Below are 55088 nucleotides of genomic sequence, written 5' to 3'. Positions count from 1 at the left end.
GGTGTATTCCAGGCGCACGCCATCGATGCCGACATCGCTCTGGGTGCAGTCGCCGGAGTGGCGGCTGCAGGTGACCCGGCCCTTGGCGTCATAGCCGAACCAGCTGTAGCGACGCGCGTCTTCAGCGGTGACACCGGTCAGGTAGTTCGGGAACCGGCTGTCTTCGTAGTGGTAGCTGCGAGTACCGCCGCCGGCATAGGTCACCGACGCGACCTGGCCGTTGGCGGTGTAGCTGTAGCTGGCGAGGAGCTGGCCGGCCACGGACAGTCCGCTGATGAGGTCATCGCCGGCCGCGGACTCGTAGTGGAACAGCAGGCTGCGGCCACTGGAGTGTGTGATCGAGAGCAACCTTCCACGGCCGCCATACACGTAGCTCAACGTGGTTCCGTCTTCAAGGGTGCGCGCGTGCAGCAGACCATTGGTCCCGAAGTCGAGTGCCTCGGTCGCGCGGAACAAGCGCCATGCCTGACCCTGCTTCGCCAAACGGTCGCCGCTACCGTCATCGGCCTCGTAGTCTGTCCCGACCTTCTGGAACGCTATCTGCCCGCCGTCCGCGCCGATCAGACCAACAAACGGTTCGGCGGGTGGCGGGTAAACGGTCGGATCGGTACCGATTGCCAACCGCAGGTTGTGCGAGTGCGTCCAGCCATGCCCGAACGCACCGCCTGCAGTGGTGGTCATGGAATGGTAGTGGCGCGCGAAGCGAATCCAGCCCAGATCGAGATCCGGCTCGGGCTGCGATTTGTCGCCGGTGGTCGGCTCACAAGGGTTGCCGACAGGGCATTGCTGAGTGACCCGGCCTGATGAGTAGCTCATCAACTGCGCGCCGGACTGCTCCATTGCCGGGGCCATCGTGCAGGCGTTTTCCGCCGCGCTCCATTTCATGACGGTCGTGTTTGGGCACTTGACCGTCCTGGTTCTCTGCACGTACTGATTGGACTCGAGCGGGGTGCAGGTTGCGGCTGCACTGTCATAGAGGTTGAACGCGACCCGATAATTCGCGTCCTCACCGGTATTGCTGCCGTCGGCACCCGCGCCCGCCCCACCGCCCGGCATGCCAGTCCAAGGACCGGGCGTGACCTTCGCCGCAGGACATTGAGGGGCGTTGGAGACCGACGATTTGATTGCATTGATCATCGCCTCTTCAGTCAGGTATTCCTGCTGACTGAACTTGTACTTCCACTCCGTGCGGATCAACGGAGCAGGCTTCACGCGATAGGCATAGATCGCCTTGTTCTTCGCGAATGCCTGGCTCTTGACGTACCAGCTGAACGGCCCCGCAGCCTGGTAGGATTCAAACGCTTTCTCAATATCGGCCTGGACCGCCTTCTCCGTGCTGCGCGTCTGACCGAATGACGCCATGCTGGTCCACTTCTTCTCGACCTCTTGCGCGTGCGCGACAAGCGGGAGCGCGGCGCAGACGATCAGCAGCCACGACACGTGGCGGCCACCAGCCATGATCAAACTCAACATCCCTGTACTCCTTCCTTCCTGGATGGAAACCTGAGCGGTGCGTTGGGCATCTTGGGACTTCGCTGATGCGGATACATTTCTGTATTCGACAGCGCAGATACCGGCGACCCGATGTTGCGCAGTTATGAATGACGCTACGCAATGGGTCAAGCGCTTAATCAAAATGTCGGGCGTATTTCAATGATTATTACAAGCGGCGCTGTGAATTTCGATAACTGCGTCTCAGAATGTAGGCATTCTCTGACGTTTCTTTTTTATCGTTCGGTTAGTGGTGCGTGGTGATTGGATACGGGGGGTTGAAATGTCGGAGGCTACCGAGCATGGCTCGGCACTACCGTCATCCATGAGCGGTCGCTGTCGCGGCACACCGCCCCCTCCCCGTGCCCGCCTGCCGCGCCTAGAATGTCGGCATGACCACCCTGACCTACCGCGCCGCCACGCCGGCCGACATCCCCGCCCTGATCACCCTTGTCACCTCCGCCTACCGGGGTGATGCCAGCCGCGCCGGCTGGACCACCGAGGCCGACATCCTCGATGGCGCCCGCATCGACGCGCAGGGCCTGCAGGCCGACCTCGAGCGCCCCCGCAGCACCATCCTGCTCGCCGAGCGCGACGGCCAGCTGCTGGCGTGCGCGCACGTGGCCGATGACCAGGGCAAGGGGTACTTCGGGATGTTCTCGGTGGATCCGGCCCAGCAGGGCGGCGGCATCGGCAAGCAGGTGATGCTGGCGGCCGAGGCCCACGCCGCACGCGAGTGGGGCGTATCGGTCATGCAGATGACGGTGATCGACATCCGCGACGAGCTGATCGCCTTCTATGAGCGCCGGGGCTACCAGCGCACGGGGATCAAGAAGCCCTTCCCCTACGGCGACGAGCGCTTCGGCATTCCCAAGCGCGACGATCTGCGCTTCGAGATCCTGGAAAAGCCGCTGGTGGTGCCCGCGTGAGCGAAACCTGGACCTTCGTCTGCGCCAGCGCCGAGCTGCTGCCCGGCGAAATGAAGAGCACCTTCGATGAAGTGACCGGCACGCCGATCGTGGTGTTCAACCTGGACGGCGAGCTGTACGCGCTGGAAGACCAGTGCACCCACGACGAGTTCGAGCTGTCCTCGGGCACCTTCGATACCGGCGAGGCCAGCATCGAGTGCGTCCTGCACGGGGCCCGCTTCGACATCCGCGACGGCGCCGCGCTGTGCGCCCCGGCCTACTCACCGGTGGCGAAGTTCCCGGTCAAGCGGGAACACGACGCCGTCTGGGCCCGCGACGACCGGGACTGACCCGGGCTGAACGCCGGCCTTTTGAAAACGCGAATTATTCCTATTACGATAGGCATTGCGGCCAGCCGGTCGCGCCTGTCCGGTAACCCGTGTCCGCCCACCGCTCTTTTCTTGGTGCTCTCGCCCTGTGGGCCACGCTCTGCGTGGTGCTGCTGGCGTGCCGCGGGCTGAGCGGAACGCAGGTCGGCGCTGAGCCAGGCAACGCGCCGGCACGGACCTCGCTGGCCTGGGAGCTCTCGCCGACGGCGACCGCCCCGGATACGCCGCTGCCCGAACTCCCGGCGGCAGAGCCCTTGTCGGCCACCGAGTCCGGCCCCGATCCCGAACTCGGCCATGTCGGCCTGCCTCTGCGTCAGCGGCGTACCGCCTGGACGGCACTGGTCCCGTTGTGGCCGTCCGATGCGCTGCGGCGGCAGCGGCTGGAACCTTCGCTGCGGCTCAACCCCGGCCACGCGCCTCCCTACGCCTGATTCCGGCCCCGCGCACCGCGTGGGGCGTGCCGTGCCTGCGCCTGTGCGCAGTGCGAACGGCTTCGCGTGCCCGCTTCTCCATTGCCTGTCGCTGTGCCCCGCGCACACCGCTCCGCCTGTCTTTCCCTTCCCGGATCGTCCACACCATGATCAAGAGCCGCAAGCATTCTTCCTTTCCGCGCACCGTTGCCGGCCGCGCCACTGCCGGCCTGGTCACCGGGCTGAGCCTGGCTGTCCTGCCAGTCATCGCGCACGCACAGTCCAGCGGCAACACGCCGCAGACCCTGGATCAGATCGATGTGCGCGGCGTGCGCGGCTTCAAGGCCGACAAGGTCGCTTCCCCAAAGTTCACCCAGTCGCTGCAGGACACCCCGCAGACGATCCAGGTGATCACCAGCGACCTGTTCAACCAGCAGGGTGCGACCACGCTGACCGATGCGCTGCGCAACAGCCCGGGGGTGGGTACGTTCTACGTGGGTGAGAACGGCAACACCAACACCGGCGACAGCATCTTCATGCGCGGCTTCGACACCTCCAGCAGCATCTTCGTCGATGGCGTGCGCGACCTCGGCTCGATCTCGCGGGATGTGTTCAATACCGAGCAGGTGGAGGTGGCCAAGGGCCCGGCCGGCACCGACAACGGCCGCTCGGCACCCACGGGTGCGATCAACATGGTCAGCAAACAGGCCAACCTGCACAACGCCGTGTCGGGCACGGTCTCGGCCGGTACAGACAGCCAGCAGCGCGGCACCGCCGATTGGAACCAGGCGCTCGGCGCGACCAGTGCGCTGCGCGTGAATGCGATGTGGCAGGACAGCGACCAGCCCGGCCGCGACCACGTCAACAACCGCCGCTGGGGCATCGCACCGTCGTTGGCGTTCGGCCTCGGCACCAGCACCCGTTATTTCCTCAACCTGCTCTACGTGGACCAGGACAACGTGCCCGACGGCGGCGTGCCGACCCTGGGCCTACCGGGCTGGACGCCGCAGCCCAGCCTGGAGCGGCTGGCCGGCCAGCCGGTCGATCCGGAGAATTTCTACGGCACCCGCGCCGACCACGACGATGTCACTGCGAAGATGGCGACGTTCCGCATCGAGCACGACGTCAACGACGCCGTGCGCGTGACCAACACCGCCCGCTGGGGCCGCACCGACCAGGATTACCTGCTGACCGCGTTCATGGGTACCGGCACGCGCGGTGCCAATGGCGCACCGACCGGCAACATCCGCTTCACCAACCCGGCCGATCCAGCCACCTACACCATCGCGCGCAGCCTGCCGACCTTCAAGGACCAGCAGAACACGATCCTGACCGACCAGCTCAACCTGCGCGCGGACATCACCACCGGGGCGATCGTGCACAACCTGAGCGCCGGCCTGGAATTCACCCGCGAGGAGCTCAGGAGCTTCGGCCAGGCCGCCACCGGTGGCACCACCTGGTCGCCGGCCAACCTGTATGCCCCGGACTGGAACGCGACCGGACTGACCTGGGCACACAACGGCGCCGACAGCCACGGCAAGACCACCACCTCCTCGGTCTATCTGTTCGACACTCTCAACTTCGGCGACAGCCTGCTGGTCACCGCGGGCCTGCGCGCCGACCACTACACGACCGAGTACCAGAGTGCGTCGGTGTGCGGCGGCCGTGGTCCGGCCTGCGGCGCCAACCCGGTCGGCACGGTGATCGCCAATCCCTCGCTGGAACATTCGGACACCCTGCTCAACTGGAAGCTCGGCGCGGTCTACAAGGTCGATGACATCGTCAGCCTGTACGCCAACTACGCCCTCTCCCAGCAGCCGCCGGGCGGCAGCAACTTCCAGCTGAGCACCTCCGCCAGCAGCGCCGACAACCCGAGCCTGGATCCGCAGAAGGCCAGGACCATCGAAGTGGGGACCAAGTGGGCCTTCCTCGATGACGCACTCGCCTTCAACGTGGCGCTGTTCAAGACCGAGGTCAGCAACGAGATCAACACGCAGGTCCTGGATGATGCGGGCAACCCGACCCAGACCGGCAAGAAGTCGGTGCAGGGCATCGAGGTCTCCACCGTGGGCCGCATCACCGACAACTGGTCGGTTTCGGCGGGCTACAGCCATCTGGATACCGAGGTGGACGAAGGCGCCAACGTCGCCGCCGACGGCACCCGCAACCTGACCTACACCCCGGGCGACACCTTCACCAGCTGGACCAGCTATGCCTTCCCGTCCGGCCTGACGATCGGCGGCGGCGTGCGCTACGCCGGTCAGATGCATCGCGGCACGGACGGTGCGGTCGGTACCCCGGCCTTCACCAAGTCCTACACGGTCTACGATGCGGTGGCTTCGTATGCGATCAACGAGCATCTGGTGCTGCGCTTGAATGCATACAACCTGTTCGACAAGCAGTACGTGGCTGCGATCAACAAGAGCGGCTACCGTTACACCCCGGGTGCCCCGCGCACCGTCCTGTTCAGTGCGGACTTCCGCTTCTGACCACCGGCCGGCGCAGGGGAGCCCTCCCCTGCGTCGCACAAGGACCCTGTCATGTTGCTGCATGTTCCCGACGTACTGAGCGCCGATGAACTGGCCCACCTCCAGCGCGCGCTGGCCGAGGCGGCATGGGCCGATGGGCGCGAGACCGTCGGCGCGCAGGGCGCGCAGGTCAAGCGCAATGAACAACTGCCCGACGCCTCGCCGCTGAAGGCCGAGCTGGGCCGGATCGTGCTGGGCGCCCTGGACCGGCATCCGCTGTTCTTCGCGGCGGCATTGCCGCTGCGGATTCTGCCGCCCCGCTTCAACCGCTACCAGGGCGGCGGCGAGTACGGCTTCCACGTGGATGGGGCGGTGATGATCACCCCGCTGGACGGACAGCGCAGCCATCTGCGTTCGGACGTATCGTGCACGCTGTTCCTCACCGCGCCGGACGACTATGACGGCGGCGAGCTGGTGATCAGCGATACCTACGGCGAGCACGAGGTGAAGCTCCCCGCCGGCGATCTGGTGCTGTATCCCTCGAGCAGCCTGCATCGCGTCAATCCGGTCACCCGTGGGTCGCGGCTGGCCTCATTCTTCTGGGTGCAGAGCATGGTGCGCGATGACAGCGCGCGGCGCACGCTGCTGGAGATGGACAGTGCGATCGAAACGCTGCGCTCCACCGGTGCCGACAGCGCGGCCGTACTGCAGCTGACCGGCGTGTATCACAATCTCCTGCGACGCTGGAGCGAGATCTGAGCCCGGCTGCCTAGGTTGCCGCAATCGCAAATCATTCCCATTTGCGCTTGGGAACATATCTCACTACAATCTCGGCGCGTTGCGCACCGGACATCCGGTCCGCCGCTACCGGGCCTTCTTTTGCGCCACCCTCACCGCCATCGCAGCTTCGCCACCGCCATGCGCGGGCAACGCCCTGCGCTGCCCGTGGTGCTGGCGTGGCTGGCAGTGCTGGCGATGCTCTTTACCGGCCTGCCGGTGCTGGAACGGGCAGCCCCCGGCAGCACCATCATGGTCCTGCAGATGCCGATGGACGAGCGCCCGGCCGGCGGTGGGGAAACTACCCCGCAGGAAGAAGCCCCGGCCAAGCCGCGCCGGGTCGCCAGCGCGCGCCCTGCCGCGACGCCGCCGCAGCCGCCTTCACTGCCGCCGGTGGTGGAATCCCTGGATTCGCTGATGGCTACCCTGGTGGCACAGCCGCCACGGATCGTCCCCGCCATCGATTCGGCCCCGGCCACGCCGCTGCCTGCCGCACCCGGCCTGCGCGTCCAGCGCGGCCAAGCCCCACCGCAGGGCTGATTCCGACCCCCGGCGGCGCCATCGCGCCCGCCTCCGGTCCTGCGTGTTCCGCCCGCCCCGGGCATCCCTGATACCTGCGCGTGCTGCCGCCCCGCGGCCTGCCACGTCGCGTTCGTTTTCTCCTTTCCGAGGTTGCCCCCATGGCCCAGCGCCATCGTCGTCGCACGTCCCTGTCCCGCTGCACCCTGTCCCTCGCCCTGCTCGGTGCGCTGAGCGCCCCGGCCTTCGCCAACGGCGACGCCGCCGGTCCGACCACGCTGGACAAGGTGGTGGTCACCGCCGCCGGCTTCGAGCAGAAGATCGTCGATGCCCCGGCCAGCATCAGCGTGATCAGCCGCGAAGAACTGAGCAAGCGCCCGTACACCAGCCTGGTGGATGCGCTGCGCGACGTGGAAGGCATCGACGTGGGCATGGAGCCGACCGACAAGAACGGCCGCGCCACCATCTCCATGCGGGGCATGCCGTCGGACTACACCCTGGTGCTGATCGACGGTCGCCGCCAGAGCAACGCCGGCAACCTGTATCCGAACAACTTCGGCGGCGGCCAGTTCTCGTACATGCCGCCGCTGGATGCGATCGAACGCATCGAAGTGGTGCGCGGCCCGATGTCGACCCTGTACGGATCGGATGCGATGGGCGGGGTGATCAACATCATCACCCGTCGCAACCAGACCGAGTGGCATGGCGCGGTCACCCAGGGCTTCACCCTGCAGCAGGACGACCAGTTCGGTGACGCACGCAGCACCGATGTCTACCTGAGCGGCCCGCTGATCAAGGACCGACTGGGCCTGTCGGTGCGCGGCAGCTACTACGACGCCAAAGCCTCCAACCCGGAGTGGGACGACCTCCAGCTGCCCGACGGCACGATGTGGTCGCGCAGCATCGGCTTCGGTGGCGGCGGCAAGGCGGTGGCCAACACCAACTGGAACACCGGCCTGCGCCTGAACTTCATCGTCAACGACGACCACGAGCTGTGGCTGGACTACGACGTGTCGCGCCAGAAGTACGATAACAGCGAAGGCCAGACCGGCACCCTGGACAGCCTCGCCAGCCTGTGGCGCGTCGGCAACGCGACGATCCCCAACCCGAACGGCAGCGGCACCGTCAGCCGCCGCGTGGTGCAGCCGCGCGTGGGCTACACCGCCTACCAGCGCTACGAGCGCGACCAGTTGGCGCTGACCCACCAGGGCCGCTATGAATTCGGCACCTGGCAGACCACGCTGACCCACATCACCAGCAACAACCTCGGCCGCTCGCTGCCGCTGACGCTGGACGAGCGCGCGGATCTGCAGGTCCTGTGGAACGACGTGTGCCGCCGCACCGGCGCCGCCGCCAACTGCGCGGCCGGCGCGCGCAACGGGCTGGGCGCGCTCAACGCCGCCGAGCTGGCGCGCCTGCAGGCCTTCCTGCCGCGCCCGCTGCGCACCATGGAACTGAAGGGCAACGTGCTGGACACGATGCTTGATCTCACATTCGGCGCGCACAAGCTGACCGTCGGCGGCCAGTACAACGACACCGACATGGTCGATGGCGTGTTCGGCATGGACGGCAACGGCTACAAGACCAACGTCAAGCAGCAGCACCGCATGTGGGCGCTGTTCGCCGAGGACAACTGGTCGCTGACCGACACCCTGACCGCCACCGTCGGCGTGCGCTATGACGACCACAACATCTTCGGCAGCCACGTCAGCCCGCGTGCCTACCTGGTATGGAACGCCAACGATGCCTGGACCCTCAAGGGCGGCGTGAGCACCGGCTACAAGACCCCGCGTCCGGACCAGCTGTTCCCGGGCATCGTCGGCTTCGGTGGCCAGGGCGTGACCCCGCTGGTCGGCTCGCCCAACCTGAAGCCGGAAACCAGCACCAACTACGAAATCGCCGCGTACTACGAGGGCGATCGCTGGGGTTTCAACGTCACCGGCTTCCTCAACAAGTTCGATGACAAGATCGCCAGCGGCGGCACCTTCGCCAACTGCGAAGTCGCCCCGGACGATGGCAGCTACTGCGTGGACATCGGCCCGGGCTGGGCCGAGCTGGGCTACAGCACCTTCGGCCAGAGCGTGAACATCGACAAGGCCGAAACCCGCGGCGTGGAAGCGGCTGCCCAGGTCGATCTGCTCGACACCCTCCAGCTGCGCGGCAACTACACCTGGACCAGGAGCGAGCAGACCAGCGGCACCGGCAAGGGCCTGCCCATCACCGGGAACCCGGCCAGGCACATGGCCAATGCCAGCCTGAACTGGCAGATCAGCGAGGCTGTCAGCCTGTCGCTGATCGGCGAAGGCCGCTACGACCGTTACCGCGACACGCTGGTCAGCAACGTCGGCGGCGTGAGCAGCTCGCAGACCCGCTACTACGAGGACTACACGATCTTCCACCTGGGCGGCAGCTGGGACATCAACACCTGGCTGACGGTCAACGCGCGGGTCAACAACCTGTTCGACAAGGACTTCGTCTCGCAGTCCTGCGTGCTGATCAGCGACAGCGAATTCAACTGCGTGGACGACTACGCCACCAAGGACCAGCGTCGCAGCTACTGGATTTCAGTGAACGCCAAGTTCTGAGGCACCCCGTGGTGGCGTCCCGAGTGACGCCGCCGCGGGCCTTGACCTCGGGCAGCGCGCCGGCAACGGTCCGCTGCCTTTTTTTTGCCCAGAAATTGCGAATCATTCTCATCAATGGTGTAATTCGCCCCTCAGCACTTCCTCCTGCGACCGTGGCCACCAGCGCTCCCTCTTCCAGCGTGCAACAACAACGCCGCGGCTTCTGGCTGCGCACGCTGCACCAGTGGCACTGGATCAGCTCCGCGGTGTGCCTGATCGGCATGCTGCTGTTCGCCGCGACCGGCATCACCTTGAACCACGCGTCCAGGATCGAAGCCAAGCCGGAGGTGGTCAGCCGCCAGCTGGCGCTGCCTGCCGACCTGCTCGGCAAGCTCGGCGACCGCGCCGATGGCAACGCACCGATTCCCCGCGTGGCCACCCGCTGGCTGGATGCGCAGCTCGGCATTTCGATCGGGCGGCGCCCGGCCGAGTGGTCCGATGGCGAAATCTACCTGTCCCTGCCCAGCCCGGGAGCCGATGCCTGGTTGAGCATCGACCGCGAATCGGGCGCCGTGGAGTACGAATCCACCGCGCGCGGCTGGGTGTCCTATTTCAACGATCTGCACAAAGGGCGTAACGCCGGGCCAGCCTGGGGCTGGTTCCTGGATATCTTCGCCGTGGCCTGCCTGGTGTTCTGCATCACCGGCCTGTTCCTGCTGCACCTGCATGCCCGCCAGCGCCGCATGACCTGGCCGCTGGTCGGCCTGGGCCTGCTGATCCCGCTGCTGATCGCCCTGATCCTCATCCACTGACCTTCCCTTCCCGGAGCCGCACCATGCGCGTCACCCTGACCATCGCCCTGAGCGGCCTGCTGGCCACCTCGCCGGCCTATGCCACCACCCTGGACATCAATGTCGAGGTGCCCAAGCTCAACGTGGCCGAGTACCACCGCCCGTATGTGGCCGTGTGGCTGGAAGGTGCCGACCAGAAGGTCGCCGCCAACCTGTCGGTCTGGTACCAGCAGACCGGCAACAGCGAAGGCCATGGCACCAAGTGGCTGCCTGACCTGCGCCAGTGGTGGCGCAAGAGCGGCCGCACCCTGGAGGTGCCGGTGGACGGCGTGACCGGTCCGACCCGCCCGGTCGGCAAGCATGCGCTGTCGTTCAACGACAAGCAGCCGGCGCTCAAGGCACTCGCGCCTGGCAACTACACCCTCGTGGTGGAAGCGGTGCGCGAAGTCGGCGGCCGCGAACTGCTCAAGATCCCCTTCACCTGGCCGGTCACGGCCGCGCAGACGGGCAAGGCCCAGGGCGCGACCGAACTCGGTCTGGTCACCCTGTCCGCCAAGCCCTGATACCCCATCCACCTGGAGTTTTTCGATGAAGCGCACGCTCGTCCTCGCCGCCGCCATGGCCGCCGCACTTCCGTTCTCCGCCCTGGCCCACAAGGCCTGGCTGCAGCCCTCGCAGACCGTGATCGCGGGCACCAACCCGTGGATCACCGTCGATGCGGCGGTCTCCAACGACCTGTTCTACTTCAACCACGTGCCGCTGCGCCTGGACAACCTGGTCATCACCGCGCCCGATGGCAGCACCGTGCAGCCGCAGAACGCGGCGACCGGCAAGTTCCGCAGCGTGTTCGATGTCGAGCTGACCCAGCAGGGCACCTACCGCCTGGCCACGATCAACAACGGCCTGTCGGCCAGCTGGGAAGAAGACGGCAAGCCCAAGCGCTGGCGTGGTACCCCGGCCACCTTCGCCACCGAGGTGCCGAAGAACGCGAAGAACCTGCAGGTCTCGCAGTCGGTCGGCCGCGTGGAGACCTTCGTCACCAACGGCACCCCGAACGACACCGCGCTCAAGCCGACCAACCAGGGCATCGAGATGATCGCGCTGGCCCACCCGAACGATCTGGTCGCCGGTGAAGCCGCGCGCTTCCGCGTGCTGGTCGACGGCAAGCCGACCGCCGGCCTGGCGTTCGAGATCACCCGCGGCGGCACCCGGTACCGCAACGCGCAGGACGAGATCAAGGTCAGCACCGATGCCAAGGGCGAGTTCGCCGTCACCTGGCCGGAAGCGGGCATGTACTGGCTGGAAACCGGCACCGAGGACAGCAAGACCTCGATCAAGGAAGCCAAGAAGCGTCGCCTGAGCTACGTGGCCACGCTGGAAGTGCTGCCGGAGTAACCGCCTGCGGCGCGGGCGCTGCACGCGCCCTCCACCTCACCCGCCCCTGTCGACACGACGGGGGCTTTTCACCCGACGCAGTCCGGCCATCGGGCTTACTAGGCCCCGACGTGCCCACCTCCATGAACAACCCGGATCTCGACATCGCCAGCCTCGGCGGCCACACCATGGGCACCACGTGGCAGGTAAAGCTGGCCGTGGCACGCAGCCGCGACCTGCATCCGCTGCACGCCGGCATCCAGGCGCAGCTGGACGCCATCGTGGCGCAGATGAGCACGTGGGAAGCCGACAGCGATATCGCGCGTTTCAACCGGGCGCCCGCCGGTGAATGGCAGGCGTTGCCGCCGTTGTTCGACACGGTGATGCAGTGCGCGCTGGAGATCGCACAACGCAGTGGCGGCGCCTTTGATCCGACCGTCGGCCCGTTGGTGGCGCTGTGGGGATTCGGCGCGCAGGCCCAGGCCCGGCAGATTCCCGATGCGGCCGCCCTCGCCGCGACCCGTGCGCAGTGTGGCTGGCAACGCCTGCAGTGGCAGCCCGGTCGCCTGCGGCAACCCGGTGGGCTGGCGCTGGATCTCTCGGCGATCGCCAAGGGCTTTGGCGTCGACCAGGTCAGCGCGTGGCTGCGCCAGAACGGCGTGCACGCAGCGCTGGTGGAAGTCGGCGGCGAGCTGCACGGGTTCGGACGCAAGCCCGACGGTCAGCCGTGGCGCGTGCTGGTGGAATCCGCTCCGGAAGACGATGCGCAGGCAGACCATCCGCCGCGCGTGCTCGCGCTGACGGAGCGTGCGGTCGCCACCTCCGGTGATCGTTGGCACCATTTCGAGCACGGCGGTGAGCAGTACAGCCATACCCTGGATCCGCGCATCGGTGCGCCGGTCGCACGCGCCGCGGCCGCGGTCACCGTGGTGGCCGACAGCGCCATGCACGCCGATGCCTGGGCCACCGCATTGACGGTGATGGGCGCCGACGACGGGATGGCATTTGCGCGCACCCATGCGCTGGCCGCACGCTTTGTCAGCCGGGGGACGCACGGTATCGAGGAACACATGAGTCCCGCATTCGAGCACCTGCTCGCCGACGACCGCGTGGACGCGGCATGAGCCTGCGTCCTTCCCGTGCGTGGCTGGGCAACCTGGCGGTGATGCTGGTGCTGGCGGCCATCGCTTGGGCGCTGCTGCGCCTGCACCTGGGTGAAGCGTGGTGGCAGAGCGCACCCCTGGCCGCGCAGTGGCGCTGGGCCGCCGGCAGCCTGCTGCTGTATGCGGCGTTCTGCGCGCTGATCTGGTGGCGTGGACGACCGCGCGAGGCGCGCGTGGCCGATGACGGACCGGCGCCGATCCTGCTGGTCTGGGCGAGCCAGACCGGCTTCGCGCAGCAACTGTGCGAACGCAGTGCGGACGCGTTGCGCGCTGCCGGACTGCCGGTCCGCATCCGCGCGCTGCATGCGGTGACGGCCGAGCTTCTGCAGCGCAGCGGGCAGGTGCTGTTCGTGGTCAGCACCACCGGCGAAGGCGATGCGCCGGATCATGCGCTGCCCTTCCTGCGCAACGTGATGCCGCAGGCGCTGGCCCTGCCACAGCTGCAGTACGGCGTGCTGGCGCTGGGCGACCGCAGCTATGGGCACTTCTGCGCGTTCGGCCATCAGCTCGATGCGTGGCTGCGCCAGCACGGCGCGCATCCGCTGTTCGACACGGTCGAGGTGGACAACGCCGATCCCGGCGCACTGCGCCACTGGCAGCAACTGCTCGGCCAGCTGGGCGGTGAAGCCACCGAACTGCCGGACTGGGCGCCGGCCGAGTACCTGCCGTGGCAACTGCAGGCGCGGCACCTGGAAAACCCGGGCAGCCCGGGCGCACCGACCTACCGCATCACGCTGGTGCCGGCCGACGGCGTGCTGCCGATGTGGCAGGCCGGCGACGTCGTCGAGATCGGACCGCAGCATGCACCGGCTGAGGTCGAGGCCTGGCTGCGGGATACCGGGTGGGAGGGCGATGCGGACATCGATGGACGGCCGCTGCGCGCGCATCTCGCGCGTGCGCACCTCCCGGATGCCGACGAAATTCCGGCATCGGCCGACACGGCCGCACTGGTGGCCGCACTCCGTCCGCTTCCGCACCGCGAGTACTCGATCGCCAGCCTGCCTACCGAAGGCCAGGTGCAGCTGCTGCTGCGCCGCCAGCTGCGTCCGGATGGCACGCCGGGGCTGGGCAGCGGGTGGCTGTGCGATCACGCCGCGCTGGAGGGTCGGATCGATCTGCGCTTCCGCAGCAACCCGAATTTCCACGGTGTCGCCGTCGCGATGCCGCTGATCCTGATCGGCAACGGCACCGGCATCGCCGGCCTGCGCGCCCACCTGCGCGAGCGCATCAGCGCCGGCGCGCGCCGCAACTGGCTGCTGTTCGGCGAACGCACGGCCGCGCACGATTTCTTCTTCGGCGACGACCTGCGCGCCTGGCAGCGCGATGGCTGGATCGCGCGGCTGGATACGGTGTTCAGTCGCGATGGTGGCGAGCATCACTACATCCAGGACCGTCTGCAGGCGCACATCGGCGAACTGCAGCAGTGGGTGCATGACGGGGCCACGATCCTGGTCTGCGGCAGCCTGCAGGGCATGGCCCCGGCGGTGGACGCGGTGATCGAGCAGGCGCTGGGCCGCGACGGCAAAGAAGCGCTGATCGTGGCCGGTCGCTACCGGCGCGACGTTTACTGAGGTTGCGTGCCGCTGCTCACGCAGCGCGGCCGCCCGCACTCACGCGTATCGCCAACAACTCGCCGCCACCATGCAATGCAAACCGACGGCGCTCACCGGCCGCCAACCAGGCGGTATCACCGGCGGCCAGCGGTGCCAGCGACGGCTCGCCCTCGAATTCGGCCTGACCGGCAAGCAGATGGATCGCCCACGCCGCGTCGGGTTCGGTGAAGAAGAACATGCTGCCCACCAGCGGCCGGTGCAGCAGCTCGGCCTGCACGGCATCGCGCCGCCACATCAGATTGAAATCGTGGGTCACGCCATCGACCAGTTCGCCGGTGACCTGCGCTTCGCCGGCGAAGCGCAGACGCTCATGCGGCGGCATCAGCGTGTGCACGGCGCCATCGGCAAAGCGCAGGCGCAGGCCTTCGCCACGCAGCAGCACCAGTTCGCGGTCGATGCCGGGAAACGCGGAGAACGCGGCGTCCTGTTCGATCTCGGCGATCGACAGGCGCACCTGCCAGTCGTCGTTGTCGGGCAGGCGCAGGATCTCGCGCGTCCAGCCGAGGCCATTGCGCCAGCGTTCGCGGCGGTACTCGAAGGAGGGAATGACGCGGCTGGCCGCGCCCAAGACGGTATCGGTCGACATGCGCCCAGTGTGCCTGAGCGGCGCACCGCAGTGCGCTCAGGACGCGCCGCCGCAATCGGGTTCGAGCAGGCGCGACCGCGCCAACCAGTCCTTGTCGGGGTAATACGCGAACACCATCGTGCCGCCGCGCAGGCTGTCGATCAGGGGCCGGGCCACGGACAGGCGCACCGCCGGGCAGCCCAGGCTGCGGCCCAGGCGACCCTGCAGGCGCGCGATCGCGGGATTCACGTACGGCGCGCCATGGATGACGATCGCGCGGTCGCGGGCATGGTCATTGAAGCCCGGTTCCAGCCCTTCCAGCCGCAGCGAATAGCCGTTGCCGCCCATGTAGGTTTCCTTGGCGGTGAACGCGCCCAGGCTGGACATGAAGCTGCCGTCCTTGTTGGAGAAATGCTGGGTACGGTTGTCACCGCTGTTGCGGCCATGCGCGACCCACTCCTCGAACAGCAGCCGCTGGCGCGTGAGATCGAAAATCCACATGCGCGGTTCGGTCGAGGGTCGCGAGTAATCGATCACGCTCAGTTTGCCCGGGTCGATGCCGAGTTCCGGACGACGCAGCGCGCAGTGCATCGCACGAGCCGCCAACTGCAGCACGTGCTTGTCCGCGGCCGGCGCGGCCTTGGCCAGCATCTCGGCCATCTGCACCGGGCTGGCGGTGGGGGCCGGCGCAGGGCTGGCCGCGCCGGCCGTGGCGGACGCGATCAGGCCGCAGAACACGGCGGGCAGTAATTTCACAACGGACATGGGCAGCACGCCAACCGGAGGCAACCTTTACAAAGTGGACCCACCGGCGTCGGATTCCAAGACAGGCTGCAGGTTCTGTTCATCGGCCACCGGGCGTACCGCCGGCAGGCTGGTGACCAGCAGCGTGGTGCCAGGCACCAGCACGCTGTACAGCTGCTCGGCGAATTCCGGCGGCAGCGCCATCGGCAGGCTCGGCGTGGCGAGCAGGTCCGGCGTCGCATTGGCGGCGGTCTGGCCCAGCAGCGGATAGGCGGTCCAGCGGTGCAGCGGGCGGTGCGGGTCCAGCGGGCTGGGGTTGTCCTGGTAGCCCTGGCCCATCACGAACAGGGTCGTCCCCTCGAAGGCCGGCAGGGCCTTGGCTTCCAACCGCGACTCACCGATCAGCACGCCGTCGCGCAGCACGTACAGGCGCTGGTCGTGCAGGCTGACCAGGATGCCCACCTGGCCGGCCGGGGCCGCCGCATCGTTCCAGTAATGCGCCGGGGCGTCGGTGCTCTCGACCAGCGGTTTGCCGGTGCTGCTGACCGGCGCCAGCACCGCCGGATAGGCCAGCGTCATCGGTGCGCTCTTGGCATCGGCCACCACCACGGTATCGCCGCGATGGGTCTCACCGAACAGTTTCTGCGCGAACGCCTGGGGCAGCCGCACGCAGCCGTGCGAGGCGGGATGCCCGGGCAGGCTGCCGCCGTGCAACGCGATGCCATCCCAGGTCAGGCGCTGCATGTAAGGCATCGGCGCGCTGTTGTAGAGGTTGGACTTGTGGTCCTTGTCCTTCTGCAGGATCGTGAACACACCGGTCGGCGTTTCATGCCCGGTCTTGCCCGAGCTGATCGTGCTCATGCCGATCGCGATGCCGTTGCGGTAGACGTAGGCGCGCTGCTCATCCAGGCTGACCACCAGCACGATCGGACCGGCCGGGGAAATCTCGGGGTGCCAGAGGAATTCGCCGGGCTTGAGATCGGTCGGGCCGCGCGGGGCCTCGGTGGTCCTGGTGGCCGTCGGCGCAGTGTTGGCGGCGGTGGCGGGAAGCATCCCGGTCGCCAGCAGCGTCCCGAGCGCCAGACTCAACAGCGTGCTGCGTACTGCCATGTCGTGCATCCATTCGAAGAGATGCCGCCACGCTACACGAAGTACCTGCATGCGTTCGCGAAAACAAGGGAGCACAAAAAGTAATTGCCCGGCCACACATCCCTGTGCAGACCGGGCAATCGATACATCCTTGTCGGCATCCCGCCTTCCCCCTGTGCATCCTGCCCAGTCTGGGTGCCGGCCATGCTCCGTGCACTCGGCCGTATATGCTTCCGCCATCTCAGCCCTTCCCGGGGTCTGGATGCCACCGTCCTGGTGGGTCCGCGCCAATCCTTCCGCGCCGCTTCCGTGCGTGCTGCGTCCTGCAGCTGTCGGTGCCGCCGCGGCCTCCTGCCGTGGCGACCAGTGACCGGCGTCCTGCCTGTCCCGACCCGTCCTGTTGTTCAGCGCCTCGGTACGGAGGCCGGCGCTGCCCTCCTGGGCGGTGCCTCGACCGGTGCCTGCCTGGCGCCGGTCGTCATCCGTTGTCGATTCCGTTCGACGGTCGCTGTCCCTATCCCCTTCACCCGCGCCAGGTCCTCGACGCGTTCGAAGGGTCCGTGTTGTCGCCGGTACGCGACGATCGCTTCGGCCTTCATCGGCCCCACGTTCGCCAATCCCTGCTGCAGCGTCGACGCATCCGCCGTATTGATGTTGATCCGATCGGCCGCGAAGGCCATTCCGCTCAACAGCAGTCCCAGCACCAGCGCCCTGCACGAAAACCAAGGTCCCACTGTGTAACTCCTTGTGGCTCGGAACCGGCCCCTGCCGGCAATCCTGTCGAAGGTTCCAGCGTCCCTCGCCACATACACACAGCCTATCGTCCACGGCACCTTCACACAGCAGGCCTAACACCCGACGTGGTGTAGGGAAATACCTACCCCAGCGCAGGCGTAGAATGGCGGGACTTGTCAAAAGCACTCCGGAGTTCAGATGGACAGCGCCAAGCTCGGCCAATTCGTCAGTGAAAAGTGGGACAACGAGATCGTCCCGCAATTGGTCGATTACATCCGTATCCCCAACAAATCGCCGATGTTCGACGCCGATTGGGTCGCCAACGGCTACATGGAACAGGCCGTCACCCTGATGGAAACCTGGGCCAAGGCCCAGAAGCTGCCGGGCCTGACCGTCGAGGTCGTGCGCCTGGAAGGCCGCACCCCGCTGCTGCTGCTGGAAATCCCGGCCTCCGGCGCCGAGACCGGCGACGACACCATCCTGCTCTACGGTCACCTGGACAAGCAGCCGGAGATGACCGGCTGGGACGACGATCTCGGCCCGTGGATCCCGGTGCTGCGCGGCGACAAGTTGTATGGCCGCGGCGGCGCCGATGACGGCTATGCGATGTTCGGTTCGCTGGCCGCCGTGCTGGCGCTGCAGGAACAGGGCCTGCCGCACGCACGCTGCGTGATCCTGATCGAAGCCTGCGAAGAATCCGGCAGCTACGACCTGCCCGCCTACGTCGACCACCTGGCCGACCGCATCGGCAAGCCGTCGCTGGTGGTCTGCCTGGATTCGGGCTGCGCCAACTATGACCAGCTGTGGTGCACCACCTCGCTGCGCGGCCTGACCGGCGGCAACTTCTCGGTCAAGGTGCTCAACGAAGGCGTGCATTCCGGCGATGCCTCCGGCGTGATCCCGTCCAGTTTCCGCCTGCTGCGCCAGCTGATCTCGCGCATCGAGGACGAGAACACCGGTCGCATCCTGATCGACGGCATGAACGTCGAGATCCCGGCCGAGCGCCAGGAACAGGCCAAGCGTGCCGCCGAAGTGGTGGACACCGCGATCTTCGAGAAATTCCCGATGGTCGACGGCCTGCGCCCGATGAACGACGACCTGGCCGAACTGGTCCTCAACCGCACCTGGCGCCCGGCGCTGTCGGTCACCGGTGTGGACGGCCTGCCGCCGCTGGCGTCTGCCGGCAACGTGCTGCGTCCGCATACCGCGGTGAAGCTGTCGCTGCGCCTGCCGCCGACCGCCGACGGCAAGGCCTGCGGCGAGCTGCTCAAGGAAGCCCTGCTGCGCGATCCGCCGAACGGTGCGGAAGTGAAGCTGGACCTGGAAAAGGCCTCCAGCGGCTGGAACGCCCCGGCGATGGCGCCGTGGCTGACCCAGGCGATCGACGATGCCAGCCAGACCTTCTTCGGCAAGCCGGCGATGTACATGGGCGAAGGCGGCTCGATCCCGTTCATGGGCATGCTCGGCGAGAAGTTCCCGGGCGCGCAGTTCATGATCACCGGCGTGCTCGGCCCGCACTCCAATGCACACGGCCCGAACGAGTTCCTGCACATCCCGATGGGCAAGCGCGTGACCTCGTGCGTGTCCAAGGTGATCAGCGAGCATTACGCGGCCAGCCTGCGTGGCGAGACCAGCGGTTCGCCGGTCGCCGCCGACAGCGGCACCCGTCACGGCGGCCACGGCTGCTGCTGACGTTGGCGGACGCAGCCTGGCCTTGCTAGGCTGCGTCCACCTCTACTGACGTCTTTGGCATGAACGGACTGTTTGGCAGCACCAGCTGGCTCTACATCATCCTGGTCGGCTTCGTCGTCGGTCTGCTCGGGCGTTTCTTCATGCCCGGCAACAACCGCATGGGCTGCCTGCTGACCATCGTGCTCGGCATCGTCGGCGCCCTGCTGGCCGGCTGGTTCGGCCAGTACATGGGCTGGTATGCGCGCGGCGAACCCGCCGGGTTCATCGGCGCCATCCTCGGTGCGGTCGTGGTCCTGGCCGTGCTCCGGCTGTTCAGCAGCAAGCGCTGAGCACCGCCCCTCTCTTCTTTCCCGCGCGCCCCCGGCGCCGCTTCGACGTACCCGTCCATGAACGATCCTGCTTCCGATCCGCTGCGCGCCGAACTCCGCCGGCAGTGGACCTGCGCCGCCCTCGGCGACCCGGCCACCGCGCTCGACCGTGCCTCGGTCGACGCCGGTTTCCGCAGCTACTGGCGCGCCACCAGCGCGCGCGGCAGCCACATCGTGATGGACTCCCCGCCGGGGCTGGAGGACGTGCGGCCGTGGCTGCGCATGCACGACCTGCTCGAGCCCCATGGCGTACGCGTGCCGCAGGTGCTGGCGCGCGATGAGGACAACGGATTCCTGCTGCTGGAAGACCTGGGCGGCCCCACCCTGGCCCGCCATATCGACACCAACAACGCCGACGCCTGGTTCGATGCCGCGTTCGCACAGCTGATCCGGCTGCAGTCGATCCCGGTGCCGGAGGGCATGGGCAGCTTCGGCGAGGCGCTGCTGCAGCGCGACGCCGGCCTGTTCGACGAATGGTTCCTGCAGCGTCATCTGGGCCTGGAGCTGGACTGCGGCGAGATCGAGAACCTGCAGCGCATGCATCGCCTGCTGATGGACAACGCACTGCAGCAGCCGCAGGTGCTGACCCACCGCGATTTCATGCCGCGCAACCTGATGCCGATCGACGGTGGCCCGGCGGTGCTGGACTTCCAGGATCTGGTGCGCGGGCCGATCGCCTACGACCCGGTCAGCCTGTTCAAGGACGCGTTCCTGAGCTGGCCGATCGCGCGGGTGGACGTCTGGCTGGCGCGCTATCACGCGCTCGCCCTGGTCGCCGGCCTGCCGGTGCGGCCGTGGCCGCAGTTCCTGCGTGATGCCGACTGGATGGGCGTGCAGCGGCACCTGAAGATCCTCGGCCTGTTCGTGCGCCTGCGCGACCGTGATGGCAAGGGCCATTACTTCGAGGACGCCCCCCGTTTCATCCAGTATCTCGACGAGGTGCTGCCCCGCCATCCCGAACTGGCACCGCTGCACGCCTTGTTCGAGCTGCGGATCAAACCGGCCCTGGCCCGCATCGCCGAGCCGGTGCTGGCGCGCCCATGAAAGCGATGATCTTCTCGGCCGGCAAGGGCGAGCGCATGCGCCCGCTGACCCTGCACACGCCCAAGCCGCTGCTGGTCGCCGGCGGCAAGCCGCTGATCGTCTGGCACCTGGAACGGCTCGCCGCGGCCGGCATCGATGAGGTGGTGATCAATACCGCGTGGCTCGGCGACCAGTTCGCGCCCGCGCTCGGCGACGGTGCGCGCTGGGGCCTGAGGCTGCACTTCATCGACGAAGGCGCGGTGCCGCTGGAAACCGGCGGCGGCATTCTCAACGCGCTGCCGATCCTCGGCGAGGCACCGTTCCTGGTGATCAACGGCGACGTGTGGACGGATGTGGATGTCGCCACGCTCCCGCGCACGCCCGCCGGTGATGCGCATCTGGTGCTGGTCGACAATCCCGCGCAGCACCCGCGCGGCGATTTCATCCTGCACGCCGATGGTCGCGTCAGCGATGACGGCGACAGCGCGCGACTCACCTATGCCGGTGTGGGCGTGTACCGCCCGGCGATCATCGACGGGTGGCGCGCGGTGATCGGCGCGACCGTCGGCGCCGCCGCAACCCCGCCGCAATTCGGCCTGGCCCCGCTGCTGCGGCACGCCATGGCGCAGGGCCGCGTGACCGGCCAGCACCATCGCGGGCGATGGACCGATGTGGGCACGCCCGAACGCCTGGCACAGCTGGATGCGGAACTGAACGCCTGACACCACCAGGGTAGAGCCACGCCATGCGTGGCTGAAGCAGTCCGCTGCCCGCACCAAAAGCATCCACGCATGGCGTGGATCTACGAGCCGTTTCCCGACCGTTACAACAGATGCGGACCGTCTTCCAGAACCTGCCGCAGGAACGGCACGGTGATGCGGCGTTGCGCCGCCAGTGATTCACGGTCCAGCCAGTCCAGCAGGCTGACCAGGCTGCCCAACTCGCGACCGGTGCGGGTCAGCAGCCATTCGATCGCCGCCTCATCGATCGCCAGGCCACGTCGCGCCGCACGCTCGCGCAGCACCGCCGCGCGGCCTTCGTCGTCCAGCGGCTGCAGCACCACGCGCACGCACTGCTGCAGGCGTGAGCGCAGGTCCGGCAACACCAGCCCGAGCTGGTCCGGTGCGTGCTGCGCGGTGTACAGCAGGGTGATCCCCGTCGCGCGCGCGCGGTTGTGGAAATCGAACAGCGCCACTTCGTCGTCGCGCTGCCCGGCCACGGCATCCAGCCCATCCAGCGCGACCAGGTCGCGGCCTTCCAGTGATTCCAGCGCGGCGCGCGTGCGCCCCACCACCGCCTTCAGCGGCAGGTAGGTCGGCTGGCGGCCGGCCTGTTCGGCCAGCGAGCACATCGCCAGCGCCTGATGGGTCTTGCCGGTGCCCGGCGCGCCCTCCAGGTACACCCAGTCATGCGCGGCGCCCACGGCAATGGCGCGCAGCTGCGCCAGCGCACCATCCGGCGCACCGATGAACGTCTCCAACCGCTCGTCCTGCGGGTAGCGCAGGGCAAGCGGCAACTGCGGAACGACACTCACTGCGCGTCCGGCCCCTTCGGGTTGCCCACGATCACGATCTCGGGCTTGTCGACATAGGCATCGAGCACGATCGCCGACTTCTCACCGGCATACAGATCGCTCTGGCGATAGCGCTGGTGCGCGTAACGCAGCAGCACGTTGCTGACCGCCGCCACCGGCAGTGCCAGCAGCATGCCGAGGAAGCCGAACAGCTGGCCACCGGCCATCACCGCGAAGATCACCGCCACCGGATGCAGGCCGATCTTGTCGCCGACGATGCGCGGAGTCAGCACGTAGCTTTCCAGCAGCTGGCCCACGGTGAACACCACGCCGACCAGGATCAGCAGCTTCAGATCGAAGCCCTGCGCCTGCACCAGTGCCGCCGCCACCGCCATCACGATGCCGGTGGTCGCGCCCAGGTACGGGATGAAGCTGATCAGGCCGGCGACCAGCCCGATCAACAGGCCCAGCTTCAGGCCGACCAGCGACAGGCCCGCCGCGTACACCACGCCCAGCGCGATCATCACCAGGAACTGGCCACGGATGAACGCACCGAGCACCTCGTCCGACTCACGCGCCAGCTTGGTGATGGTGCCGACATGGTTGCGCGGAATCATCGAGGCCACGCGCTCGACCAACTTGTCCCAGTCGCGCAGGAAGTAGAACGCCAGGATCGGCAGCAGCAGGAGGTTGACCACCCACGTGACCATGGTGAAGCCCGAGCGCTGCACGTAGCCGAAGAAGGTCTTGGCGAACCCGCCGGCCTGCTGCCAGTGGCTGCGCACCCACTCGATCAGGCGGTCCGGGTCCATCCACTGCATGATCTCCAGCCCGGTCTTCTGCTCGAACCACGGGATGCCTTTTTCCATCAGCCACTGCTGTGCCTGCGGGATCGCCGCCACCAGGGTGGCGATCTGGCGTTCGATCATCGGCACCAGGATCAGCAGCGCGGCGGTGATCAGCAGGATCATGGCCACGAACACCAGCACCACGCCGGTGTTGCGCGAGCGGCCGGTGGCCTCGATCCGGTCGACCAGCGGGTCGCCCAGCCATGCCAGCGCCAACGCCAGCACGAATGGGGTCAGGATCGGGCCGAGCAGCCAGATCACCCAGCCGGCGAAAAGCGCCACCAGTACGAATTTCAACCGTCGGAGGAACTGCGCGATTTCTGCTTCGGGGGTGAGGATCATCGCAGGCGGTACTCGTTGCTGGCAGGCGGCGGCAGGGCCGAGGGACTGGTTTCATCGATCGGCACCGGCAGCGGCGCGGTCGGCGCGATCACGCCGTTGTCGCCCAGCATGCGGTTCAGGCCGGCCAGGCCGGTGGTCATCTCCAGCGACAGCTCCAGGCGGTCACCCGAGGCGCGCACCGGGGTGACGTTGCGGACCACGGCGGTCTCACGCAGGCCGGCAGCCAGGCGCATGTAGTCCTCGGCGCTGTTCAGGCCCAGCACCACGATGGTGTACGTGCCGGCGGCACCGGTGGCGGCACCGGCCTTGGCGTACCGGCGCACCAGCGCATCGGCGGCCCCGTCGGCCCCCCCGGCCATGGCGCGGCGGGCATCGCTGTCCTTGGTGGTCCACTTGTTGAGTTCTTTGCCACCGTCGACGAACACCCAGTCGGCCACCCAGCCGCTGCCGTCGCGGTAGAGCTTGCCGATCAGCTGCATCGGCGGGGCATAGCGCGCCGAGGCGCGGGCCACGGACGCGGTGTCCTGGCGCCAGATCGCGCCGACCAGCGCCTGCTCGGCCGCGCTGCCCGAGGGCAGGCCCAGCTTGTAGCCGCGCTCGATGGCGCGATTCAGCAGCGGGCGGGCCGCATTGGCCTGCTGGACGGTCACCAGGCGCGGGCCGGAGCCGTCGTCGATGGCCAGCCAGATCACCGGCTTGGGACGCGGCTGCGGCCACAGCGGCAGGCCGAGGGCCGAGATCAGGCCGTCAACGTCATCCTCGCGGAACCGGGCGACCAGGATCGTGCGGTAGCTCGGCGCGCCACCGGCCGAGGTGCTCTGGTCCTGGCGGTAGTCATAACTGGCCACGTAATCCTTGGCATTGCGCAGGGCCTGCATCACCCCCGGGCGGCTCATCACGCTGCGGTCGCCCGAGAGTTTGGCCAGCACATTGCCCAGCGCCCTGGCCAGGGCACCGTTGCGGTCCGAATCGGCCTGGCTGTTGACCGGGACCTCGGCCTCGTAAGCGCCACTGGCACTGGCCACATCGCCTTCGGTGCGCAGGCCGCTCTGGGCCATCGAGGCCACCGGCAGGCACAACGCGAGGAACATCATGAAAAAGAGGCTGCGGCGCATCAGGACTTCCATTGAGCGTATCCGGGGGGAATTGTTGCCCGAATAGGGCCTGCGCGCCAACGTGGCCTGTTAAAATCGCGCTTTCACCCCAGCGCAGCGCCGACGCCCGTGACCAATTCCCCGTCCCATCCCTCTCCCCTGACCTACCGCGACGCCGGTGTCGACATCGACGCGGGCAATGCGCTGGTCGAGCGCATCAAGCCGCTGGTGAAGCGCAGTTTCCGCCCGGAAGTCATGGGCGGGCTGGGTGGCTTCGGCGCCCTGTTCGACCTCTCCAACAAGTACCGCGAGCCGGTCCTGGTCTCGGGTACGGACGGCGTGGGCACCAAGCTGAAGCTTGCACAACAGCTGGGCCGCCACGACACGATCGGCATCGATCTGGTCGCCATGTGCGTGAACGACGTGCTGGTGCAGGGCGCCGAGCCGCTGTTCTTCCTGGACTATTTCGCCACCGGCAAGCTGGACATCGACACCGCTGCGGCGGTCGTGGGCGGCATCGCCAACGGCTGCACCGAGGCCGGTTGCGCGCTGATCGGCGGTGAAACCGCGGAAATGCCGGACATGTATGCCCCGGGCGAGTACGACCTGGCCGGCTTCACCGTCGCCGGCGTCGAGAAAAGCGAACTGAAGGACGGCGCCAGCGTGGCGGCCGGCGACGTGCTGATCGGCATCGCCTCCTCCGGCCCGCACTCCAACGGCTACTCGCTGGTGCGCCGCATCTACGACCGCGCCGGCCAGCCGGCCGAGCTGGAGCTGGAGGGCGGGGTCAAGCTGGTCGACGCGCTGATGGCGCCGACCCGCCTGTACGTCAAGCCGATCCTGGCGCTGCTGAAGACCCACGGCGCGGCGATCCACGGCATGGCCCACATCACCGGTGGCGGCCTGACCGAGAACATCATCCGCGTGGTGCCCGAGGGCCTGGGCCTGGACATCCAGGCCAATGCCTGGACCCTGCCGCCGGTCTTCCAGTGGCTGCAGAAGGAAGGCGCCGTGGCCGACAGCGAAATGTGGCGCACCTTCAACTGCGGCATCGGCTTCGTGCTGATCGTGGCCGCCGACCAGGTCGCCGCGGTCAGTGCGGCCGTGGCCGCGCAGGGCCTGGAGCACTGGACCATCGGTCAAGTGACCACCGCCGACGGCGCCGAACGCGTCAAGATCGGCTGAGCCCGGCCATGGAGCCCCGCCCGGAGGCCGCTGCTCAACCGCCGTCGCTGCCCGTCGCAGCGGCGCCGGCCCTGCCGGCCACCGCGGGTGACACCTCGCAGCTGCAGTTGCTGTCGGTCTTCCACTATGTGGTGGCGGGCCTGACCGCCCTGTTTTCGCTGTTCCCGCTGATCTACCTGCTGATGGGGGTGGCGGTGATGTTCGCCGCGCCGACACCGCTGGCGCCCGGTGAGGCGCCGCCGCCGTTCGATCCGCGCCTGATCGGCTGGGTGTTCGTGCTGATCGGCGGCCTCGGCTGCGCGACCGGACTGGTCCTGGCCGGCTACATGGCCTACGCCGGGCGCTGCCTCGCGCAGCGCCGACGCTACCTGCTGTGCATGGTCGTGGCCGGCATCGCCTGCATCTTCATGCCGTTCGGCACCGCGCTGGGGGTGTTCACCCTGGTGGTGCTGTCACGCCCGGCAGTCAAGGCGGCCTTCGAAACCGCATGAGCAGCCGTATCGCCGTACTCGCCTCCGGCCGGGGCAGCAATCTGCAGGCCATCCTCGATGCCATCGCCGCGCAGCGGCTGGATGCGCAGGTTGTGGCCGTGCTCTCGGACAAACCCGAGGCCTCGGCCCTGCTCAAGGTCGGTCCGGAGCAGCGCTGGGCACGCTCGCCCAGGGACTTCGCCGACCGCGCCGCCTTCGACGCGGCGATGGCCGAGGCATCGGAGGCCTTCGCCCCGGACTGGATCGTCTGCGCCGGCTACATGCGCATCCTCGGGCCGGCCTTCGTGGCGCGGTTCGACGGGCGCCTGGTCAATATCCATCCCTCGTTGCTGCCGCTGTACAAGGGCCTGCACACCCATGCCCGCGCGCTCGAGGCCGGTGATGCCGAGCACGGCGCCAGCGTGCACTTCGTGGTGCCCGAACTCGATGCCGGCACCGTGCTGGCCCAGGCCCGGGTGCCCGTGCGGTCGGGCGACACCGCCGAAGCGCTGGCCCTGCGGGTGCTGGCGGTGGAGCATCCGCTGCTGATTGCGAGCCTCTCGCTGCTGGTCAGCGGCCGCGTAACTGAACAGGCAGGTCAGCTCCAGCTCGATGGTCACCCCCTGTTTAGCCCGCTGCGCCTAGATTGCGCCGGACAGCTGAACCGATAAGCGCCGCGCACACGCGCCGCTGATCCCGGCGCTGGCATTCTTCCCCCTCCTCCACCGACCGGCCCGCATGAGAACGCCTGTGTTCAAGCCCGTGCTGCTGATGGCATCCCTGCTGTGCACCGCTGCTCTTGCCCACGCGCAGGAGACGCCCACGCCACCGCTGCCCGCGTTGCCTGCCATGGACTGGGAGGCGCCGCCGCTGCAGCCATTCACCGCCACCTACCAGGCCCTCTACAAGGGCAAGCAGGCCGGCGATGCGACCATGCGCGTCACCCACACCGGCGGCGACCAGTGGCGCGTGGACATGCAGGTGATCGGCCGCAGCGGCTTTGCCAGCGTGCTCGGGCTGAACCTGGAACAGAGCACCGTCTTCGAAAACCGCAACGGCACCTATGTGCCGCTGAGCCAGAGCACGGTGCGCAAAGGCCTGTTCCTCGGCAAGAAGGTCACCGGCACCTATGACTGGAAGGCCGGCACCGCGCAGTGGCTGGGCGACCTGAAGAAGGAACGCCGCCAGCCGATTCCGCTGCAGCCCGGCGACCAGAGCGCGCTGCTGCTGAACCTGGCGATCATGCGCGACGCCCGCCCCGGCGGACAGATGCATTACCGCTATGTGGACGTGGGCCGCGTCCGCCAGCACGACTACCAGGCCGCGCCGGACACCGAAAACGTGCCGGTCGGCGATCTGTCCTACAACGCGCTGCGGGTGTATCGCACCAACGGCGGCAATGACGAAACCATCCTCTGGATCGCCAACGGTGTCCCCACGCCGGTGCGCATCCTGCAACGCGAAGACGGCGAAGATCGGATTGATCTACGCCTGATCGAATACCAAGGAGTCTGAGCATGACCACACTGAATCGTCCGCTGACCTGGATCGCCGCTGGCGCGCTTGCCGTGGTGAGCCTGCCCGCGATGGCACTGCAGCCGTTCAAGGCCGATTACCAGGCCAGCTACATGGGCATGCAGGCCAACGGCACCATGACCCTCACCAGCGAAGGCGCCAATAAGTGGCGTTACAGCCTCAACGTCAAGAACCAGCTGGCCGATCTCAGCCAGAACACCGTGTTCGAGGAAGCCAACGGCCGCCTGCGCCCGCTGAGCAGCAACGACCGTTCGGTGCTGCTGGTCAAGAAGCGCAATGTGGATGCCACCTACAACTGGAGCAGCAACCAGGCCACCTGGACCGGCGACGTGAAGCCGGACCGCCGTGGTCCGGTCGCGCTCAAGGCCGGTGACATGGATGCCCTGCTGATCAACCTGGCGATCGCGCGCGACCTGGCCGCCGGCAAGCCGCTGAATTACCGCATGGTCGACGAAGGCCGGATCAAGCCGATGTCCTACAAGGTGGTCGGCAAGGAAAAGATCACGGTGGGCGGCAAGTCCTACGACGCGACCAAGGTGTCGCGTGTGGATGGCAACAAGGAACTGATCGCCTGGATCGTGCCGGAGTTCCCGGTGCCGGCGCGCCTGCTGCAGCGTGAGAGCGGCAAGGATGCGCTGGATCTGACGATCAAGGGCATGAACTGACCAAGAAAAACGCCCGCTTGCGCGGGCGTTTTTTCATTCCGGCTTGGCTTCGCCGAACACCGTCCTGCAGTCGACCCGGATCTGCTGGCGCGTGTCGCGCCAGTAGTAGGTGCTGCAGTGGCGGTTGCCGTCGACCTTCTTCTCCACGCCGACCGCATAGAACGACTGGAACACCTCGGTACGGCTGACCGTGCCGTCCGCGTTCCAGTCCATGTCTTCCTGCTGGATGCCCTGGGTGATCGCGATGCCGGCGTACCAGGCATAGCCCAGCCACGCCAGCACGATCAGCACCAGGACCAGCAGCGCCTTGCGGCGGCGGGTGAACCGGCCGCGCAGGATCATGCCGCGACGCGCCGGATGGTGGCGCCCAGCGAAGACAGCTTCTCTTCGATGTTCTCGTAGCCGCGGTCCAGGTGGTAGATGCGGTCGATGGTGGTATCCCCCTCGGCCATCAGGCCCGCCAGGATCAGCGAGGCCGAGGCGCGCAGATCGGTCGCCATCACCGGCGCGCCGCTGAGCTGCTCGGTGCCGCGCACGATCGCGGTATGCCCTTCGACCTGGATGTCCGCGCCCAGGCGCAGCAGTTCGTTGACGTGCATGAAACGGTTTTCGAAGATCGTCTCGTTGATCACGCCCACACCGTCGGCCACGCAGTTGAGCGCCATGAACTGCGCCTGCATGTCGGTCGGGAACGCCGGGTACGGCGCGGTGGTCAGGTTGACCGCGCGCGGGCGCTTGCCTTCCATGTCCAGGGTGATGCTGTCTTCGGTGGTCTCGATCTTCGCACCGGCCTCGACCAGCTTGGCCAGCACCGCATCCATGGTGTTCGGGCGCGCGCGGTTGACCGTGACCTTGCCGCCGGTCATCGCCGCGGCCACCAGGAAGGTGCCGGTTTCGATGCGGTCGGGCAGCACTTCATGACGGCCGCCGGAGAGCTTCTCCACGCCTTCGATCACCAGGCGGGCGGTGCCCAGGCCTTCGATCTTCGCGCCGAGCGCGATCAGGCAGTGCGCCAGGTCGGTGACTTCCGGTTCCATCGCCGCGTTGTCCAGCACGGTGGTGCCCTCCGCCAGCACGGCGGCCATCAGCACGTTCTCGGTGCCGGTGACGCTGACCATGTCGAAGGTGAAGTGCGCACCCTTCAGGCGCTTGGCCTGGGCCTTGATGAAGCCGTTCTCGACGGTGATTTCCGCCCCCAGGGCCTGCAGGCCCTTGATGTGCTGGTCAACCGGACGCGAACCGATCGCGCAGCCGCCCGGCAGCGACACTTCGGCCGCGCCGAAGCGGGCCAGCAGCGGGCCCAGCACCAGGATCGAGGCGCGCATGGTCTTGACCAGCTCGTACGGGGCCACGTGCTGGTCCACCGAACGCGGGTCGACCACGATCGCACTGCCGCGCGACAGGGTGCCCTGGTCGATGGTGACCTTGGCACCCAGCTCGCCGAGCAGCTTCACGGTGGTGACCACGTCGTGCAGGTGCGGCACGTTGGTGATTTCCACCGGCGCATCGGCCAGCAGGGTGGCGCACAGGATGGGGAGGACAGCGTTCTTGGCGCCGGAAATGTTCACTTCACCGTGCAGCGGCTTGCCGCCGGTCACTACGATCTTGGCCATGGAGTCTGCGCAATAAGAAAAAGGAGGGGGGGGGTAGAAGCCGACCGTTGGTCGGCTTACCGAACGTCTTGCTGGTCGGCTTACCGACCGGCTTCGGCCGGGGTGACGGTCTTCAGCGCCAGCGCGTGGATCGCCCCGCCCATCAGATCGCCCAGGGTCGCGTAGACCATGCGGTGGCGCGCCAGCGGCATTTTGCCGGCAAAGGCGTCGCAGACCACGGTGGCCTCGAAGTGCACGCCGTCGTCACCCTGCACGTCCGCGCGGGCGCCAGGCAGGCCGGTTTCGATCAGATTGCGGATGGTCTCGGCGTCCAACGGGCTTTCCTAATAAAATGAGCGCTCATTCTACTCTTCCACGTGGCGCTCGCATGGCTGTCTCGCCCCAACTCCCCCATCCGGCCGACGCTGCGGCACTGGTCGCCAGCGGCCGCCGCGTGTTCGAGATCGAGCGCGATGCGCTGGGCGCGGTCGCCGACCGGCTGGGCGAAGCGTTCAGCCAGGCCTGCCAGCTGATGCTGCAGAGCAAGGGCCGCGTGGTCGCCACCGGGATGGGCAAGTCCGGCCATGTGGCGCGCAAGATCGCCGCCACGCTGGCCTCGACCGGGACCCCGGCCTTCTACGTGCATCCGGGTGAAGCCGGGCATGGCGACCTGGGCATGATCACCAGCGCCGACGTGGTGCTGGCGCTGTCCTACTCGGGCGAGTCCGACGAGCTGCTGATGCTGCTGCCGGTGCTCAAGCGCCAGGGCAACCGCCTGATCGCGATGACCGGGCGGCCGCAGTCCAGCCTGGCCAGCGCGGCCGACGTTCACCTGGATGTCAGCGTGCCGGCCGAGGCCTGCCCGCTGGCCTTGGCGCCCACCTCCAGCACCACCGCCTCGCTGGCGATGGGCGATGCGCTGGCCGTGGCCCTGCTGGATGCCCGCGGCTTCACCGCCGACGATTTCGCCCGTTCGCACCCGGCCGGCAGCCTGGGCCGCCGCCTGCTGCTGCACATCACCGATGTCATGCACAGCGGCGATGAGCTGCCGCGCGTGGGCGTCGATGCCAGCCTCAGCGAGGCCCTGGTGGAAATGAGCCGCAAGCGCTTGGGCATGACCGCCGTGGTGGATGCGGACAACCGCCTGATCGGTCTGTTCACCGACGGCGACCTGCGCCGCGCGCTGGACACCGATCTGGACGTGCGCAGCGCGCGGATCGCCGATGTGATGACCCGTGGCCCGCGCACGATCGGCGCCGATCAGCTGGCGGCCGAGGCGGCGCAGCTGATGGAAGCCCACAAGATCACCGGCCTGCTGGTGGTCGATGCCGAGGGCCACCTGGTCGGCGCACTCAACATTCATGACCTGTTGCGGGCCCGGGTGGTTTAAACCACAGTTGTCTTCCTCCATTCAGCTGAGCTCCCCCCAGAAGATGCCTTACTCCCCGTTGCCCGGTTTTCCGTCCCACCTGCATGCCGCCGCCGGCCGTATCCGGCTGGCCTGCTTCGACGTGGACGGCACGCTCACCGACGGTCGGCTCTACTACGACAAGGACGGCAACGAGAGCAAGGCGTATTACGTGCAGGACGGACTCGGCCTGAAACTACTGCAGCAGCATGGTATCCACCCGGTGCTGATCACCGCGCGCAACAGCCAGTCCGCGCTCCGGCGCGGCGCGGACCTGGGCATCGATACCCAGATCGCGGTCGGCGACAAGCTGGCCAGCGTCAAGGCGCTGTGCGGGCAGCACGGCATCGGCCTGGACCAGGTGGCCTTCATGGGCGATGACCTGCCCGACCTGGCGCCGCTGTGCGCGGTCGGCCTGGCGGTCGCCCCGGCCAACGCCCACCCGTGGATCGCCGAACGCGTGCACTGGCAGACCCGCAGCGACGGCGGCCAGGGCGCGGCGCGCGAGCTCTGCGATGTGCTGCTGGCCGCGCAGGGCCATGTGGACGCGGTGCTGGCGAGGTTCGGCGTATGAACATGCGTACCGCTCTCGGCATCGGTCTGCTGGTGGCGGCCGCCTTCACCGGCTGGCTGGCGCTGCATGATCGCGACAAAGGCACGGCCGAGGTGGGTGACGACGCCACCAAGGATTACGTGCTGCATGATTTCCAGATCGTGGCGCTGGACGAACAGGGCAAGGAATCCACCACCCTGCGCGCCCCGCTACTGGAACGTGCGCGCAGCGATGAGACGATGAACATCACCACGCCCCTGTTCCTGCTGCCCGATCAGGACGGCAATCACTGGGAACTGCGCAGTGATACCGGCTGGGTCAGCGCGAAGGGCGATCAGCTGAAGCTGGTCGGCAACGTCAGCGGCGACAGCCCGAAGATCGCCAGCGTGCCGCCCACCACCTTCCGCACCGATCACCTGAATGTGTTCCCGAACGAAAGCCGCGCCAAGACCGACGCCCTGGTCACCATGACCCGCCCGGGCATGAGCCAGTCCGGCGTTGGTTTCGAACTGGATTCCAAAACCAAGACCTACCATTTCCTGAGCCAGGCCAAGGGCCGTTACACGCCCCAGCGCTGAGCCACGGCAGCCCCGGCGACGTCCACCGACCGGCGCCGGCTGCACAGGAACCCCGATTCACCGGCCAGGCTTACCGCTGGTCACGACCCCTACTCTGGCAGGACAGACCCATTCAATGAAGATCCTATTTGCAGCCGCATGCGCGATCAGTCTTCTCGCCCCCGCGTTCGCGGCCAGCGCGAAGTCCACCGACCGCAATGAACCAATGACCATCGATGCCGGCACCCAGTCGGGCACGCTGGTGGGCGATGGCAAGACCACGCTGTCCCAAGGCGTGGTGGTTACCCAGGGCACGCTCGATCTGCGCAGCGCCGATGCCGAGATCTACATGAAGGACGGCGAAGCGGTGCGCGCCGTGTTCACCGGCAAGCAGGCCAAGCTCAAGCAGCAGCTCGATGACGGCAGCTGGATGGACGCCAGCGCCGACCGCATCGATTACGACATCAAGGCCGAAGTGCTGACCATGACCGGCAACTACCAGGTCAAGAGCGCGCGCGGCACCAATGCCGGCCAGAAGATGACGTACAACACCCGCACCGGCGAGATGAACAGCGGTGGCGACGGCACCCGCGTCCGCACCGTGATCCAGCCCAAGAACAAGACCGCGGCGCCGGCCACGCCGGCCGCCAAGACCACGGTACCGACCCCCGGGAGCAAGAAGTAATGCTCGTCGCCAAAGGCCTGCGCAAGCGCTACAAGCAGCGTGAAGTCGTCAAGGATTTCGGGCTGACCCTGGAGGCCGGTGAAGTGGTCGGCCTGCTCGGCCCCAACGGTGCCGGCAAGACCACCTGCTTCTACATGATCGTCGGCCTGGTCGAGACCGACGCCGGCAGCATCGTGCTGGACGGCAAGGACATCACCAGCGACCCGATGTATACCCGCGCCAAGCAGGGCGTGGGCTACCTGCCGCAGGAACCCTCGGTGTTCCGCAAACTGACCGTGGCCGACAACCTGCGCCTGGTGCTGGAACTGCGCGAAGACCTGGACAAGGCCGGCCGCGAAAAGGAACTGGCCAGCCTGCTGGACGAGCTGCAGATCAACCACGTGGCCGACCAGCTGGGCGCGAGCCTGTCCGGTGGTGAGCGCCGCCGCTGTGAAATCGCCCGCGCGCTGGCCGCCAAGCCGCGCCTGATCCTGCTCGATGAACCGTTTGCCGGCGTCGACCCGATCTCGGTCGGTGAAATCCAGCGCATCGTCACCCACCTCAAGCAGCGCGGGATCGGGGTGCTGATCACCGACCACAATGTCCGCGAAACCTTGGGAATCTGCGACCGCGCGTATATCCTCAACGAGGGCAGCGTGCTGGCACAGGGCGCGCCGGACGAGATCCTGGCCAACGCCGACGTCCGCCGCGTCTACCTTGGGGACACCTTCAAGCTCTGATCCAGCGGCCGCCGCAACGCCTTCCTTCCGTTCGGCACAGGCATGAAAGCACGGCTGCAGACATCGATGGGGCAACACCTGGTCATGACGCCGCAGCTGCGTCAGGCGATCAAGCTGTTGCAGATGTCCAGCGCCGAGCTGGAGCTGGAAATCAACGAGGCGGTGGAGACCAACCCGCTGCTGGACTGGGCCGAGAACGCTGAACCGGCGCTCGAGGCCGGCCCCGGCGAGGACGCGTCCCTGCCCACCCCCACCGATACCCACGCCGACGGCGAGCACCAGGTCTCGGCCAGCGATGACTGGTCGCCCGGTGAAGGCGACTGGACCAGCGGCAGCAGCGGCGGCTCGTTCGACGATGACGACAACGGCAGCGCCGCAGAGCGCGTGGCCGAGACCGAATCGCTGGCCGACCACCTGCTCTGGCAGCTGCACCTGTCCCACCTCTCGGCCCGGGACCGCAGCATCGGCGCGGCCCTGATCGACGCCTTCGAAGACGACGGCTACCTGCGCGAGCCGCTGGCGGCCATCGCCGAGACCCTGCGTCCGGGCATCCAGGCCGACGAGGCCGAAATCCTGACCGTCCTGCACCAGATCCAGCGTTTCGACCCGGTCGGGGTCGGTGCGCGCTCGCTGGGCGAATGCCTGGACCTGCAGCTGCTGGTGCTGCCCGCCGACACCCCCGGGCTGGCCCTGGCCCGGCGCATCGCCGATGGGCCGCTGGAGCGCCTGCCGCGCAGCGGCGTGGCGGGCATCGCCCACGAACTGCGCGAGCCGGTGGCCGAGGTCGAGGTCGCCGTGCAGCTGCTGCGCTCGCTGGACCCGCGCCCGGGCACCCAGATCGGCGAGCTCTCCCACGACAGCTACGTGGTGCCGGACTGCGTGGTCTGGCGCCAGAACGGCGTCTGGCGCGCGGCCCTGGCCGGCCATGCCGGGCCCCGGGTGGTCATCCACCGGGGCTATGAACAGATGATCCGCCGCTGCGGAGAAGCCGACGCCGGTTACATGCGCGCCCACCTGCAGGAGGCGCGCTGGCTGCTCAAGGGCCTGGAGGCCCGCGGCGAGACCCTGCTGCGGGTCATGCGCTGCCTGCTCGATCAGCAGGCCGCCTTCCTGGAGTTCGGCGAACAGGCGCTGCGCCCGCTGACCCTGCGCGAAGTGGCCGGCGAGCTCGGCCTGCACGAATCGACCATTTCCCGGGCGATCGCCCGCAAGTACGTGCGCACGCCGCGCGGGACCCTGCCGCTGCGCGGCTTCTTCGCCTCGGGCATCGACACCGACAGCGGTGGCGAAGCCTCCAGTACCGCCATCCAGGCCATGCTGCGCCGCCTGATCGATGACGAGAACCCGCGCAAGCCGCTTTCTGACGCCAAGCTGGCTGACCTGCTCAAGACCTCGGGAATACCGGTGGCGCGACGCACCGTGGCGAAGTATCGTGAAGCCATGAACATTTCCGCCTCGCACGAAAGGGTAAGAATCGTCTGACGCTCCACCGCGCCCGGCGGGAAGGTTCATTGGCACATCCGAACAAAGGAGAAACCCGATGCACATCGAGACGTTTGGCAAGGACCACCTTGAGATCACCCCGGCTCTGAACGAGTACGTGGAGACCAAGCTGGAACGGCTGAGGAAGCACTTCGACCAGCACTGCGAGGTTCGCGTGCAACTGTCGATCCGCAAGCCGGAGCACCATGCCGATGCGAGTGTGAATGTTCCCGGGCAGACTCTGCACGCGGACGCCAGCGGCCCCACCATGTACGCCGCGATCGACATCCTGGCCGACAAGCTCGACCGCCTGGTCATCAAGCACAAAGAGAAAAAGCAGCAGCACGCACCGCAACCGCTGCCGGTGGGCGACAATGAGGGCTGATGCCCTCGTTTCCACCCCGACATGCCTCTGACTGATCTTCTGGCGGCCGTCCGCACGCAAGTGCTGCCGGCCGCCGATCGCGACAGCGTGCTGAAGGCCGCAGCCCGCCTGCTGGCCTGCCGCGAAGCCAACGCCGAGCTGCTGTACCAGAACCTGTGCCAGCGCGAGACGCTGGGCAGCACCGCCATCGGCCATGGCATCGCCATCCCGCACGGCCGTGCGCCCCTGCTCGAACGCCCCCGCGGCGCGCTGCTGCGGCTGGAGTCGCCGGTGGAGTTCGGCGGCGATGAGCCGGTGGACCTGGTCTTCGCGATTGCCGTTCCCGCGCATTACACCCATCAACACCTGATGCTGCTGTCCGAGCTGGCCGAGCTGTTCTCAGAGCCGGCCATCCGCCAGGCGCTGCGCGAAGCGCGCGACGGCGACGAACTGCGTCGGGTCATCGAATTTCCCCCGCCGGCGAGTGCCGCATGAATACCAGCATCACCGCGCGCGAACTGTTCGAACAGCAGCGTGACCGTCTCGCCCTGCGCTGGATCGCGGGGCAGAAAGGCGAGCGCCGTGAGCTGGAAGCCGGCAACAAGGTCTCGCGCCGCCCCTCGCTGGCCGGTTACCTCAACGCGATCTACCCGAACAAGGTGCAGATCCTGGGCACCGAAGAGCTGTCCTGGCTGGACTCGCTGGACTCGCGCCAGCGCTGGGAGACCATCGAGCGGATCATGCAGTCGCATCCACTGGCACTGGTGATCACCCGCAACCAGTCCTGTCCGGAAGACCTGCGCGCGGCCGCGGACGAATCGCAGACGCCCCTGTGGATCTCGCCCAAGCGCGGTCATGAGCTGCTCAACCACCTGTCCTACCACCTGGCGCGCACGCTGGCGCCGCGGGTGATCCTGCATGGCGTGTTCATGGAGATCTACTCGATCGGCGTGCTGATCACCGGCGAGGCGGGCTCGGGCAAGAGCGAGCTGGCGCTGGAACTGCTCAGCCGCGGCCACCGGCTGGTCGCCGACGATGCCCCCGAGTTCACCCAGATCGCCCCGGACGTGCTCGACGGCACCTGCCCGGAGCTGCTGCAGGACCTGCTGGAAGTCCGTGGCCTGGGCGTGCTCAACGTGCGCGAGATGTTCGGTGACACCGCTGTAAAGAAGAACAAGTACCTTCGGCTGATCGTCCACCTGACCAAGCCGATGACCGAGCCCACCCCCTACGGCTATGAACGCCTGACCGGCGACTCGGGTACCCGCCACGTGCTGGACCTGGACGTGCCGCTGATCACCCTGCCGGTGATGCCCGGCCGCAACCTGGCCGTGCTGACCGAAGCCGCCACGCGCCTGCACATCCTGCGGACCAAGGGCATCGACCCGGCCGCGATGTTCATCGCCCGCCACAGCAACATGTTGGAACGCCGCACGCCATGAACACCCCCGCCCCCGCCTCCGCCCCGACCGCCGCAACCCTGATCATCGTCAGTGGCCTGTCCGGTTCCGGCAAGACGGTCGCGCTGAAGACCTTCGAAGACCTCGACTACTACTGCTCGGACAACCTGCCGATCGACCTGCTGCCGGATTTCGTGCGCAGCCTGCTCGGCGATCCCGGCCGCGAAGCCCCGCGACGGCTTGCGGTCGGCATCGACGTGCGCGCGCAGAGCGACCTGACCCAGCTTTCGCACTGGCGCGAAGACGCCAAGGCCGCCGGCCTGGATGCGCAGCTGCTGTTCTTCGATGCCACCGATGAAAGCCTGCTCAAACGCTACGCCGACACCCGTCGCCGCCATCCGCTGAGCCAGCTCGGCCTGTCACTGCCCGAAGCGATCGCCCGCGAACGCGAACTGACCGCGCCGCTGCGCCGCGCCGCCGATGCGGTGATCGATACCACCAGCCTCAACGTGCACCAGCTGCGCCGCAAGGTGGTGACCGAATTCGCGCTCGCCCACGGCAACAAGCTGTCGCTGCTGTTCGAATCGTTCGCCTACAAGCGCGGCGTCCCGGCCGAAGCCGACTTCGTGTTCGACGTGCGCGTGCTGCCCAATCCGCACTGGGACCCGGAGCTGCGCCCGCTGTCCGGCCGCGATGCCGGCGTGCGCGAGCATCTGGACGAACAGGCTGATGTGCAGCGCTACGCCGCCCAGCTCGTCGATTTTCTCGATACCTGGCTGCCGCGGCTGGGCAATGACACCCGCAGCTATGTCACCGTCGCTTTCGGCTGCACCGGCGGCAAGCACCGCTCGGTCTACATGGCCGAACGCATGGCCCGCCATGCCCGCGACCAGGGCTGGCCCGAAGTGGCCACCTTCCACCGGGAACTGGACTGAACGCGGCACTTCCGGACCGCCCTGTCCTGCCCCGACCCGGGACAGGCCATCGGCACGCTGAACCGCGGAACACAGCAGTCTTTCACGCGTGCTATCGCCAATTCATGTTGACCTGTTAACGTTCGGGAATGACCTGTGGCATTCTCCTCGTAACTCATCCCGGTGTCGGCACGGCCCTGCTGGACGTGGCGACACGGCTGCTGCGGCACCTGCCGCTGAAGACCGAAGCTTTCGAAGTACCGTTCGACGCAGATATGGACGTCCTGCTCCCGCTCGCCTCGGCCGCTTTGCGCCGGGTGGACAGTGGACAGGGCGTGCTGATCCTGACCGACCTGTACGGCGCCAGCCCCAGCAATCTGGCCGGGCAACTGGCGCGTCTGGGCACCCCGGCACGCCGGGTTTCGGCGCTGAGCCTGCCGATGTTGATGCGGGTGATGAATTATCCGGAACAGGGACTGGATCAACTGCCTGCCACAGCCGCGGCAGGCACTCGCAATGGAGCGATTGTCGACGATGCTTGAACGTGAACTCACCGTATCCAACCGCCTGGGCCTGCATGCCCGCGCCACTGCCAAGCTGGTGCAGGAGCTGGCGCCGTTCCGCTGCAACGTGACCATGGCCGCCAAAGGCCGTGAGATCAATGCCAAGAGCATCATGGGCGTCATGCTGCTGGCCGCCGGCCAGGGCACCCCGGTCACCGTGCGCATCGACGGCGAAGACGAAGCCGCCGCGATGGACGCGGTGGTGGCCCTGTTCGAACGGCGTTTCGACGAGGACAACTGAGGATGGGGGGGCAACCGCGATCGGGATCTTCCGCACCGGCCCGGACCGCGTCCGGGGCGATGCTGTTGTCCGGCCACGGTGCCTCGCGCGGCAACGCCCTGGGCCGTGCCCGGGTGCGCCTGCCGCACGCCCTGGAAGTCGCCGAGCAGCGCATTCCGCCGTCGAAGATCGACGCCGAACTGACGCGCCTGCATGTGGCCGTGGAAGCGGCACGCGGCGAAATGCACGATCTGCGGCAGCGCCTGCATGGCGCGCTCAACCAGGAGGTCGGCGAGTTCCTCGACCTGCATGCCCTGCTGCTCGATGACCCGGAGCTGCTGTTCGGGCTGGACGAGCTGATCCGCAGTGGCCCGTACAGCGCCGGCTACGCCCTGCGCGTGCAGCGCGACCGCCTGGCCAAGGTCTTCGATGGCATGGACGATGCCTACCTGAAGAGCCGCATGGACGACCTGGACCATGTGATCGGGCGCATCCATGCCTTCCTGCAGAAGCGCCCGCCGGACGTCAAAGGCATGGCCGGCGAGATCCTGATCTGCGACAACATCGCCCCCTCCGAGCTGGCCCAGCTGCAGGCCCACGGCGTGGTCGGCATCGTCACCGCCGGGGGCAGCGCGCTGTCGCACAGCGCGATCCTGGCGCGCAGCCTGCATCTGCCGTTGATCGTCAACGTCCCCAACGTGCTGCAGAAGGTCGCCGACGGCGACGTGCTGATCATGGACGGCAGCGACGGCACGGTCACCATCAACCCGCAGGCACCGGACCTGCGCGATTACCGCGTGCGGCTGCGCGAACACGCGCGCGAACAGCGCGAGCTCGGCCGCCTGCGCACCAAGCCGAGCCGCACCCGCGACAACGTCGACATCGCCCTGCTGGCCAATGCCGAATCCAGCGAGGACGTCACCCAGGCGCATGCGCTGGGCGCACACGGGCTGGGCCTGTACCGCACCGAATTCCTGTTCCTGCAGCGCAACGAGCTGCCGGACGAGCAGGAACAGTTCGAGACCTACCGCGATGCCGCGCTCGGCATGAGCGGACGGCCGGTCACCATCCGCACCCTGGACCTGGGCGCGGACAAGGCCGACCGCACCGGGCTGACCCTGAGCAATGAAGAAAATCCCGCGCTGGGCCTGCGCGGCGTGCGGCTGTCGCTGGCCCGGCCGAAAGTGGCCGACACCCAGCTGCGCGCGATCCTGCGTGCGTCGGCCTACGGCAAGCTGCGCATCCTGATCCCGATGGTCAGCACCCGCGAGGAAATCCTCGCCGTGCGCCGGCGCCTGCACAAGCAGGCCGAGCTGTTGCGCGCCGAGGGCCACGAGGTCGCCGAGCACATCCCGTTCGGCGCGATGATCGAAGTCCCGGCCGCGGCGATCGCGCTGGAGAGCTTCATCGACCTGGTCGACTTCCTCTCGATCGGCACCAACGATCTGGTCCAGTACCTGCTCGCCGCCGACCGCAACAACGAAGCCGTGGGCGAGCTGTATTCGCCGCTGCACCCGGCGGTGGTGCGGCTGCTGGCGCATATCCTGCGCACCGGCCAGGCCTACGACATCCCGGTGGCGGTCTGTGGCGAGATCGCGGGCGACCCGATGATGACGCGCCTGCTGCTCGCGCTGGGCCTGACGGAATTCAGCCTGCACCCGGGCACGCTGCTGGAAGTGCGCCGCGCGGTGCGCGACAGCGACCTGTCCGTGCTGCAGGCGATGGCGCCCAAGCTGCTGCAGGCGCGCGACCGCCGCGGCATCGAACGCTGGATCCAGAAGGCCCGGTAGTGCCGGCCGCTGGCCGGCTCCGCATGAACCTTCGGATCGGTATGCGTGGTTGCCGGCCAGCGGCCGGCACTACCGTCGTTGAATGCGTGCGTCCCACGCGCATCGCCGTCTGTGCCCTACCCGATTGACACACAAGCACGCGATAATGACGCGGTGACCACCGCCCATGCCGCATCCTCTACCGGATAGCGGCCTTTTTCTTTTCCCGCAGGAGCTGTGCATGGCCGAAGCCGTACGCCACGACAAGACGGCACGCCAGCTGCGGCTGTTGTCCGATGCTCTGGACAGCGGGCGACTGGGTCCGGTGCGCCGGCTGGTCAATACCCTGGCGCCGGCGGAGATCGGCAACCTGCTCGAATCGCTGCCCCCGGGCAAGCGCGAAATCGTCTGGGGCCTGGTCGATCCGGAAGACGATGGCGAGGTGCTGGTCCACGTCGGCGAGGAAGTGCGCGAAAGCCTGCTGGCCGACATGGACCCGGACGAGATCATCGCCGCGGTCGAAGACCTGGACATCGATGACCTTGCCGACCTGGTCGAAGACCTGCCGGACACGGTCATCGATGAAGTGCTCAAGTCGATGGACCGCGAGAACCGCGAGCGGCTCGAGCAGGTGCTCTCCTATCCCGAGGACAGCGCCGGCCGCCTGATGAACCCGGACGTGGTGACCGTGCGCGCCGACGTCAACGTCGATGTGGTGCTGCGTTATCTGCGCCTGCGCGGCGAACTGCCGGACCACACCGATCACCTGTTCGTGGTCAGCCGCCGCCATCAGTACCTCGGCCGGCTGTCGCTGGCCGCGCTGGTGACGCACGAGGACAACACCCCGATCAACCGCCTGATCGATGACGAACAGCCGGCGATCGACGTCGGCGAGAGCGCCGAGGAAGTCGCGCGCCAGTTCTCCGATCATGACTGGGTCTCCGCCCCGGTGGTGGACGACAACAACATCCTGCTCGGCCGCATCACCATCGATGACGTGGTCGACATCATCCGGTCGCAGGCCGAGCACCAGGCGCTGGGCGCGGCCGGTCTGGACGAAGAAGAAGATCTGTTCTCGCCGATCAAGCGCGCCGTGCGTGGTCGCGTGGTCTGGCTCGGCATCAACCTGTGCACTGCGTTCCTGGCGGCCAGCGTGATCGGCCAGTTCGAGCTGACCCTGCAGAAGGTGGTCGCCCTCGCCGTGCTGATGCCGATCGTCGCCGGCGTCGGCGGCAATGCGGCCGTGCAGGTGCTGACCCTGATGGTGCGCGGCATCGCGCTGGGCCAGGTCGGCCAGAGCAACGCGCGCATCCTGCTGTGGAAGGAATCGCGGGTCGCGCTGATCAACGGCACCCTGATCGGCACCGTGGTCGGCATCATCGCCTACCTCTGGTTCCACAGCTTCCTGCTCTCGCTGGTGATCACGATGGCGCTGATCATCAACTTCTGCGCGGCCGCCCTGGCCGGCGTCCTGCTGCCGCTGCTGCTCAAGCGCATGAACGTCGACCCGGCCGTGGCCGGCACCGTGGTGGTCACCGCCGTCACCGACGTCATGGGCTTCTTCAGCTTCCTTGGCCTGGCCAGCCTGATCCTGCTGCACTGACCCTGGACTCCCGCATGGCCGTGACCCTCGACAATTACTTCGTCCCCGGATGGCGCGACGCGACCTATACCTGCGCCGCCTGCGAATGGCAGGGCAGCGCGCGGCAGATGCCGATGGAACTGCACGAAGACGAAGCGCAGTTCGACTGCCCGCAGTGCGAGAACCCGATCCTGCTGGTGGTCCACCCCAGCCTGGCCCAGGTGCAGGCCGCCGCCGCCGAGGGCCACCCCGAGGCGATCGAACAGCTGGACATCCTCGCCTCGGTACCGCGCCCGCACTGATGCACTGCAAGATGCCCCGGCGCACCACCGGGCCTAGACTGAAATCGATTTCAATCAAGGCAAGACAATGGCGCGACGCTGGGGTGGATGGCTGCTGTGGGCGGTGGCGATGATGACGGTGGCCGGCTGTGCGAGCAGCCCCGATACGTCGGGGGGCCGGTTTGTCGGCCGTGCGGTCAAGGTCGATGGCCAGACCGCCTACTACCAGGTGTTCGTACCGCGCACGGCAGCCGCCTCGCGCGGCGACCTGCCGGTGGTGCTGTTCCTGCATGGCTCCGGCGAACGGGGGCGCGACGGCCGTCGCCAGACCCAGGCCGGTCTCGGGCCTTACCTGCGCCAGCACGCCACCACCTTTCCCGCGCTGGTCGTGCTGCCACAGACCCCGGACGACCAGGAATGGTCGGGCGAAAACAACCGCATCGCGCTGGCCGCGCTGGATGCCGCCATCGCCGAATTCGGCGCTGATCCGCGGCGGCAGTACCTGACCGGCATGTCGATGGGCGGCTATGGCAGCTGGAACATCGCGCTGGACGCGCCACAGCGCTTCGCCGCGATCGTGCCGGTGTGCGGCGCGGTGCTGCCCCCGCACCAGAGCCGCCCGGACCTGCAGGTGGCGGCCGTGGCCGGCCAGAGCGACCCCTACGCCGCCATTGCCCAGCGCCTGCGCAACGTCCCGATCTGGATGTTCCATGGCGCCCTGGATGACCTGGTGCCACCGGACGACGACCGCAAGCTGCACGCCGCGTTCCAGCAGGCCGGCGCGAAGGACGTGCGTTACACCGAGTATCCCGACGGCAACCATAACGCCTGGGACGCCACGTACGCGGACGCGGCGATGTGGGCGTGGATGCTCGCGCAGCAGCGATGATCGGCTGATGGGACAGCGGTTTCGGTAGTGCCCGCAGTTGGATGAAGCATCGCCGACCTCCGTTGGCACGATGGCAACCGCTGGCCACCGCTGGCAACCGGTGGCCGCAGAGCTTCAAACGCGTGAGTGCCCACGCGGATACTTTTTACAACTAGTTGTATTCCATGGCATGGACGGGGCCAGGACCATGGCCGGCCCGCTGGGCCACGTTGTTCAGCGCATGACTGCCAAGGAATACGTCTTGACCACCCCCCCCTGTCGCCATCCGTGGAGCTTTCCACAGCTCCTCAGCACCTATCGCTTCTGGTCCCTGCTGCTCATGATGATGTTCGTCATGCTCGCAGTCGCTCTTGTCCGCAACGGACACCTGCAGATGCTTATGTACACCTTGGACGCCAGGGACAATGCTGAGCTGTTCTATCAGATGCTCCTGCTTATCAAGTTGGGCGGATTGGCCCTCGCCGCAGGCATGAGCCGATGGATCTCGGCCAGAGGCTTGGCGATCGGGATCTTTGGCTGCGCGCTTGCCTGTCTGCTGACGCTGCTGACCGGGGAAGCCTGGGCGGCACCGCTGCAGTGGGTGAGCTTGGTCTCGTCGGAGTTGCTGCTGTCGATACTGAGCGTCGCCATTCCAGCGCTCATCGCTGCACGCACGCGCAGCATATTCGCCATCAGCAGCGCCTTCGCGGTGCTGTCGCTCATGGAGCTCGTCACGCAATCGGCGCTGATGTCATGGCGGGGTGAGTTTATGGCAGGCGAGGAGATCACGGTCAAGACGATATCCGCGTTCTGCTTGCTGATAGCCGCGGCCTGCATCGTACTGCCGAACCGCACTCTCCTGTTCCGACAGGCACCTCATCGCAGCTTCTCACGCCGGGCACCTCAACAGCGCAACAGCCTGGAAGTCGCCGGCACGGGCGCGTTGTTGTGGGTGGTGTATCCCCTCGCCATCCTCGGCATCACGCTAACCGACGCGCGAGGCGATGCGCCCGGGGTCTGGATTCGCATGGCATCTGTGCTGGCCCTCTACAGCATCTGGTACAGCGCACGCTGGTTCCACCACATCCATGCCGAGGCCGCGACGCTGGTGCCGCTACGTGACCTCTTCACCGCCCGTGCGGCGCTTTGGACCTGCCTTCTGATGCCGCTGAGTGGCCCTCTCCTGCTGTTGTCACTGGGCAGGAATCTGTACCGCGAGATGCACCGCCAACGGTTGAAACCGATCTGCACGGAAACCTGGTTCAGCCTTTTGGCCGTCGTCATGACGCCGCTGGCGATGGGCGTGGCCCAATCGATGATGAACGCGCTGGCGGCCGCTACCCCTGTCGAGCGCATCAGCACACATCCCTTGGTTCATGGCCCCGATCGCGGGGCCTGAGACACCGGGCCCGCATTTTTCCCGGGCGGAATGGTTCCAAGACAGCCAAGTACGCCTCGCCTGTCTTGGTTCTCATGCCAGGTGCATCACCCCAGCAACGTTTCCAGCACCGCCATGCGCACCGCGACGCCGTTGGCGACCTGGCGCAGGACCCACGACTGCGGGCCGTCGGCGACCTCGTCGGTGACTTCCACACCGCGGTTGATCGGGCCCGGGTGCAGCACGGCGGCATCAGTGCCCGCACGCTTCAGGCGCGCGGCATCCAGGCCGTACTGCGCGTGGTACTGCTCCAGCGAGGGCACCAGGCCTTCTTCCATGCGCTCGCGCTGCAGGCGCAGCATCATCAGCGCATCGGCGCCTTCCAGCATGGCGTCGAAATCATCGCCGACGATGCAGCCCTTGAGCGTGTCATCGTCCGGCAGCAGCGACTGCGGGCCGCAGACGCGGATCTCGCCGACGCCCAGCGTGCGCAGGGCATGCAGATCGGTGCGGGCCACGCGCGAGTGCTTCACGTCGCCGACGATGATGACCTTCATCTTCGAGAAATCACTGCCCTTGGCCTGGCGCAGGGTGAGCATGTCCAGCAGGCCCTGGGTCGGGTGCGAGCTGCGGCCGTCGCCGGCGTTGACCAGGGCCGTGCCCTCGCCCGCCGCCGCCGCCAGCGCCGCCACCGCGCCATCATCGGGATGGCGCACCACGAAGCCGCGCACGCCCATCGCTTCCAGGTTCTTCAGCGTGTCGCAGGCGGTCTCGCCCTTGCGGGTGGAGGACGTGGAGGCATCGAAGTTCAGCACGTCCGCGCCCAGCCGCTGCGCGGCGAGCTGGAACGAGCTGCGGGTGCGCGTGGAGGGTTCGAAGAACAGTGTGCAGACCGCCGAGCCGCCGAGCACGTGGCGCTTGTTGCCGACCCGGCCAACGGCCGCATCGCGGATCTGGCCGGCTCGGTCGAGCAGCTGCAGCAGGGTTTCGCGGGGCAGACCTTCCAGGGTCAGCAGGTGACGCAGGCGTCCATCGGAATCGAGTTGCGAGGCGGTCATGGGCAGGGTCTGAGGGTCAGGAAACGGGGGTGGCGTCATCCGGGCTGGAGAGCCAGCGTTCGATGATGACCGCCGCGGCGACGGCGTCCAGCGCAGCGGCATCGCGGCGGCGTTTGCGGCCTTCGGCGCGCTCGACCGCGAACCGGCGTGCCGCCTCGACCGAGCTGGAGCGCTCGTCGACCAGCACCACCGGCAGTTTGAAACGTTCCCGCAGCTGGCGGGCAAAGCCCTGCGCACGCTTGCGGTTGGGCTGGTCCTGGCCGTCCAGGGTCAGCGGATCGCCGACCACCAGGCCGTCCGGCCGCCATTCCTTGATCAGGCGCTCGACTGCGGTCCAGTCCGGTCCGTTGCCGTGCACATCCACCACCGCGATCGCGCGCGCATGGGTGCCGAACGAGCTGCCGATGGCCACGCCGATGCGGCGCGAACCGACGTCGAAACCGAGCACCGTGCCATCCCGGCGGATGGTCGGCGGCGCGGCCGCGGCGGGCGCTGGCGTCACCGGCTCAGACATGGCCGCTGTAATCGGTGAGGCGGAACAGGTCCACGCCGATGCGTGCCGCCGCGCCCTGCCAGCGCTCGTCGAACGGGGTGCTGAAGAGCAGCTCGGCATCGGCCGGCACGGCCAGCCAGCTGTTTTCGGCGAGTTCGGTTTCCAGCTGCCCTTCGCTCCAGCCGGCGCAACCCAGGGTGACCAGCGCATTGCGCGGGCCTTCGCCGCGGGCCATCGCTTCAAGGATGTCGCGCGAGGTGGTGAGGAACACGCCCTCGCCCACGGCCAGGCTGGAATCCCAGCTGCGCGCATCGTCATGGATCACGAAGCCGCGCTCGGGGTGCACCGGACCGCCGTTGAGCACGACCTGATTGCGCAGGGTGTCGCTGGTGGTGGTGATTTCCATCTGGGCCAGCACCTCGCCGAGGGTGTACTCGGAGGGCTGGTTGACCAGCACGCCCATCGCGCCGTTCTCGTCGTGCTGGCAGATCAGCGCCACGGTACGGGCAAAGGTGGGGTCGGTCAGCGACGGCAGCGCGACCAGCAGGTGGTGGGCAAGCGAAGTGGACAGTTCAGACATGGCCCCATTCTAGCCGCTGGCCGTGATGTGCGCTTTCGCGCTGACATAATACAGGCCTGCGCGCGTGCCCCGGCCGGTGCGCCTGATCCGCCATCGCAAGGAGCTGCACGTGTCCGGTTACTGCCTCATCGCCCCCGGCCATCCGGTCCACGGCCACTACCATGACCATGAGTACGGCTTCCCGCAGCGCGAGGAGCGCGAGCTGTTCGAGCGGCTGATCCTGGAGATCAACCAGGCCGGCCTGAGCTGGGAGACCATCCTGAAGAAGCGCGAAGGCTTCCGCGCCGCGTACGACGGCTTCGACGTGGACACGGTGGCCGCCTATGGCGAGCGCGACATCGAGCGCCTGCTCAACGATGCCCGGATCATCCGCAACCGGCTCAAGGTCCATGCGGCCGTCCACAACGCCCAAGTGATCCAGCAGTTGCGGGCCAGCCACGGCAGTTTCGTCGCCTGGCTGGATGCCCACCATCCGCTGGACAAGGCCGGCTGGGTGAAGCTGTTCAAGAAGACCTTCCGCTTCACCGGCGGGGAGATCACCGGCGAGTTCCTGATGAGCCTGGGCTACCTGCCCGGCGCGCACAGCCCGGACTGCCCCGTGTTCAAGCGCATCGACACGCTCAAACCGGCATGGCGCCAGGCGTGAGGCACACCGCACTGCGGGCCGTGCTGCTCGCCGCTCTCACCCTCCCCTCGCTGGCCGGCGCCACCGGCCTGGACAACGTGCTGGCACGCCTGCGCGCGGAAATCGCCGCGATCCCGGCCGACGATCCCGCCCCGATCGACACCGTGCTGGCCCGTTACCGCGATGAGACCGGCATCGACCTGCAGATCCCGGTGGCCGGCGACAGCGATGCGCCGCTGCCCGCGCTGGTGCGCCCGCCCGCCGTCACCCCGGCCGATTGGGACGCGGTGAGCCGCTACCTGCGCGATACCGATGCCCAGCACACCGTGCCAGTGGAGATGGGCGAGTTGTCCCTGTCCCTGCTCGATCTGGATGGCGACGGCCAGCGCGACCTGGTGCAGAGCGCCTACAGCGGCGGCACCGGCCTGTACACGCAGGTGGACATGCTGCGGCGGGATCCGCAGCGCGGCTTCGTCGTGCCGGACAGCCTGGACCCCCAGCGCCCGTGGGCACAGGGCCAGTACGGCCTCAGCGGGCGCGGCAGCGACCAGGGCCTGTACTGGCTGCGCATCGACGGGGTCAGCTACATCGCCTACCGCGACGGCGACTATTACGGCGACACCCTGCTGCTGAACCGGCCGCTGTCGGCCGACCGGCGCGAGCGCAGCCCCACGCTGCAGTTGAAGGTGCGCTACGGCCGCGAGCATCGGCTGGCCGATCCGGTCATGCATGTCGACGGCGATCCGCTGGATGCCCGGGCCACGGCGATCGCCACCGACCGCCGCCTGCTCAGGCACATCGAGCGGCTGCTGGGCGCGCTGACCATCGACGGCGACGGCGTCGCGCATTTCGGGGATGAGCAGGGACGCTGCCCGGTTCCGGCCGGCACCGACCCCGGTGAAGCAGAGATCTGGCCGTGGCGGGGCGCGGGCAGCTACACCTTCGACACCGCTGCGGACACCGTGATCCGCTCGGGGCGCCAGTGCTACAGCGCGACCCTCATCGCCCTGCGCAGCAGCTATGCCGGCGACCATGCGCTGTGCTGCCAGCTGTGGTTGTACCGCGGCCCCGGCGAGCAGGTGGCCACGCTGGACCTGCGCAGCCGCCGCTGGGTCTCCGGCGTGACCCTCGTGCCGGTGCCGCCGCAGGGAGAATGACCGGGCGTCAGACGCCCATGTAGCGGCCCGGGCGGTGGTTGAACATCAGCACCAGGCTGAGCACCACCGCGCCGATCGCCGAGTACATCACCTTGGACGGGGACAGCACCGAGAACGCCAGGCACATCAGCAGCGTGTCGAAGGACATCTGCACCTTGCCGGCGCTCCAGCCGCGGGTGCGCTGCAGGTAGACCGCCAGGATGCCGATGCCGCCGAGGCTGGCCCGGTGGCGGATATAGAACAGGATGCCCAGGCCGGCCAGCGCACCACCGACGATCGCCGAGTACAGCGAGCTCATGTGGGCGAAATCGGCCCAGCGCGGCAGCAGGTCGGTCAGCACGCCGCAGGCGGTCACCGCGGCGAAGGTCTTCAGGGTGAACTCCCAGCCCATGCGCCGCACGGCCACCCAGTAGAACGGCAGGTTGACCAGCACAAATACCAGGCCGAAGTTCCAGCCGAAGGCGTAGTGGGCCAGAAACGCCAGCCCGGCCATGCCACCGATCATCAGCCCGCCCTTGGCGAAGATCGCCAGGCCGAGCGAGGCGACCAGGGTCGCCAGGATCATGCCCTGCACGTCCTCGGCCACGGAATGGCGCAGGGCTTTCTCGTCGGCCACGGTGCCGGCGCTGTCCGGTGGCGGGGTCAGCGGACCTGCGGTGACCAGGTGGCCGTCAGCGTCGTCGCACGGCGCGGGGCCATGGGAATCAAGGGACATGGGGGTGGGGGGTGTGACGTGGGGAGCGGTATTAGACACGATCGGCGTGACAGATGCTGGTGAAATCGATTCAGCCGGCCCAGGGACCCGAAATCGACATCCGCCGTTCATCCCGGCTGAACACCCTCCAGCTGCAGCATGCACGGGTACCCCCGCTGTGCCCCTCCCTCCCTCAGGAGTTCCGTGCCATGCCCTACGTCACCACCGCCGACAACACCGAGATCTTCTACAAGGACTGGGGCAAGGGTCAGCCCCTCGTGTTCCATCACGGCTGGCCGCTCAGCGCCGATGACTGGGATACCCAGCTGCAGTTCTTCCTGCTGCAGGGCTACCGCGTGATCGCCCACGACCGCCGCGGCCATGGCCGCTCATCGCAGACCAGTGGTGGGCATGACATGGACACCTACGCCGCCGACGTCAATGCGTTGGCCGACCACCTGGACCTGCGCGATGCGATCCACATCGGGCATTCCACCGGGGGCGGCGAAGTCGCGCACTACGTGGCGCAGGCCAAACCCGGTCGCGTGGCCAAGGCCGTGCTGATCGGGGCGGTGCCGCCGATCATGGTCAAGAGTGACGCCAACCCGGGCGGCACGCCGAAGGAGGTCTTCGATGGCTTCCGGCAGGCACTGTTGGCCGGCCGTGCCGCGTTCTACCGCGAGGTGCCGATTCCGTTCTACGGCTTCAACCGCGAGGGCACGCCCCCGCAGCAGGGCATCGTCGACAACTGGTGGCGGCAGGGCATGATGGGCGCGATCAACGCGCACTACGACTGCATCCAGGCCTTCTCGGAAACCGACTTCACCGAAGACCTGAAAAAGATCGACGTCCCGGTGCTGGTGATGCACGGCGACGACGACCAGATCGTGCCGATCGCCGATTCGGCGGAGCTGGCGATCACACTGCTCAGGCACGGCACGCTGAAGGTCTACAAAGGCTATCCGCATGGGATGTGTACGACGCATGCGGACGTGATCAACGCGGACCTGTTGGCGTTCATCCGCGGGTGAGGCGTGTGCCGAACAACGGTCGGCACCTACCGGGGATGCGTGGCACCGGTAGCGCACGACCGTTGGTCGTGCGCCCCACCGCTCGCTCAGCGGACCTCCGAAATCTCCACCCCATCCAGCCCCTGCGACAGCGTGCGCGCATCGCCGCCCTGGGAGAGCTTGATCCGCAGGCGTACTTCGTTCTGCGAATCGGCGTAGCGCAGCGCGTCTTCGTAGCTGATCTCGCCCGCCTGGTACAGCTCGAACAGGCTCTGGTCGAAGGTGCGCATGCCCAGCTGCACCGACTCCTTCATCACTTCCTTGAGCTTGTGGATTTCGCCGTCGCGGATGTAATCCTGCACCAGCGGCGTGCCCAGCATGATCTCCATCGCGACCTTGCGCGACTTGCCATCCGGCGAAGGAATCAGCTGCTGCGCGACCACGCCCTTGAGGTTCAGCGACAGATCCATCAGCAGCTGGTTGCGGCGGTCTTCCGGGAAGAAGTTGATGATGCGGTCCATCGCCTGGTTGGCGTTGTTGGCGTGCAGCGTGCACAGCACCAGGTGGCCGGTTTCGGCGAAGGCGATGGCGTGGTCCATGCCCTCGCGGGTACGTACTTCGCCGATCATGATCACGTCCGGCGCCTGGCGCAGCGTGTTCTTCAGCGCGGCTTCCCAGCTGTCGGTATCGATGCCGACTTCACGCTGGGTGATGATGCAGCCCTCGTGCTTGTGCACGAATTCGATCGGGTCTTCGATGGTGATGATGTGGCCGGTCGAGTTGTGGTTGCGGTAGCCGATCATCGCCGCCAGCGAGGTGGACTTGCCGGTACCGGTGGCGCCCACGAACAGGATGATGCCGCGCTTGGTCATCGCCAGCGTCTTGATGATCGGCGGCAGGTTGAGCTCTTCCACGGTGGGAATGCGCGTCTCGATCCGGCGCAGCACCATGCCGACCTGGTTGCGCTGGTAGAAGCAGCTCACGCGGAAGCGGCCGACACCGGACAGGCCGATGGCGAAGTTGCATTCGTGGGTCTTCTCGAACTCTTCGCGCTGCGCCGGCGTCATCACGTTCAGCACCAGGTCGCGGCTCTGCTGCGGCGTCAACGGGGTCTGGGTGATCGGCGAGATCTTGCCGTTGACCTTGATCGCCGGCGGCATGCCCGCGGTGATGAACAGGTCAGACGCCTTCTGATGCGCCATCAGCTTGAGGAACGAGGTGAAGTCGATGGTGGTGGTGCTCATCGCGGTGTACTCCGAAGGTTTTCAGGAGCCGGCCAGCGGCCGGCACTACCACTATTCGAAAATCCGCTTGTCCTTGGCGTACTCGCGCGCCTGGTTGCGGGTGATCAGGCTGCGCTTGACCAGATCCTGCAGGTGCTGGTCCAGGGTCATCATGCCCATCTGCTGGCCGGTCTGGATCGCCGAGTACATCTGCGCGACCTTGTCTTCGCGGATCAGGTTGCGGATGGCCGGGGTGCCGACCATGATTTCCCAGGCCGCGGTACGCCCGCCACCGACCTTCTTCAGCAGTGCCTGCGAGATCACCGCGCGCAGCGACTCGGACAGCATCGAGCGCACCATCGGCTTTTCGCCGGCGGGGAACACGTCGATGATGCGGTCGATGGTCTTGGCGGCCGAGCTGGTGTGCAGCGTACCGAACACCAGATGGCCGGTTTCCGCAGCGGTCAGCGCCAGGCGGATCGTTTCCAGATCGCGCAGTTCGCCGACCAGGATGATGTCCGGGTCTTCACGCAGGGCCGAGCGCAGCGCTTCGTTGAAGCCGTGCGTATCGCGATGCACTTCGCGCTGGTTGATCAGGCACTTCTGCGAGGTGTGCACGAATTCGATCGGATCCTCGACGGTGAGGATGTGGCCGTATTCGTTCTTGTTGATGTGGTCGATCATCGCCGCCAGCGTGGTCGACTTGCCCGAACCGGTCGGGCCGGTCACCAGGATCAGGCCCTGCGGCTGGTCGATCAGCTCGCGGAAGATCGGCGGCACGGCCAGGTCTTCCAGCGTGAGCACCTCGGACGGAATGGTACGGAACACCGCACCCGCGCCGCGGTTCTGGTTGAAGGCGTTGACACGAAAGCGCGCCAGCGAGGGAATCTCGAACGAGAAATCGACCTCGAGGAACTCTTCGTAATCGCGACGCTGCTTGTCCGACATGATGTCGTACACCAGCGCGTGGACCTGCTTGTGGTCCAGGGCCGGAATGTTGATGCGGCGGACATCGCCGTCGACGCGGATCATCGGCGGCAGGCCGGCCGACAGATGAAGATCCGACGCTTTGTTCTTTACAGAAAACGCCAATAGTTCGGCGATATCCATGCGCTGCTACTCCCCATGACTGCTGCGACTGGAAGGTTCTTTCCCCGGGCGGCAGTATAGAGCGAGATGTGCACAATACGCTCCAGCCCCTGATCCACCGGACCCGCCGTGACCGCCCAGACCCTGCCTGCCATCCTGACGAACCTGCACAACGCGGCGGTGGCCGCCGGGCGGCCAGATCCCGTCCTGCTGGCGGTCTCCAAGACCCAGCCGGCCGAGGCCGTGCAGGCCCTGGCCGCGCAGGGCCAGCGGGCCTTCGGCGAGAACTACGTGCAGGAAGCGGTGGCCAAGATCGAGGCATTGGCGACACTGGGCCTGGAATGGCACCTGATCGGCCACCTGCAGTCCAACAAGGCCGAGCTGGCCGCCCGCCATTTCGACTGGGTGCAGAGCGTGGACCGGCCCAAGCTGGTCACCGCGCTGGCCGCGCACCGCCCGCCCGGCCAGCCGCCGCTGAACGTGCTGATCCAGGTCAACATCGATGACGAGGACAGCAAGCACGGCTGCGCCCCACAGGACATCCAGACCCTCGCCGCTGCCATTGCCGCCGCACCGCAGCTGCGCCTGCGCGGGCTGATGGCGATCCCGGCGCCCTGGCCGGAGGCGGACCGCCGGCAGGCGGCCTTCACCAACATGGCCGCGTTGTTCGCCACGCTGGCCGCAGCGCATCCACAGGTGGATACGCTGTCGATGGGGATGAGCAGCGACTACCCTGAAGCCATCGCCCATGGCGCCACGATGGTCCGCATCGGCACCGCGCTGTTCGGCGCCCGCCCGCGACCCGCCTGAGCGCCCCGCCCGTTCCAAGGAGAGTTCATGAGCACGTCCCCCATCACCTTCATCGGCGGCGGCAACATGGCCCGCAGCCTGATCGCCGGCCTGGTCCGCCAGGGCGTGGCCCCGGCCAGCATCCACGTCGCCGAGCCGGTGACCGGACTGCGCGAGCAGCTGACCGCCGAGTTCGGCATCAGGACCTACGCCAGCGCGAGCGAGGCCGCCGCGCAGGGCACGGTCTGGGTGCTGGCGGTGAAGCCCCAGGTGCTGCGCGATGTCTGCGCGTCGCTGACCGATATCGCGCACGGCAGGCAGCCGCTGGTGGTCTCCATCGCCGCCGGCATCACCAGCAGCCAGCTGGACCGTTGGCTGGGCGGCGGCCAGGCCGTGGTCCGTGCGATGCCCAACACGCCGGCCCTGCTCGGCGCCGGCGTCACCGGGCTGTTCGCCACCGCCGCGGTGAGCGACGCGCAGCGCGCGCAGGCCGACACCGTGCTGGCCAGCGCCGGGCGCACCGTGTGGATCGACGAGGAAGCGCGCATGGATGCGGTCACCGCCGTCTCGGGCAGTGGCCCGGCCTACGTGTTCCTGCTGGCCGAAGCGATGGAAGCCGCCGGCATCGCCCAAGGCCTGCCCGCCGACGCGGCCCGCACGCTGGTCGTGCAGACCCTGCTCGGTGCCTCGCGCATGCTGGATGAATCCGGCGAAGCCCCGGCCGAGCTGCGCCGCCGCGTGACCTCGCCGAACGGCACCACCCAGGCCGCGATCGAGCGTTTCCAGGCCGACGGCTTTGAAGCCATGGTCGCGCGGGCGATCGACGCGGCGACGACGCGCGGGCAGGCATTGTCGGCGGCGAATGATTGACGACCAGACGCAGCCACGCATGGCGTGGCGCTACCTTGGCCGTACCCTGACCGCGTAGAGCCACCCCATGGGTGGCTGACCCGCGATGCGGGAACGAGACGCAGCCACGCATGGCGTGGCACTACCCTCTATGTTTACGGAGACATGCACATGAAGATCCTGCTTGTCGGTGCCAGCGGCACCCTGGGCCAGGCGGTCGCCAACACACTCGGCGTCCACCACGAACTGATCCGCGCCGGTCGCCACGGCGGCGACGTGCAGGTCGATCTGACCGACGACGCAAGCGTGGACGCGCTGTTCGCGAAGGTAGGCAAGGTCGATGCGGTGATCGCGACCACCGGCCAGGTGCACTTCGGTCCGCTGGCGCAGATGCGGCCGGCCGACTTCAACCTGGGGCTGCAGGACAAGCTGCTCGGTCAGGTGCGGTTGAGCCTGGCCGCCCAGCATCACCTGAACACCGGCGGCTCGATCACCCTGACCAGCGGCATCATCAGTGCCCAGCCGATCCGCGATGGTGCCAACGCCACAGCCGCCAACGCCGCGCTGGAAGGATTCGTGCGTGCCGCCGCCTGCGAACTGCTGCCGCGCGGGCTGCGCATCAATGTAGTCAGCCCGAACGTGCTGGCCGAGTCGATGGACGACTACGGCGCGTATTTCCCGGGCTTTGAACCGGTGACGGCACAGCGCGCGTCGCTGGCGTACCAGCGCAGCGTGGAAGGGATACAGAGCGGCCAGGTGTTCACCGTCTGGTGAGGGCGGTGCCGGCCAGCGGCCGGCACTACCTCCCACATGCCGGGTACCTCGATGTCCCTGCCACAGCGGGACCGGT

The 55088-nt window shown here is 67.6% G+C and carries 61 protein-coding genes (1 of these 61 running past the window's edge); 44 read left to right on the top strand and 17 right to left on the bottom strand.

Annotation, left to right across the window (positions count from 1 at the left end):
• Window positions 1–1473, bottom strand: partial view of an RHS repeat-associated core domain-containing protein gene (locus ABE434_RS16030; RefSeq protein WP_346479528.1) — the 5' portion only. Its footprint begins 3216 nt before the window's first position; 1473 of the gene's 4689 nt are visible here — the first part of the coding sequence; its start codon is at window positions 1471–1473; the stop codon falls past the left edge of the window.
• A 410-nt stretch (window positions 1474–1883) separates the two neighbouring features.
• Here ABE434_RS16030 and ABE434_RS16025 point away from each other — a divergent pair, with 410 nt between their 5' ends.
• From ABE434_RS16025 to ABE434_RS15970, 12 genes are all read left to right on the top strand, one after another.
• Window positions 1884–2420 carry a GNAT family N-acetyltransferase gene (locus tag ABE434_RS16025; RefSeq protein ID WP_346479527.1) on the top strand — a complete coding sequence of 179 codons (537 nt, stop codon included), beginning with the start codon at window positions 1884–1886 and terminating at the stop codon, window positions 2418–2420.
• On the top strand, window positions 2417–2749 hold the full coding sequence (locus ABE434_RS16020; protein WP_176990811.1) for a non-heme iron oxygenase ferredoxin subunit: 333 nt from the start codon (window positions 2417–2419) through the stop codon (window positions 2747–2749). The genes ABE434_RS16025 and ABE434_RS16020 overlap by 4 nt, the downstream gene beginning before the upstream one ends.
• Before the next feature lie 89 nt (window positions 2750–2838).
• Window positions 2839–3219 carry a hypothetical protein gene (locus ABE434_RS16015; RefSeq protein WP_346479526.1) on the top strand — a complete coding sequence of 127 codons (381 nt, stop codon included), beginning with the start codon at window positions 2839–2841 and terminating at the stop codon, window positions 3217–3219.
• A gap of 146 nt (window positions 3220–3365) precedes the next feature.
• Entirely contained in the window at window positions 3366–5687 is a 2322-nt protein-coding gene (locus ABE434_RS16010) for a catecholate siderophore receptor Fiu (RefSeq protein ID WP_346479525.1), read from the top strand.
• A 51-nt stretch (window positions 5688–5738) separates the two neighbouring features.
• Window positions 5739–6425 carry a Fe2+-dependent dioxygenase gene (locus ABE434_RS16005; protein WP_346479524.1) on the top strand — a complete coding sequence of 229 codons (687 nt, stop codon included), beginning with the start codon at window positions 5739–5741 and terminating at the stop codon, window positions 6423–6425.
• 159 nt (window positions 6426–6584) lie between these two features.
• Complete coding sequence (locus ABE434_RS16000) at window positions 6585–6983, top strand: hypothetical protein (protein ID WP_346479523.1); 399 nt, start codon at window positions 6585–6587, stop codon at window positions 6981–6983.
• Between the two features lie 140 nt (window positions 6984–7123).
• Window positions 7124–9547: a TonB-dependent receptor gene (locus ABE434_RS15995; protein WP_346479522.1), complete on the top strand. Its 2424-nt coding sequence runs from the start codon at window positions 7124–7126 to the stop codon at window positions 9545–9547.
• 152 nt (window positions 9548–9699) lie between these two features.
• Window positions 9700–10338: a PepSY-associated TM helix domain-containing protein gene (locus tag ABE434_RS15990; RefSeq protein ID WP_346479521.1), complete on the top strand. Its 639-nt coding sequence runs from the start codon at window positions 9700–9702 to the stop codon at window positions 10336–10338.
• 23 nt (window positions 10339–10361) lie between these two features.
• Window positions 10362–10880, top strand: coding sequence for a DUF2271 domain-containing protein (locus ABE434_RS15985; RefSeq protein WP_102789113.1), 519 nt, complete (start codon window positions 10362–10364; stop codon window positions 10878–10880).
• Window positions 10881–10905: 25 nt separating this feature from the next.
• Window positions 10906–11712, top strand: coding sequence for a DUF4198 domain-containing protein (locus tag ABE434_RS15980; RefSeq protein WP_346479520.1), 807 nt, complete (start codon window positions 10906–10908; stop codon window positions 11710–11712).
• A gap of 122 nt (window positions 11713–11834) precedes the next feature.
• Entirely contained in the window at window positions 11835–12815 is a 981-nt protein-coding gene (locus ABE434_RS15975; protein WP_346479519.1) for an FAD:protein FMN transferase, read from the top strand.
• Window positions 12812–14425: a flavodoxin domain-containing protein gene (locus tag ABE434_RS15970; RefSeq protein WP_346479518.1), complete on the top strand. Its 1614-nt coding sequence runs from the start codon at window positions 12812–12814 to the stop codon at window positions 14423–14425. Before ABE434_RS15975 ends, ABE434_RS15970 begins: the two co-directional genes overlap by 4 nt.
• 16 nt (window positions 14426–14441) lie before the next feature.
• Here ABE434_RS15970 and ABE434_RS15965 read toward each other — a convergent pair whose 3' ends face one another.
• The 4 genes from ABE434_RS15965 to ABE434_RS15950 form a co-directional block, all read right to left on the bottom strand.
• On the bottom strand, window positions 14442–15053 hold the full coding sequence (locus tag ABE434_RS15965; RefSeq protein ID WP_346479517.1) for a HutD family protein: 612 nt from the start codon (window positions 15051–15053) through the stop codon (window positions 14442–14444).
• Between the two features lie 36 nt (window positions 15054–15089).
• The gene (locus tag ABE434_RS15960; RefSeq protein ID WP_346479516.1) at window positions 15090–15797 is read right to left on the bottom strand and encodes a murein L,D-transpeptidase catalytic domain family protein; all 708 of its coding nucleotides are present in this window, start codon (window positions 15795–15797) and stop codon (window positions 15090–15092) included.
• 27 nt (window positions 15798–15824) lie between these two features.
• Window positions 15825–16886: a L,D-transpeptidase gene (locus tag ABE434_RS15955; protein ID WP_346479515.1), complete on the bottom strand. Its 1062-nt coding sequence runs from the start codon at window positions 16884–16886 to the stop codon at window positions 15825–15827.
• A 383-nt stretch (window positions 16887–17269) separates the two neighbouring features.
• On the bottom strand, window positions 17270–17545 hold the full coding sequence (locus ABE434_RS15950) for a ComEA family DNA-binding protein (RefSeq protein WP_179461006.1): 276 nt from the start codon (window positions 17543–17545) through the stop codon (window positions 17270–17272).
• Between the two features lie 253 nt (window positions 17546–17798).
• Here ABE434_RS15950 and ABE434_RS15945 point away from each other — a divergent pair, with 253 nt between their 5' ends.
• The 4 genes from ABE434_RS15945 to murU are packed head-to-tail and all read left to right on the top strand — an operon-like array spanning window position 17799 to window position 21405.
• Window positions 17799–19292, top strand: coding sequence for a M20 family metallopeptidase (locus tag ABE434_RS15945; RefSeq protein ID WP_346479514.1), 1494 nt, complete (start codon window positions 17799–17801; stop codon window positions 19290–19292).
• 59 nt (window positions 19293–19351) lie between these two features.
• Window positions 19352–19621 carry a GlsB/YeaQ/YmgE family stress response membrane protein gene (locus tag ABE434_RS15940; RefSeq protein WP_176990824.1) on the top strand — a complete coding sequence of 90 codons (270 nt, stop codon included), beginning with the start codon at window positions 19352–19354 and terminating at the stop codon, window positions 19619–19621.
• Window positions 19622–19678: 57 nt separating this feature from the next.
• Complete coding sequence (locus ABE434_RS15935) at window positions 19679–20704, top strand: phosphotransferase (protein WP_346479513.1); 1026 nt, start codon at window positions 19679–19681, stop codon at window positions 20702–20704.
• Window positions 20701–21405 (top strand): N-acetylmuramate alpha-1-phosphate uridylyltransferase MurU, encoded by a 705-nt coding sequence (murU, locus tag ABE434_RS15930; RefSeq protein ID WP_346479512.1) that lies wholly within the window; start codon window positions 20701–20703, stop codon window positions 21403–21405. Before ABE434_RS15935 ends, murU begins: the two co-directional genes overlap by 4 nt.
• Before the next feature lie 101 nt (window positions 21406–21506).
• Here the strand turns inward: murU and hda are convergent, their stop codons facing one another.
• From hda to ABE434_RS15915, 3 genes are read right to left on the bottom strand one after another with little or no spacing between them, the layout of a single operon-like run.
• Window positions 21507–22217, bottom strand: a complete 711-nt coding sequence (gene hda / locus ABE434_RS15925; protein ID WP_176990827.1) for a DnaA regulatory inactivator Hda — start codon at window positions 22215–22217, stop codon at window positions 21507–21509.
• A complete protein-coding gene (locus ABE434_RS15920) occupies window positions 22214–23386 on the bottom strand; it encodes an AI-2E family transporter (RefSeq protein WP_346479511.1) in 1173 nt (390 codons plus the stop codon). The genes hda and ABE434_RS15920 overlap by 4 nt, the downstream gene beginning before the upstream one ends.
• Window positions 23383–24501 carry a DUF2066 domain-containing protein gene (locus ABE434_RS15915; protein WP_346479510.1) on the bottom strand — a complete coding sequence of 373 codons (1119 nt, stop codon included), beginning with the start codon at window positions 24499–24501 and terminating at the stop codon, window positions 23383–23385. The genes ABE434_RS15920 and ABE434_RS15915 overlap by 4 nt, the downstream gene beginning before the upstream one ends.
• A 138-nt stretch (window positions 24502–24639) precedes the next feature.
• Here ABE434_RS15915 and purM point away from each other — a divergent pair, with 138 nt between their 5' ends.
• From purM to ABE434_RS15890, 5 genes are all read left to right on the top strand, one after another.
• On the top strand, window positions 24640–25665 hold the full coding sequence (purM, locus tag ABE434_RS15910; protein WP_346479547.1) for a phosphoribosylformylglycinamidine cyclo-ligase: 1026 nt from the start codon (window positions 24640–24642) through the stop codon (window positions 25663–25665).
• 8 nt (window positions 25666–25673) lie between these two features.
• Entirely contained in the window at window positions 25674–26156 is a 483-nt protein-coding gene (locus ABE434_RS15905; protein ID WP_346479509.1) for a hypothetical protein, read from the top strand.
• Complete coding sequence (gene purN, locus ABE434_RS15900) at window positions 26153–26806, top strand: phosphoribosylglycinamide formyltransferase (RefSeq protein WP_346479508.1); 654 nt, start codon at window positions 26153–26155, stop codon at window positions 26804–26806. Before ABE434_RS15905 ends, purN begins: the two co-directional genes overlap by 4 nt.
• A gap of 67 nt (window positions 26807–26873) precedes the next feature.
• Entirely contained in the window at window positions 26874–27650 is a 777-nt protein-coding gene (locus ABE434_RS15895) for a DUF3108 domain-containing protein (RefSeq protein WP_346479507.1), read from the top strand.
• Between the two features lie 2 nt (window positions 27651–27652).
• Window positions 27653–28336 (top strand): DUF3108 domain-containing protein, encoded by a 684-nt coding sequence (locus ABE434_RS15890; RefSeq protein ID WP_176990832.1) that lies wholly within the window; start codon window positions 27653–27655, stop codon window positions 28334–28336.
• A gap of 33 nt (window positions 28337–28369) precedes the next feature.
• Here ABE434_RS15890 and ABE434_RS15885 read toward each other — a convergent pair whose 3' ends face one another.
• The 3 genes from ABE434_RS15885 to ABE434_RS15875 form a co-directional block, all read right to left on the bottom strand.
• Window positions 28370–28678, bottom strand: coding sequence for an EF-hand domain-containing protein (locus ABE434_RS15885; RefSeq protein ID WP_176990833.1), 309 nt, complete (start codon window positions 28676–28678; stop codon window positions 28370–28372).
• Window positions 28675–29949, bottom strand: coding sequence for a UDP-N-acetylglucosamine 1-carboxyvinyltransferase (gene murA / locus ABE434_RS15880; RefSeq protein ID WP_346479506.1), 1275 nt, complete (start codon window positions 29947–29949; stop codon window positions 28675–28677). The genes ABE434_RS15885 and murA overlap by 4 nt, the downstream gene beginning before the upstream one ends.
• 80 nt (window positions 29950–30029) lie before the next feature.
• A complete protein-coding gene (locus ABE434_RS15875) occupies window positions 30030–30263 on the bottom strand; it encodes a BolA family protein (protein ID WP_176990835.1) in 234 nt (77 codons plus the stop codon).
• 53 nt (window positions 30264–30316) lie between these two features.
• Here ABE434_RS15875 and ABE434_RS15870 point away from each other — a divergent pair, with 53 nt between their 5' ends.
• From ABE434_RS15870 to ABE434_RS15790, 17 genes are all read left to right on the top strand, one after another.
• Window positions 30317–31318, top strand: a complete 1002-nt coding sequence (locus ABE434_RS15870; RefSeq protein ID WP_346479505.1) for a KpsF/GutQ family sugar-phosphate isomerase — start codon at window positions 30317–30319, stop codon at window positions 31316–31318.
• Between the two features lie 43 nt (window positions 31319–31361).
• A complete protein-coding gene (locus tag ABE434_RS15865; protein WP_346479504.1) occupies window positions 31362–31910 on the top strand; it encodes an HAD hydrolase family protein in 549 nt (182 codons plus the stop codon).
• Entirely contained in the window at window positions 31907–32467 is a 561-nt protein-coding gene (gene lptC, locus ABE434_RS15860; protein ID WP_346479503.1) for an LPS export ABC transporter periplasmic protein LptC, read from the top strand. Before ABE434_RS15865 ends, lptC begins: the two co-directional genes overlap by 4 nt.
• A gap of 115 nt (window positions 32468–32582) precedes the next feature.
• Window positions 32583–33131, top strand: coding sequence for a lipopolysaccharide transport periplasmic protein LptA (gene lptA / locus ABE434_RS15855; protein ID WP_179460945.1), 549 nt, complete (start codon window positions 32583–32585; stop codon window positions 33129–33131).
• Window positions 33131–33850, top strand: a complete 720-nt coding sequence (gene lptB, locus ABE434_RS15850) for an LPS export ABC transporter ATP-binding protein (protein ID WP_019185407.1) — start codon at window positions 33131–33133, stop codon at window positions 33848–33850. The genes lptA and lptB overlap by 1 nt, the downstream gene beginning before the upstream one ends.
• Window positions 33851–33892: 42 nt before the next feature.
• Complete coding sequence (locus ABE434_RS15845) at window positions 33893–35332, top strand: RNA polymerase factor sigma-54 (RefSeq protein WP_346479502.1); 1440 nt, start codon at window positions 33893–33895, stop codon at window positions 35330–35332.
• Between the two features lie 58 nt (window positions 35333–35390).
• Complete coding sequence (gene raiA, locus ABE434_RS15840; protein WP_046274055.1) at window positions 35391–35717, top strand: ribosome-associated translation inhibitor RaiA; 327 nt, start codon at window positions 35391–35393, stop codon at window positions 35715–35717.
• Between the two features lie 21 nt (window positions 35718–35738).
• Complete coding sequence (locus ABE434_RS15835; protein WP_121043141.1) at window positions 35739–36191, top strand: PTS sugar transporter subunit IIA; 453 nt, start codon at window positions 35739–35741, stop codon at window positions 36189–36191.
• Window positions 36188–37138, top strand: coding sequence for an HPr(Ser) kinase/phosphatase (gene hprK / locus ABE434_RS15830; RefSeq protein ID WP_176990842.1), 951 nt, complete (start codon window positions 36188–36190; stop codon window positions 37136–37138). The genes ABE434_RS15835 and hprK overlap by 4 nt, the downstream gene beginning before the upstream one ends.
• Window positions 37135–38031, top strand: a complete 897-nt coding sequence (gene rapZ / locus ABE434_RS15825; protein ID WP_346479501.1) for an RNase adapter RapZ — start codon at window positions 37135–37137, stop codon at window positions 38029–38031. The genes hprK and rapZ overlap by 4 nt, the downstream gene beginning before the upstream one ends.
• Window positions 38032–38159: 128 nt before the next feature.
• A complete protein-coding gene (locus tag ABE434_RS15820; protein WP_019185401.1) occupies window positions 38160–38552 on the top strand; it encodes a PTS sugar transporter subunit IIA in 393 nt (130 codons plus the stop codon).
• Window positions 38545–38814, top strand: coding sequence for an HPr family phosphocarrier protein (locus ABE434_RS15815; protein ID WP_019185400.1), 270 nt, complete (start codon window positions 38545–38547; stop codon window positions 38812–38814). The genes ABE434_RS15820 and ABE434_RS15815 overlap by 8 nt, the downstream gene beginning before the upstream one ends.
• Window positions 38815–38873: 59 nt before the next feature.
• Entirely contained in the window at window positions 38874–40583 is a 1710-nt protein-coding gene (ptsP, locus tag ABE434_RS15810; protein WP_346479500.1) for a phosphoenolpyruvate--protein phosphotransferase, read from the top strand.
• Between the two features lie 220 nt (window positions 40584–40803).
• A complete protein-coding gene (mgtE, locus tag ABE434_RS15805) occupies window positions 40804–42165 on the top strand; it encodes a magnesium transporter (protein WP_176990845.1) in 1362 nt (453 codons plus the stop codon).
• Between the two features lie 14 nt (window positions 42166–42179).
• Window positions 42180–42446: a hypothetical protein gene (locus ABE434_RS15800; RefSeq protein ID WP_176990846.1), complete on the top strand. Its 267-nt coding sequence runs from the start codon at window positions 42180–42182 to the stop codon at window positions 42444–42446.
• Window positions 42447–42513: 67 nt separating this feature from the next.
• A complete protein-coding gene (locus ABE434_RS15795) occupies window positions 42514–43314 on the top strand; it encodes a prolyl oligopeptidase family serine peptidase (protein WP_346479499.1) in 801 nt (266 codons plus the stop codon).
• Between the two features lie 187 nt (window positions 43315–43501).
• A complete protein-coding gene (locus tag ABE434_RS15790) occupies window positions 43502–44692 on the top strand; it encodes a hypothetical protein (RefSeq protein WP_346479498.1) in 1191 nt (396 codons plus the stop codon).
• An 86-nt stretch (window positions 44693–44778) separates the two neighbouring features.
• On the opposite strand, the gene ABE434_RS15785 is transcribed toward ABE434_RS15790, so the two are convergent.
• The 3 genes from ABE434_RS15785 to ABE434_RS15775 are packed head-to-tail and all read right to left on the bottom strand — an operon-like array spanning window position 44779 to window position 46802.
• Complete coding sequence (locus ABE434_RS15785) at window positions 44779–45729, bottom strand: aspartate carbamoyltransferase catalytic subunit (RefSeq protein WP_123728554.1); 951 nt, start codon at window positions 45727–45729, stop codon at window positions 44779–44781.
• A 16-nt stretch (window positions 45730–45745) separates the two neighbouring features.
• Window positions 45746–46243 (bottom strand): Holliday junction resolvase RuvX, encoded by a 498-nt coding sequence (gene ruvX / locus ABE434_RS15780; RefSeq protein ID WP_346479497.1) that lies wholly within the window; start codon window positions 46241–46243, stop codon window positions 45746–45748.
• The gene (locus ABE434_RS15775; protein WP_176991061.1) at window positions 46236–46802 is read right to left on the bottom strand and encodes a YqgE/AlgH family protein; all 567 of its coding nucleotides are present in this window, start codon (window positions 46800–46802) and stop codon (window positions 46236–46238) included. Before ABE434_RS15775 ends, ruvX begins: the two co-directional genes overlap by 8 nt.
• 109 nt (window positions 46803–46911) lie before the next feature.
• On the opposite strand from ABE434_RS15775, the gene ABE434_RS15770 reads away from it, so the two are divergent.
• Together ABE434_RS15770 and ABE434_RS15765 are read left to right on the top strand one after the other, a co-directional pair.
• A complete protein-coding gene (locus ABE434_RS15770; RefSeq protein WP_346479496.1) occupies window positions 46912–47448 on the top strand; it encodes a DNA-3-methyladenine glycosylase I in 537 nt (178 codons plus the stop codon).
• Window positions 47445–48584, top strand: a complete 1140-nt coding sequence (locus ABE434_RS15765) for a hypothetical protein (RefSeq protein WP_346479495.1) — start codon at window positions 47445–47447, stop codon at window positions 48582–48584. The genes ABE434_RS15770 and ABE434_RS15765 overlap by 4 nt, the downstream gene beginning before the upstream one ends.
• Before the next feature lie 7 nt (window positions 48585–48591).
• On the opposite strand, the gene ABE434_RS15760 is transcribed toward ABE434_RS15765, so the two are convergent.
• Window positions 48592–49299, bottom strand: a complete 708-nt coding sequence (locus tag ABE434_RS15760; RefSeq protein WP_346479494.1) for a YitT family protein — start codon at window positions 49297–49299, stop codon at window positions 48592–48594.
• Window positions 49300–49487: 188 nt separating this feature from the next.
• On the opposite strand from ABE434_RS15760, the gene ABE434_RS15755 reads away from it, so the two are divergent.
• Window positions 49488–50309, top strand: coding sequence for an alpha/beta hydrolase (locus tag ABE434_RS15755; RefSeq protein WP_346479493.1), 822 nt, complete (start codon window positions 49488–49490; stop codon window positions 50307–50309).
• 86 nt (window positions 50310–50395) lie between these two features.
• Here the strand turns inward: ABE434_RS15755 and ABE434_RS15750 are convergent, their stop codons facing one another.
• Window positions 50396–51532 carry a PilT/PilU family type 4a pilus ATPase gene (locus ABE434_RS15750; RefSeq protein WP_179460932.1) on the bottom strand — a complete coding sequence of 379 codons (1137 nt, stop codon included), beginning with the start codon at window positions 51530–51532 and terminating at the stop codon, window positions 50396–50398.
• Between the two features lie 51 nt (window positions 51533–51583).
• Window positions 51584–52621: a type IV pilus twitching motility protein PilT gene (locus tag ABE434_RS15745; RefSeq protein ID WP_038690018.1), complete on the bottom strand. Its 1038-nt coding sequence runs from the start codon at window positions 52619–52621 to the stop codon at window positions 51584–51586.
• Between the two features lie 108 nt (window positions 52622–52729).
• Between ABE434_RS15745 and ABE434_RS15740 the strand changes: the two genes are divergently transcribed.
• From ABE434_RS15740 to ABE434_RS15730, 3 genes are all read left to right on the top strand, one after another.
• Window positions 52730–53410 (top strand): YggS family pyridoxal phosphate-dependent enzyme, encoded by a 681-nt coding sequence (locus tag ABE434_RS15740; RefSeq protein WP_346479492.1) that lies wholly within the window; start codon window positions 52730–52732, stop codon window positions 53408–53410.
• Between the two features lie 27 nt (window positions 53411–53437).
• Window positions 53438–54259, top strand: a complete 822-nt coding sequence (gene proC, locus ABE434_RS15735) for a pyrroline-5-carboxylate reductase (protein ID WP_346479491.1) — start codon at window positions 53438–53440, stop codon at window positions 54257–54259.
• Window positions 54260–54409: 150 nt separating this feature from the next.
• A complete protein-coding gene (locus ABE434_RS15730; protein WP_346479490.1) occupies window positions 54410–55012 on the top strand; it encodes a short chain dehydrogenase in 603 nt (200 codons plus the stop codon).
• Window positions 55013–55088: the final 76 nt, after the last annotated feature.

This window comes from Stenotrophomonas sp. TWI1183 (genome assembly GCF_039673115.1).
GTDB lineage: Bacteria > Pseudomonadota > Gammaproteobacteria > Xanthomonadales > Xanthomonadaceae > Stenotrophomonas > Stenotrophomonas maltophilia_AA.
This window is presented reverse-complemented; position numbering and strand designations above follow the sequence as displayed.

What these genes read in the sequence shown, in the direction of transcription:
- ABE434_RS16025 (WP_346479527.1), top strand. Translation starts at nt 1,884, where the DNA reads ATGACCACCCTGACCTACCGCGCCGCCACGCCGGCCGACATCCCCGCC.
- ABE434_RS16010 (WP_346479525.1), top strand. Translation starts at nt 3,366, where the DNA reads ATGATCAAGAGCCGCAAGCATTCTTCCTTTCCGCGCACCGTTGCCGGC.
- ABE434_RS16005 (WP_346479524.1), top strand. Translation starts at nt 5,739, where the DNA reads ATGTTGCTGCATGTTCCCGACGTACTGAGCGCCGATGAACTGGCCCAC.
- ABE434_RS16000 (WP_346479523.1), top strand. Translation starts at nt 6,585, where the DNA reads ATGCGCGGGCAACGCCCTGCGCTGCCCGTGGTGCTGGCGTGGCTGGCA.
- ABE434_RS15995 (WP_346479522.1), top strand. Translation starts at nt 7,124, where the DNA reads ATGGCCCAGCGCCATCGTCGTCGCACGTCCCTGTCCCGCTGCACCCTG.
- ABE434_RS15985 (WP_102789113.1), top strand. Translation starts at nt 10,362, where the DNA reads ATGCGCGTCACCCTGACCATCGCCCTGAGCGGCCTGCTGGCCACCTCG.
- ABE434_RS15980 (WP_346479520.1), top strand. Translation starts at nt 10,906, where the DNA reads ATGAAGCGCACGCTCGTCCTCGCCGCCGCCATGGCCGCCGCACTTCCG.
- ABE434_RS15975 (WP_346479519.1), top strand. Translation starts at nt 11,835, where the DNA reads ATGAACAACCCGGATCTCGACATCGCCAGCCTCGGCGGCCACACCATG.
- ABE434_RS15970 (WP_346479518.1), top strand. Translation starts at nt 12,812, where the DNA reads ATGAGCCTGCGTCCTTCCCGTGCGTGGCTGGGCAACCTGGCGGTGATG.
- ABE434_RS15965 (WP_346479517.1), bottom strand. Translation starts at nt 15,053, where the DNA reads ATGTCGACCGATACCGTCTTGGGCGCGGCCAGCCGCGTCATTCCCTCC.
- ABE434_RS15960 (WP_346479516.1), bottom strand. Translation starts at nt 15,797, where the DNA reads ATGTCCGTTGTGAAATTACTGCCCGCCGTGTTCTGCGGCCTGATCGCG.
- ABE434_RS15955 (WP_346479515.1), bottom strand. Translation starts at nt 16,886, where the DNA reads ATGGCAGTACGCAGCACGCTGTTGAGTCTGGCGCTCGGGACGCTGCTG.
- ABE434_RS15950 (WP_179461006.1), bottom strand. Translation starts at nt 17,545, where the DNA reads ATGGCCTTCGCGGCCGATCGGATCAACATCAATACGGCGGATGCGTCG.
- ABE434_RS15945 (WP_346479514.1), top strand. Translation starts at nt 17,799, where the DNA reads ATGGACAGCGCCAAGCTCGGCCAATTCGTCAGTGAAAAGTGGGACAAC.
- ABE434_RS15940 (WP_176990824.1), top strand. Translation starts at nt 19,352, where the DNA reads ATGAACGGACTGTTTGGCAGCACCAGCTGGCTCTACATCATCCTGGTC.
- ABE434_RS15935 (WP_346479513.1), top strand. Translation starts at nt 19,679, where the DNA reads ATGAACGATCCTGCTTCCGATCCGCTGCGCGCCGAACTCCGCCGGCAG.
- murU (WP_346479512.1), top strand. Translation starts at nt 20,701, where the DNA reads ATGAAAGCGATGATCTTCTCGGCCGGCAAGGGCGAGCGCATGCGCCCG.
- ABE434_RS15920 (WP_346479511.1), bottom strand. Translation starts at nt 23,386, where the DNA reads ATGATCCTCACCCCCGAAGCAGAAATCGCGCAGTTCCTCCGACGGTTG.
- ABE434_RS15915 (WP_346479510.1), bottom strand. Translation starts at nt 24,501, where the DNA reads ATGCGCCGCAGCCTCTTTTTCATGATGTTCCTCGCGTTGTGCCTGCCG.
- ABE434_RS15905 (WP_346479509.1), top strand. Translation starts at nt 25,674, where the DNA reads ATGGAGCCCCGCCCGGAGGCCGCTGCTCAACCGCCGTCGCTGCCCGTC.
- purN (WP_346479508.1), top strand. Translation starts at nt 26,153, where the DNA reads ATGAGCAGCCGTATCGCCGTACTCGCCTCCGGCCGGGGCAGCAATCTG.
- ABE434_RS15895 (WP_346479507.1), top strand. Translation starts at nt 26,874, where the DNA reads ATGAGAACGCCTGTGTTCAAGCCCGTGCTGCTGATGGCATCCCTGCTG.
- ABE434_RS15890 (WP_176990832.1), top strand. Translation starts at nt 27,653, where the DNA reads ATGACCACACTGAATCGTCCGCTGACCTGGATCGCCGCTGGCGCGCTT.
- ABE434_RS15885 (WP_176990833.1), bottom strand. Translation starts at nt 28,678, where the DNA reads ATGATCCTGCGCGGCCGGTTCACCCGCCGCCGCAAGGCGCTGCTGGTC.
- murA (WP_346479506.1), bottom strand. Translation starts at nt 29,949, where the DNA reads ATGGCCAAGATCGTAGTGACCGGCGGCAAGCCGCTGCACGGTGAAGTG.
- ABE434_RS15870 (WP_346479505.1), top strand. Translation starts at nt 30,317, where the DNA reads ATGGCTGTCTCGCCCCAACTCCCCCATCCGGCCGACGCTGCGGCACTG.
- ABE434_RS15865 (WP_346479504.1), top strand. Translation starts at nt 31,362, where the DNA reads ATGCCTTACTCCCCGTTGCCCGGTTTTCCGTCCCACCTGCATGCCGCC.
- lptC (WP_346479503.1), top strand. Translation starts at nt 31,907, where the DNA reads ATGAACATGCGTACCGCTCTCGGCATCGGTCTGCTGGTGGCGGCCGCC.
- lptA (WP_179460945.1), top strand. Translation starts at nt 32,583, where the DNA reads ATGAAGATCCTATTTGCAGCCGCATGCGCGATCAGTCTTCTCGCCCCC.
- lptB (WP_019185407.1), top strand. Translation starts at nt 33,131, where the DNA reads ATGCTCGTCGCCAAAGGCCTGCGCAAGCGCTACAAGCAGCGTGAAGTC.
- ABE434_RS15845 (WP_346479502.1), top strand. Translation starts at nt 33,893, where the DNA reads ATGAAAGCACGGCTGCAGACATCGATGGGGCAACACCTGGTCATGACG.
- raiA (WP_046274055.1), top strand. Translation starts at nt 35,391, where the DNA reads ATGCACATCGAGACGTTTGGCAAGGACCACCTTGAGATCACCCCGGCT.
- ABE434_RS15835 (WP_121043141.1), top strand. Translation starts at nt 35,739, where the DNA reads ATGCCTCTGACTGATCTTCTGGCGGCCGTCCGCACGCAAGTGCTGCCG.
- hprK (WP_176990842.1), top strand. Translation starts at nt 36,188, where the DNA reads ATGAATACCAGCATCACCGCGCGCGAACTGTTCGAACAGCAGCGTGAC.
- rapZ (WP_346479501.1), top strand. Translation starts at nt 37,135, where the DNA reads ATGAACACCCCCGCCCCCGCCTCCGCCCCGACCGCCGCAACCCTGATC.
- ABE434_RS15820 (WP_019185401.1), top strand. Translation starts at nt 38,160, where the DNA reads ATGACCTGTGGCATTCTCCTCGTAACTCATCCCGGTGTCGGCACGGCC.
- ABE434_RS15815 (WP_019185400.1), top strand. Translation starts at nt 38,545, where the DNA reads ATGCTTGAACGTGAACTCACCGTATCCAACCGCCTGGGCCTGCATGCC.
- ptsP (WP_346479500.1), top strand. Translation starts at nt 38,874, where the DNA reads ATGCTGTTGTCCGGCCACGGTGCCTCGCGCGGCAACGCCCTGGGCCGT.
- mgtE (WP_176990845.1), top strand. Translation starts at nt 40,804, where the DNA reads ATGGCCGAAGCCGTACGCCACGACAAGACGGCACGCCAGCTGCGGCTG.
- ABE434_RS15800 (WP_176990846.1), top strand. Translation starts at nt 42,180, where the DNA reads ATGGCCGTGACCCTCGACAATTACTTCGTCCCCGGATGGCGCGACGCG.
- ABE434_RS15795 (WP_346479499.1), top strand. Translation starts at nt 42,514, where the DNA reads ATGGCGCGACGCTGGGGTGGATGGCTGCTGTGGGCGGTGGCGATGATG.
- ABE434_RS15790 (WP_346479498.1), top strand. Translation starts at nt 43,502, where the DNA reads ATGGCCGGCCCGCTGGGCCACGTTGTTCAGCGCATGACTGCCAAGGAA.
- ABE434_RS15785 (WP_123728554.1), bottom strand. Translation starts at nt 45,729, where the DNA reads ATGACCGCCTCGCAACTCGATTCCGATGGACGCCTGCGTCACCTGCTG.
- ruvX (WP_346479497.1), bottom strand. Translation starts at nt 46,243, where the DNA reads ATGTCTGAGCCGGTGACGCCAGCGCCCGCCGCGGCCGCGCCGCCGACC.
- ABE434_RS15775 (WP_176991061.1), bottom strand. Translation starts at nt 46,802, where the DNA reads ATGTCTGAACTGTCCACTTCGCTTGCCCACCACCTGCTGGTCGCGCTG.
- ABE434_RS15760 (WP_346479494.1), bottom strand. Translation starts at nt 49,299, where the DNA reads ATGTCCCTTGATTCCCATGGCCCCGCGCCGTGCGACGACGCTGACGGC.
- ABE434_RS15755 (WP_346479493.1), top strand. Translation starts at nt 49,488, where the DNA reads ATGCCCTACGTCACCACCGCCGACAACACCGAGATCTTCTACAAGGAC.
- ABE434_RS15750 (WP_179460932.1), bottom strand. Translation starts at nt 51,532, where the DNA reads ATGAGCACCACCACCATCGACTTCACCTCGTTCCTCAAGCTGATGGCG.
- ABE434_RS15745 (WP_038690018.1), bottom strand. Translation starts at nt 52,621, where the DNA reads ATGGATATCGCCGAACTATTGGCGTTTTCTGTAAAGAACAAAGCGTCG.
- proC (WP_346479491.1), top strand. Translation starts at nt 53,438, where the DNA reads ATGAGCACGTCCCCCATCACCTTCATCGGCGGCGGCAACATGGCCCGC.
- ABE434_RS15730 (WP_346479490.1), top strand. Translation starts at nt 54,410, where the DNA reads ATGAAGATCCTGCTTGTCGGTGCCAGCGGCACCCTGGGCCAGGCGGTC.